This window comes from Maribacter sp. Hel_I_7 (genome assembly GCF_000688315.1).
In the GTDB taxonomy this organism is placed as follows: Bacteria; Bacteroidota; Bacteroidia; order Flavobacteriales; family Flavobacteriaceae; genus Maribacter; species Maribacter stanieri.
Genome location: NZ_JHZW01000003.1, coordinates 115,344 through 173,014, shown reverse-complemented (window position 1 = coordinate 173,014; position 57,671 = coordinate 115,344). Strand labels below are relative to the sequence as shown.

The following is a 57,671-nucleotide window of genomic DNA, read 5'->3' as shown; positions in this document are numbered from 1 at the left end:
TGTTTATAACAATGGAGAATTAGCAAGGGACTTTACATATATTGATGATATAGTTAACGGAATCTGTTTGATTATAGAAAAAGGCTTCATACCCAATTCAAATTCTAAAAGCAATGCGGCTATATATAATATTGGCAGAGGAAAATCAGTAAAACTGATGGATTTTATAAATACGATAGAGATAAATTTGAATAAAGAGGCAAATTTAATAATGAAGCCAATGCAAGACGGTGATGTTTTTAAAACATGGGCAGACACCACAGAACTCACCGAAAATTACAATTATTCCCCTAAGATAAATTTAAATGATGGTGTTAAAATGTTTATAAACTGGTATCTAACATCCAAATAACCAACTTTGATAGTTAAATTCACGTAAATTATTATATTAAAAATCGTGGCAATTTAACCTTTTATAGATATTTAAATATGAAAATAGGAATTATAGGTTTGGGGTATGTTGGTTTGCCTTTGGCAGCATTATTTGCTAAAAAGTACTCAGTAATAGGTTATGACATTAATATAAAGAGAGTACAAGAAATTAACCTTGGAAAAGATACAACCTTAGAACTGTCAGATCTTGATTTGGACAATGTACTCAAAAAAACATCTAATATTGATAATTATGGATTGTTTTGTACTGCGAATATTGATGAATTAAAAGATTGTGATTATTATATTGTTACTGTACCAACTCCTGTTGATGACACTAAAAGACCAGTATTTACTCCATTAATTAAAGCAAGTGAAACAGTAGGTAAAGTTTTAAAAGAAGGCAACATTGTTATTTACGAATCCACAGTATACCCAGGCGCTACTGAAGAAATTTGCGTTCCAGAATTAGAAAAATCTAGTGGATTGACTTTTAATAAAAATTTCTACGTCGGGTATTCTCCAGAAAGAATTAATCCGGGTGATAAGGAACATACAGTTGAAAAAATACTAAAAGTGACTGCCGGGTCTACTCCAGAAACCGCTAAACTAGTAGATGATTTATATTCCTCAGTTATAACTGCCGGCACACATTTAGCCCCCACCATTAAAGTAGCTGAAGCATCTAAAGTTATAGAGAACACACAACGAGATATCAATATTGCATTTATGAATGAATTAGCAAAAATATTTCATTTATTAGATATCGACACGAATGATGTCCTAAAAGCTGCCGGTACTAAATGGAACTTTCTTCCTTTTAAACCAGGTTTAGTTGGCGGACACTGTATAGGTGTAGACCCATATTACTTAGCTCAAAAAGCTCAAGAAAACGGCTATAATCCTGACTTAATATTAGCTAGTAGACGAATAAATGATGGTATGGGTGAGTATCTAAGTTTACAAATAATTAAATTAATGCTCAAACATGATTTAATGGTTAAAGATTCAAAAATTTTAATCATGGGCATCACATTTAAAGAGGATTGTCCAGATATACGAAATACCAAAGTTGTTGATATGATTAAAAGCTTAAATGATTACAAAGTACATACGACGATTTATGATCCATGGGCAGAGCCTCAAGAAGTCCTAAAAGAATATGGAATAACAACAACGCAAGAAATGCCACGAGATACTTATGATGTAGTAATATCCGCTGTAGCTCACAAAAAATTTCAAACTATAAATATTGCTGATCTTTTAAATGTAAACGGTATAATTTATGACGTGAAAGGAACACTTCCTGGTAAAGTTCATGGAAGGTTATAATAAACTTAAATATTAATATTTTTAAACTTTTAATTCCTAATTAGAAGTTAAGAAGCTATTTCGTTAAAAATAAAAGGGGATGATTAGAATTCTAATCATCCCCTTTTATTGCTTTTGAACTAGTTTTTACTATTGTATTAAAATTACTACATAGCTTTACTGTAAATTTTAATAACTTATAATTTTTAATGAAAATTTGAGTTTTAATAATACGAGTGAAATCTATTCATTAAATAAAAATAAACTTCAAACTAATGAGCTATACAAAATCATCAGATACTCTTAAAATAAAACCATCTGAAGCTGCTAAAGATATTTACAATATCGCACTTGCAAACAGAGAACTAAGCGAAAATTCCAGAAAACTTGCACCTGAAATAATAGAGAAGCTTACTGATTATGAGTTATTTAGAATGGCATTACCTAAACACTTAGGCGGTATTGAAGATAATCCAGTAGAAACATTAAAAACTTACGAGACCCTAGCCAGCGCAGAAACTTCTGTAGCTTGGATTGTTTGGAACAACCATCTAGCATGTACTTTTGGTAAATTTCTAAATAAAACAAGCATTAATGAGATTTATAAGAATAAAACTGATATATATGCAAATTCTACTAGACCAGAAGGGTTTGCTAAAATTGTTCCTGACGGATATATGGTTTCTGGACGTTGGACTTTAGTTTCAGGTTGTGAACTAGCTGATTGGTTTGTTTTACGTTGTTTGGTTACTGGAGGAGACTTACCTACCAATTTAGGACCTGGAGCAAAATTAAAGTTAATGTATGTTCCTAAAAAATTCGTAAAAATTATAGATACATGGAATGTTGGTGGTTTACGAGGCACAGGAAGCCATGATATTGAAATCGAAGAGGCTTTTGTACAAGAAAGTTATGCTGTAGATTTTGAAAGTACTGTAGAAAATAATACTGCTTATAATAGACTTCCCATAGGAGCTATAAATGCTTCTGGTTGTGCTGCAATGTCATTAGGCTTGCTTAAAGGTGCCATTGATGAGTTGACCAAAATGTGTTTAGATAGGGTAACACCAGGGAAAAATCCCGATTTACGTGATAGATTAACAGTACAAACTGTATTAGCCAAAGCTAATTCAGCTTTAGCAGCAAATAGAGCTCAATTACATAGCTCTGTATCTACGCTATGGGAAGAATCTGTAAATGAAAACATTTATACGGACGTTCAACTAGCTGATGTATGGGCAGCATCTTGTGAAGCAGCTACAGCAGCTAGATTTTTAATATCTGAAATCTACGCAGTTGCGGGCACTTCATCTTTATATACAAAATTTAGAATTGAAAGAATACATAGAGATGTTCATGCGGTACTTCAGCACGGAATTATTCAACCACATTGGATGAATCAAGCTGGTATGGCTTATGTTGGCCTAAAACCAACAGCGGCGATGTTTAGAATTTAAATATATTGAAAATATAAAAATTGGTTATAAATTAAATTTGATAGAATTCAAATTATAATAGAATTAGAAAAATTTAGTAAACCAGAATAATAAATAAAATAGGTATTTAGTTATACTTAATAATACAATTTTACATCTTATGATTGAGACAATTAAACAAAAAGAAGAATGGGTAAAACAATTAGAATTAATTGGTAATACAGATTTTTATTTTACGTATGATTATCACCAATTATCTAAAAATGATGATGAAAACCCTGTTTTATTAAAGTATAACGAAGGGAACTCCACCATCTTATTGCCTCTTTTATTAAGAAATATAAAGGGAACATCATATATTGATGCAACTTCAGTATATGGATATGCTGGTGTATTATCAAATATAAATGACAATTCTTTTGAGAAATCTAAATTTCAAGAGATTCTTCATAGCTATTTAATGGATAACAAAATTATCTCTGTCTTCTCAAGATTACATCCGTTTTTAGATAATCAAGAATCGTTGCTCTCAGGTTTAGGTGAAATTTCAGATCAAGGAATGGTTGTATATCTAGATTTATCCCTACCGATTGAAATACAACGTGCAAATTTCAACAGACGCTTAAAAACCTACCTAAATAAAGCGCGAAAGGTATGCACTGTTTCGGAAGGTAATCATCAAGAGGACTTGAAAAGCTTTATCGAATTATATCACGAAAATATGAGGCGCGTAGATGCTACTGATAGTTATTTTTTCGATCAAACATACTTTGAACGCATTATGGCAAGCAAAGACTACAATCCACAATTAATGATATGTAGAGATAATGATAGTCAGAAAATAATTGGTGCTGCAATTTTTATAAAAAAAGATAATATTGTTCAATACCACCTATCAGGTTTAGATGCCGATTTTTACGAATTAAACCCTATAAAACTTATTATTGACGAAATGCGCCTTATAAGTACGGCTGAAGGGTACCAATTATTAAATCTTGGTGGCGGTAGAGGCGGCAGTAACGAAGATTCTTTATTTCGTTTTAAAAGTGGGTTTTCAAAAGAATTTAAAAATTTCAGACTTTGGAAATATATTGTTAACCATGACATATATAACAAACTAACAAATGAAAAATTCAACCAATATCCTGAGGTAGATAAAAATCAAATAAGTTTCTTTCCACAATACCGCGCAACTTTAACCAAGAAAATGGATACGTTAGAGATTTAGTCACTTATTGCAAATTATATTTTGAAGGTGTTGTTATTCTATAAATTTGGATAACAACACCTTTTGTTTTGAAAGAATTTTATAAAACAACTATTGTAGTTCTAAAATAATATTATAACAAATGTATCGTTATTTACAATCATCTTCAATTAATGTGTAAAGTCCAGGCATTTAATATTTCTCCAATTATAGTAAGGTTTTAAACCTTGCTTGTTAAAATATTATTAAACACCAAGACTTTAAAAACGAACAGTTACTCTGTAATTAGAGGTAAAATGTTAAAGAAAACAGTATTTTATCGAAAAAAGATTTTTTTTTAATCCAAAACGTAATTTCAATACGTAATAATAAAGTTGATATAAAGTAGTTCATCGAATAAACCATTTATTTCATCGTTATTTTAAAAAAAAGAAATATTTTTAAATTCCTAAATCTTAAGTAATTAAACAATTTTACCCCATGATGCGAAACCTACAAAACCCTACACGCATGGCAGTCTTTTTATGTCTTCTATTTATTTTCCAATCCTGCAGTAAAGATTCTGATTTATTATCGGAATATGTAATATCAAAAGACAATAGTATTGAAATACAAAATTATGTAGTCAATGATATATTTTATCTTTCAAGTTCCAATAATATAATTTTGGATGTTTTAAACAATGATAATTTCACCGACTTAAGTAATGTAAATATCACGGAAACCTCTGTGGCTCAAAACGGTTCTATTGTTATTAATAATGACAATACATTAACATATACACCACAAGAAGAAATTATTGAAACAGAAGATTTTACCGACACATTCACTTATACAGCAGAAGAAGTAGATGAAGAAGGTACCGTAACTGAAGAAGAGGCTACTGTAACAATTACTAATGACGATTCTTTTATAGATGAAGAGACAAGTTCCTCTGAAAATACACACAGAGGTCCAAATGAAATAAGTGAAAGAGTTAAGGAATGGCAAGAAAAATTTGATGCAGAATGGTTAGATATTGATCAACAAACCGACTCCGCAGATGCATTATCACGAGCAAAAAGTAATAATATTAATCAAGAATATTATTTTCTCGGTTATTACATCGATGGATTAGTGAAAATGTGGCAAGCTACCGGGGATAATAGTTATTTAGACGAAGCTTTAAAATTAATAAATATTACTATGACCGATGCTGTAAATGTCGGGAATGGTTATTTAGGCTGGCCAAATAATGACAATGATGGTCATCCATTATGGGATAGTTTTTATTGGAGATATGTTGCAACTTTAACTAGAATAATGCACCAATCCCCAAACTTAAGAGCAACCGGAAACTATCAACAGCAATATGAAAATCTTTTGGCTTTTTCCGAAAAAAACATATGGGAAAGATATGAGGCACAAGGTCTTAATAATTTTTATAGAATCAACACCCACATGACTACACATTGGGCTAGAATTGGTATGGAACTTTACATTATTACTGGTAAGGAAAAGTACAATACAGTTTTTGAAAATGTATCTTTTGGCACTATGGTGGGGCGTCCTTCTAACCTAAGAAATCAATTAAAACCTAACAACAAAGTTCCTTCTGCTGTTACGTGGAGTCAACGTTGGGATATTGATCAAATTCAAGACACAAGTCATGCAGGGGCCATAGTAAGTTTCATTGTCACTGCCTATGAGAATAATATGTATTGGACTGAGGCAGATATAACAGCTTTAACATCTACTGTAAACAATGTAATATGGAAAAAAGAATATGGTAGTTTTTTTATGTATAATGTAGATGGAACAGGTGATTATGACCTACATGGCAGATTACACGATTGGTTAAATTTGGGACGATATGATGAAAGTTTACAACAAAGAATTAAGGAAGATTATATTGGTAAAAACCTAACCTTTTATGGAATTCAACCATTAGGGATTGCTGCATTAAATGCTAAAATTTTAGAAGATGGTTATCCCGTTTATCCGGAGCAATAAATTTCACAAAAAAAAAGCCCATTTAAATGGGCTTTTTTTTTTGTGAAATTTTATATTTTTTTGATAGATGACGTTGAAAATAATAAAAACAACGAATTATTCTTACTCAATTTCTTTGTTTAGCTATTTTAGCCTCATTGGAAATAAATAAAAAATAAGAGTAAAAAAACTGCATACGCAAACTTTTATTATTACCATTCCTTTTAATATAATTACAATCATTTTAAGTAAATAATTGATATTTTTATTACAATTCAAAATCACATTTCCTTATGAACAGACCTTAAATTAATACATTTAACATACAAAATTCTTTTAAAAATAGGGTGCTAATCTATATACAGGTATCAAAGATAGTTTGTGTAAGACTATTATTCTCAATTATAATTAAGTTATTCAAAATAAACATTTCGCATCCACTATATTTAAAACTTTAACGTATACTTGAACCTTTGCTTATCCCTATTTTTACCAATAAATATAATCAGGCATTACCCAAATTAACTTTAGTAGCTTAGCGAAATGAAAAAAAAAAAACAGCCAAAAATATTACTCGGAATTTTCATAATTTTTGTAATTATTTTTTTAAATGCACTTGGCCCATATTTTCAACTACAACAAATAGCTACATTGGGACTTTTACCTCTTTTAGCGGTCATAGCATTCTTTTACGACGCAAAACATTCACATTCAAACAAAAAAGAATTTTTCATATTTCTGATGATTTTTCTTTTAAGTTTTACCACCATATATTATTACAAGGGATTTGATGAATTTAAAATAACATTGAGCCTTTTATTTGGGGCGATTATATCTGCTTATATAGTAATTGGATTGACAAGTAAAATTAACTTTAGCAGCTTCTTTCATATAGGATACATACTTACTATCATTATCCTTTTTGTTATTATGATTTTAAATGGCAACATTAGTGTAAATTTTGCCTCCGCCATAGATTTTAGGGATAGATTCATGTTAAATGCCAATGCTTACTCTTACTATTGCATATTCGCTAATTTCTCTTTATTTTATTTATACCTAAAATATAGAAGTAAGCCAGTTTTTTTAATGCTTCTTATTCTTCCTATCTTATTTTTAATAATAGCTTTCACCACTCAATCTAGAGCTGGTTTATTCTTGATAGTTGTTATAAATTTAGGTTTTTGGTTATTTGTAAATAAACCAAAAGAACCTTCTAAAATAGCTAAGTTGGTCCGTAAATTATTTATAACTTCTGTAATAGTGCTCTTGACATTTCAATTTATAAAAATATATGAGGGATCAAGGATTAAAAATAGAGTGGTACAAACTGCAAATAGACAAGATTCCAGAGAAGTTTTAATTGAAGAAGGAATAGAAGTTTTTAAACAAAATCCAATCCTAGGAGTTGGTTTAGGCCAGTTTCCTTTTTATAGTAAATACCGGTTATTCACACATAATTCCTATATAGAAATACTAGCGGAACAAGGAATAATTGGTGGAGTCTTACTTTTCTCGCTTTTTCTTATCCCAACTTTTAAAAGTATTAAAAACTACAGATCAGATAAAAACAATCCTTTATATAAATTCTATTTTCTTTTCTTTATTACTTTTTTAATTTACAATAATTTTTATGTCTTTTACAAATTTCCCTTTTCTATGATGTACTTTTTTCTAATTATAAGTCTTCAAAAAAGAGACACCATATCCGAAAAAATTGGGTAAAACACAAAATATCAAGAACTTTATAATTAAAATTCTGTGTCATTAAAACAAAAAGCAATTAAAGGCTTTAGCTGGACGATATTTGAGGGTATTTTTAGCCAAGGCGCAATATTCATCGTCGGAATTATTTTAGCAAGACTTTTAACACCTGAAGATTTTGGTGTTGTGGGTATCATAACCGCCATTATAACAGTCACCAATTCAGTAGTAGAAGCAGGTTTTGGAAGCGCATTAATACGTAAAGTACATGCTACTGAAAAAGACTATAATACTGTTTTCTATACCAATATAATTACTGCTGTTTTACTATATCTTTTACTATGGGCAGTCGCAAATAATATTGCTACATTTTTTAATACGCCAATACTAACCAACCTAATAAAGGTTTCTGGAACTATTCTCGTTATTAACGGCTTAGTTATTATACAACGAACAATTTTAACGAAACAGCTAGATTTTAAAAAATTAGGCATTTTTGCTGTTATTTCATCTTTATTGGCTGGCAGTATAGCCATTGCTATGGCTTATAGAGATTATGGTGTCTGGAGTTTAATTGCTTTTTCTGTCCTAAGACCTTTCTTAAATAGTATTATGCTATGGTTAAGCTCTAACTGGAAACCTAAACTTGAGTTTTCTAAGAATAGCTTTAAAGAATTATTTAATTTCGGTTATAAACTTTTAATCACCAATTTAGTTAATACCGCATATAAAAACGTGTATTATTTTGTTATCGGGAAATATTTTTCACCAACATCATTAGGGTTTTATACTAGAGCAGATCAATTTCAAACCCCATTTTCTACCAATATAACATTCGCTATTAGAAGGATTAGTTTTCCAATATTATCAAATTACCAAAATGACAAAAAAAACCTAAAAATAAAGTTCATACAATTCATTCGTTTTAGCATGTTTTTAAATTTTATAATAATGCTTGCTATTGCCGCGATTGCTAAACCATTAATTTTAATTACTATAGGAGAAAAATGGGAAACTTCAATTTTCTACTTACAGTTGTTATGTATTCCGGGTATGTTATATCCCCTGCAGATTCTACATTTGAATCTTTTACTTATTAAAGGCTATTCTAACCTAAACCTTAAGTTGGAAATTATTAAGAAAGTTATCTTAATTCCAATTATTTTAATTACCGTAAATTTTGGTATTGATTATATGATTTATGGGCTTATATTTTTCTCTATACTTGAATATTTTATCAATAGTTTTTATACTAAAAAAATTATCGATTACAATCTTAAAGACCAATTTAAAGATTTTTTACCTTTTTTCTTAATATCGGTTTTAACATTTATTTCAATGCTAGGGGTAACATTTGCAGCTATAAATTTATTTTTAATGATCTCTGCACAACTTATCATAGGCATTACCGTTTTTATTCTTGCAAATGAACTTTTAAAACAAAATGAATATTTGACAGGCAAAAACAAGCTATTGTCACTTATCAAAAAATATTATTAATGAACAGTAAGTTAAAAGTTGGATTCCTCTTAAGTATTATAACTGAAAGAGGAGGTATAGGTAGGGTTACTTCTATAATTTCAAAGGAATTAAATCTTAATCCTAATTTTGACATTCATATTATTAGCTATGCTAAAAAGAAACAAAATTCTTACGATTGGAATAATAATCTACCATATCACTATTTATTAGAAGATCAAATACCTATGAAGAAAGGTATTTTCACTGCTTCCAAGAAATTACGTAAAATAATTGCCGACAATGAAATTGATATTCTAATATCTTGTGGCGCTATAGTTGGTCCACTAGGAGTTCTTGCCACTCTTTTTAAAAATACTAAGTTAATATACTGGTCTCATTCAAGTTTTAAGGGCACTTCTAATAAACAGTTTAGAATGTTCAACGAACATTTTACAGCATACTTTGCTGATTGTTTAATAAGCCTTACCAAAACAGATGAATTTAATTACAAAAATGAAACCAAGGCTAAAAACGTAGTCCAAATCTATAACCCAATAGACAAAAGTTTACAACACAACAATATAACATACAATACTGAATCTAAAAAAATTATAAGTGTAGGCAGACTAACTGCTCAGAAAAATTTTGAAACGCTAATTGATGTTGCGGATATTGTTTTAAATAAACACCATGATTTTACATGGGATATCTATGGTTCTGGGGAAGAAGAAGAAATGCTTAAGAAGAAAATTGAAGAAAAAAAATTAATCGGCAGAGTAAACCTAATGGGGCAAAGTAGCAATTTGTATAATTTATATAATGATTACGCTATGATGGTAATGACTTCTAGATATGAAGGTTTTCCTATGAGCTTAATTGAAGGCTTAGCATGTAAGTTACCGTTAGTAAGTTTTGATATTCCTACAGGACCAAACGAAATTATAAATGATGGTCTCAATGGCTTTTTAATAGTTCCTTTTGATATTAATGCAATGGCAAGTAGCATAGAAACATTAGTTAAAAATAAAGATATTAGAATTACATTTTCCAAAAACAATCCAAAATTCATACAAGAATTTAATCTTTCAAATATCATTCAAAAATGGACTAGTTTGTTAAATACTTTATAAGTATTTAACAAACTAGTCCATTTTTTTTAAGAAAATTTAAACTACCAAAATTTATAATAATAAAAAAATCACCCAATAAAACAAACTATAAATGAGAATCACCAAACTTGATGGATTAAGGGGTATCTTTAGTTTAATGATTGTATTTTTTCATTATAGAGAAATCTTTCTTCCACCATACTTACATCAATTTTTTTTTATTAGAGAAGCATATACATTTGTAGATTTTTTCTTTGTACTTTCTGGATATGTAATTGCATATAATTATCATTCATTAAATACTTTTGACGAATTTAAAATTTATTTAAAGAAAAGATTTATAAGACTGTTCCCTTTACTTCTATTTACTGCTACAGCGGCATTAATATTTGACATCATTGGAAATTATTTTTTCCCTTTAATGGTGGACAACGTAGATTCATTGCCAGTATTATTATTGAGATATTTGGATACTTTACTCTTTACTAATTCTTGCCCTATCTTAGGCTCAACTTCCGGAATGAATGGTGTTTCCTGGTCTATATCTTCTGAAATGATATCATATATTGTTTTTGGATTAACATCTATTCTAGCTACGAAGAATTTTAATAGAGGATTTCTACTTGGGATTATTATTTTGTTATCCATATTTTTTGCTATTTACAATGGCAGTTATATAAATACCGGAGATTATGGTTTCATCAGAGGTTTAATCTCTTTTAATTTAGGATATTTTGTATGGAAAATTTCAAAATTAAATTTTAAAATTTCAAATATATTTGAATATTTAATCCCAATTTTTTTATTATTAATATTTTATATATTAAATAAAAAATTATTTGGATTTCAAAAGGAAATGTTTACACTTGCTATTGTACCAGTGTTTTTTGCCACTTCTATACTTATACTACTTAAAACAGATGGATACTTAAGTAAGGTGTTAAGTTCAAAATCTCTTGTATTTTTAGGTGATATTTCCTATTCCGTATATCTAAACCACTTTCTCTTAGTGCTTATAATACCAAGATTATTCTTTGGGATGTTTAAAGTTCCCGAAAATGAGTTCACTCAACTAGGACTATTTATTTTAATTATAATATTAGTTATTGCTATCAGTAATCTGACTTATTCATATATAGAAAAAAGAGGAAGCAAGTATTTACGAAAAATAATATTAAAGTAATATTATCACAGTCAATTAACTTGGAAATTAAATAATAATTTAAAATGAACATTCTCCATATTTGCAATGATTATTTTGGAAGTAAAGTACATAGAAACCTTTTTCAATCTTTAGACCAATCAAATATTAATCAAACAATTTATTGTCCTGTAAAGAATTCAACTTTAGTCAGATCTAATTTAATACAATACAAATTTTCAAAAATCATCATATCCAAACCGATGAGAAAAAATCATCGTATATTATTTAGGAAAAAAATAAATTTTTTATATCAAGATTTAATAAACAATATTGAACTATCTAATATAAATATAAGCCATGCTACAAATCTTTTTAGCGATGGAGCTATTGCTTATAAGTTATTTAAAGAAAAAGGCATTCCTTATATAATTGCAGTTCGTTCAACAGATATCGAAGTGTTTTTAAATTACAGACCTGATTTAATTAATATTGCTTTAAAAATTCTTAATAACTCGAGTAAAATTATTTTTATTAGCGCCGCACTTAAAGATAATTTTCTTAAACACTACCTTATTCGCAAAAAGACAGATTTATTTTCAAATAAATGTATTATTCAATGCAATGGTATTGAAGATTTCTGGCTTGACAATAAAATCCCTCAGAAAAATATTATTCCAACAGAAATCTTATACGTTGGTAGTTTACTAAAGCGTAAAAATGTTTTAGCTGTTGCGAATGCAGTTATCGCTTTAAATAAATTAAACATTACATGTAGATTTAATATTGTTGGAAAAAACGGGGACCAGGAAAAACAAATTATAGAATTATCATTAAAAATGCCCGAATATATTAACTATATCGGTCCTATATATAATAAGCAAAAGTTAAAAACCATTCATAATAATAATCATATATTCGCTATGCCATCTAAAGGAGAAACCTTTGGTTTAGTATATATAGAAGCATTAAGTCAAGGGCTACCATTATTATATTCTAAAAATGATGGAATTTATGGTGTTTTTGATGAAAATATTGGTGAAAGCTGTAATCCTAATGATGAAAAAGATATAATTGAAGCTCTAAAAAAAGTTATAACTAATTACAAAACATACGAAATTAACAAAATAGATTTTGAGAAATTTCGTTGGAGCAATATCGCTTTAAATTACAAAAATCTTTACACTACATTAAAGAATTAAGTATATACTTCATGAACATACTATATTTACATCAATACTTTACAACACCTGATCAACCGGGAGGTACTCGTTCTTATTGGAATAGTCTAGAATTATTAAAAAATGGGCATAAGGTTACCGTAATATCTTTGGGTAAAAACAATAAAAAACGATTTGAACGAAAAAAAATTGATGGAATTGATATAATTTATGTAAGAGTACCATATTCCCAAACCATGAGTATTGCATCTAGACTAAAATCATTTTTGCATTTTATGTTCTACTCTACATATTTAGCGTTAAAAGAAAAAAATATAGATTTTGTAATTGCCACCTCTACCCCATTAACAATTGGATTTCCGGCTTTAGTTTTAAAAAAGTTTAAAAAAATTCCTTACTTATTTGAGGTAAGAGATTTATGGCCGGAGGTTCCTATTCAAATGGGGGGTCTTACTAATAAGACTGCTATTAAGCTTGCTAAATGGTTTGAACGAAGTATTTACAAAAATGCATCTCATATCATTGCCCTATCGCCAGGAATGCAAGATGGAGTTTTAAAAGTAGGCACGCCAAATAGTAAAGTTAGTATGATACCTAATATGGCTAAAATTGACGCATTTTGGTCTAGAGAACATAATATGGCTCTCATGCAGGAATTAAATATAAGTGAGGTAACCTTTAAAGTTATTTACTTTGGTGCTTTAGGGCAAGCTAATGCTATAGAATACATTTTAGAAACAGCTCATCTTTTAAAAGAAAATAAAACAATTGAGTTTTTATTTATAGGCAGTGGTCCTGGTAAAGAATTAATTCAAAATTACCAAGCTAAAGAAAGTTGTAACAATGTAACTTACTTAGGTTTTTTTAATATGGAGAAAACCTCTGAAATTGTAAATTTCTGTGATATATCATTGGTGACTTTTAGTAATATACCGATACTAGGCACTAACTCACCTAACAAATTATTCGATTCTTTATCTGCCGAAAAACCTATTATTGTTAATTCTAATGGATGGACAAAAGATTTGGTAGAAAAGCATAATTGTGGTGTTTATGTTGATCCAGAATCGCCTAAAGAATTTGCTGAAAAGTTAATTGCATTACAAAAAGAGCCAGAAAAACTAAAGGTTATGGGCAAAAACTCAAGAAAGTTAGCAGAGACAGTTTACGATAAATCTCTGCTTTGCAAACAATTTGCCGCCGTCATAGATTCAATTAAAATTTAGTGATTTTATAATTCTTAAAATTAAAAATTAAAAATGTACCCAATTCTTAAACGTTTATTTGATATTATTTTATCATTAATAGGTCTTTTACTATTATTTCCGATTTTAATGATAGTTGCCATCATCTTAACCATAGATTTCAAGGACACCCCATTTTTCACTCAAAAAAGACCAGGTAAAAATGAGAAAATATTTAAGGTTTTAAAATTTAAAACTATGAATAACAAAAAGGATAAAAACGGTGAACTACTTCCTGATACTATTAGGTTAACGCCTCTTGGTATATTTATTCGTAAAACTTCTATAGATGAGCTTCCTCAATTAATTAATGTACTTAAAGGTGATATGAGCCTTATTGGTCCAAGACCATTATTGGTAAAATACTTACCCTATTACAAGGCTGAGGAAAGAATTCGATTTTCTGTTAGACCCGGTATTACTGGATTAGCACAAATTTCAGGTCGTAATTACATGAGCTGGGATGAAAAATTTACAAAAGACATTTATTATGTTGAACACTTAGGTTTTGTGCAAGACGTGCAAATATTCTATAAAACTTTAATTAAAGTATTTAAAACCTCGGATGTGGAATTGGATCAAAGTTCTTACATGGCGGACCTTGATATTGAAAGAAAAGATTTATTCAATTGAAATTGTATAAAGAAATAGTATTTTTGATTATTATGTTAAAATAAACTTAAAAATTATATGTTTTTATTAACCCCCACACTATTTATATCAAATAAATTAGCCCAGACAAACTAGTAAAATGAACAATATTTTAATTACCTCAGTAGGTCGAAGGGTGTCTTTGGTCAGATTTTTTAAAAAAGAATTAAAAGCAATATTTCCAGAAGCTAAAGTATACGGTTCCGATATGAACCCCGAACTATCTGCGGGATGCATGGTTGCAGATGGATTTTTTAAAGTTCCAAATGTAAAACATGAAGACTACATTAAAGTCATATTAGAACAATGCAAAAAATTAGGGATTACTTTAATTGTTCCTACAATTGACCCATCATTATTACCATTATCAGAAAACAAAGAATTGTTTTTGGAAAATAATATTAGGGTTGTGGTACCAGATACCGATTTTGTACATAAATGTAGAGACAAAAGGATGATACACGACTTCTTTGAGTCTAAAGGTATTCAAGTAGCTGAAGAATATTGTAAGAACACATTTCAGCTTCCTCTATATATTAAACCCTATGACGGTAGTAGTAGTGTAGATAACTATGTTATTAAAAACAAAGATGAAATGACAGAGTATCACTTTGAAAACAAGAGATTAATGTTTTTAGAATATTTAGACCATGATTTCTATGATGAGTTCACTTGTGATTTATATTACACAAAAAATGGGTATTTAAAATGTGTTGTACCTAGACAACGACTATTTGTAAGGGCTGGGGAAGTAAATAAAGGGCTTATCAAAAAAAATGAATTGGTACCTTTTATTAAAAAACAATTAAATAAAATAGATGGAGTAAGGGGATGTTTAACCGTGCAATTCTTTATGCATAAAGAAACCAAAGATATATATGGTATTGAGGTTAACCCAAGATTTGGAGGAGGTTATCCTTTAACACATAGCTCTGGTGCTAATTATGTACAATGGATTTTAAAAGAGTACCTTCTTGGTGAAGATTTATCTAATAATTACTATGAAGATTGGGCAGAAGATTTACTTATGTTACGTTATGATGGTGAAGTTTTAGTACATGGATATAAAGATTGATAAACATACCGCGCTAGTATTTGATTTAGATGATACGTTGTATAACGAACTAGAGTTTTTAAAATCTGCATACTGGGAAATTTGCTTTAATTTGAAACCCAAGGATGTTTATACGCTTTTTAACTTCGTATTTTCGTTGTACAGAAATGGTGAAAATCCGTTTCTGTACCTTTCGGAAACTTTTTGTGTTCCTATTGAGCAATTATTAAATTCTTACCGTACCCATACCCCTAAAATAAAACCTTTTCCAGGTGTTCTAAACGTCATTAAAGAGGTTAAGAAAAAAAACGGGAAACTTGGTATTATAACAGATGGTCGTATAATTACTCAATCTAACAAACTAAAATCTTTGGGTATTTGGGAAGACATAGATTGCTGCATTATTTCTGAAAGTATAGGTAGTGAGAAACCAAATTTGAAAAATTTTAAATTGGTTGAAGAAGACCTGAAATTAAATACTTACTATTATTTTGGTGATAATTTCAAAAAAGACTTTATTGCTCCTTTAGTATTGGGCTGGCATACAGTCGGTGTCATGGACAACGGAATGAACATACACCCTAATAGTTGTGATTTTCAATTAAACGTACCTGAATGCCTTATTCGCTCTTTTGAAGAAGTAAGTATTATCTAATTCTTAAAGAAATAGATAATACTTACTGTAGAGCAATATACTATCTAATATATTTATAAAAAAAGTCAACTACGAATTATAATTCGTAGTTGACTTTTTTATTAGGTAATTAAATCTTTACTAAAGATTCGTTTCTTAATAGACCTGTTAACTTTTATATAGTAGTATGTACTACTAACCATCCAACCTAACCACGCAAGTTTTTTATCATATAAAAGTGGTTTTAGTTTTACTAGGTATCTAAAAGTTTTTTCCGGACTCCATAAAAACTCCTTAACCAACTGTGCTTTAGTCTGGGAAAGTTGACTTGGATCATACACCATACCTACTTTATTACCTCCTACATTTTGATAAAAACCTCTAGAAATTAATTGAATGAATTTTAATTTCTTCCTATTTGTAAACAATCCTAATCTAAGAGCCATAGCCGTTAAATAATCCTGAACCATAATTTCAGTATAGGAAAGCCCGTTTAAGCCATTACACAATTCATCAAATTGCCCATTCATAAAATTTTGTATAGAAGATATGAATTCATCAAAAACTCTTTTCTCATTTGGTTCATGATATTCAATTGTTGGCGAACTGGGGTCTCCATTATAACCTAAAGTACTTCCATGAGGAGCGGCCAATAATTGTTCATATAACTGACCGTTAGCTTGTAGAATATAATCAGAATATCCTTTCTTGGGATAAACTGTAAAGTTTAAACCATATCTTCTTGTCTTATCTTTTATATTATATATTTCACGTAATCCAATGTAATAACCTGTTACAGGTACATTACCTCCTAAATACTCATAGATACATTCTTGCATAGTACCTCCCCAACCCACATCTACTAAAACCATACCGTCAGATTTAAAATCTACGTTAAATGAATTTAGGTAATTATTAAATGCATTGCGTTGTCCAATCCTATGAGACTCATAAGCTACACTAAATTTTTTATTATTCTTAAGTTTCAATAATACACTGGAAGTACTGAAATTTTCAATTTCTAAATCCTTATCAATATCTAATTCATTGGCAATGTTTAAAATAGAATCTTCATTTAAATTAAAGGATGATAAAAATTGACCAGTAGTCATTACATCATAGTTCTTTTTTATAGGCGCAAATTTCTCTTCTTCAATAGGCTTAAGGGACACTTGTTTGGCAGAATGCCTAGATGCCTTGAAATAATGAGTTTTTATATAATCCTCATCATTTAAACCATTAAACTTTTGATAAGTATCAAATAACTGTTTTAAATAATGACCTTCTCTTGCCAGAAAGAATAAATCTTTTATTCCTTTCCTTTTAGCTTCGGTATATAGCCTTTCCGTAAAAAAATAAAAATGAATAATATATTCACTAAAAGGGAAATCACTTTTTCTACAATTTTGTTCTATTTCTTTACATGCCTTATTAAATTCTTTCTCCACACTGCCAAATAAATTCTTTTTATTTCTGAATTTATGAGAATAATGTTTTAAAAAATAACCATGAAGACCATGCTTTGAAGAGTTTATAACATCACTAATTTTATTATCTCCCATCATCGCCGTATGTTCTGCCAATGAACCAGTCTTTTCTAGTACAAATGGATACAAACTACCATCACTCTCTTTACTCCTTTTTAAATCACAAGAAATAAATACATCATTAAAAATAGAAGATATACCATGAAATTCTAATAACCTCATTATAACATCCTTAGATAAATGATAATCAGATACAATAAAGATTTTATAATTTTCGGACTTCAATGTTTTAAGCCCTTCTACCAAAGAAGTATTAATATACTGAACAGAAGTTTCACTTCTATAATCTGATTCTTTGCTTATTTTCTGAAATGTACTCCACTCAACCCCATTTAAATTATCTGAATTGACTAGCCTCTTATAAACCTCTTTCATTACAAATTCATAAGGTACCTCTACCTTATTAAGTTTCATATCTGATGCTAACTTGGTTGTTGCGTTTGCCCTAATTTTAAATAAGGCATTAATATCTATAGTAAGCCCTAATTCTCTAATAAGAAATTTAGCCCAAATTCTATATACATAATTTGGGTGAACCCCTCTATGAATCAAGGTGTCAAATAAGTCGGTAAAAACAACTTTTACTGCTGAATTATTCTTGATATTTTGTATTGTGTTGTTCAATTTGAATTGTTTTAATGGCTACTAATAAATATAATCTAAAAAGCTGGTTAAGTTCTAAACATTAATACCTATGCCTGCTGACAAATTAAACCCTAAATAATAAGTTTTATTATAATTATTCGATAAAACTATATAATTAATAGCATAACATGATTTAAACAAGAAAGTCGTGCTAAAGTAAAAATCTTTAACACGACTTAAATTATGAAACAAATTTTACCTTCTTAAAATTAGTCTTTTAGAAACAGGTTCATCATTATTCAATACAACAGTAACAACATATACATCTGCGGTTAAAATTTCTAATGATATTCTATAAATGCCACTAACAAAAATTTCATTCGGGGTGTACTGCTTAATTAATCTACCAGCGGAATCATGGAGCATAAAACCGATGATATCTTCATCATCAACAATACCATTTAAAGTTATTTCAACAAAATCTACAGAAGGATTAGGTGATAATACCATATCCAATGCTACTTCTTCAAGTACTTCATTTTCTTCTACCACAATTGACAATGAAGTTGAATCCGTTAAACCTTCCCCATCTGTTACCGTTAAAACAACTTCATATGTACCAGCTGCTTCAAACTCAAATTCAGTATCAGCCTCAAATACTATGTTACCATCACCAAAATTCCATTCATATGAAACAATACCGTTATCATCAATTGAATTACTTCCTGTAAATGATACCGTGAGCGGAGCTTCACCTGTAACCACATCTGAGCTAGCCACAGCAACTGGTGCTTCGTTGAATTCATTTTCAACAACCACTGTGATCACTAGGGATGCTTCATCTGTTAAGCCTTCATCATCGGTCACGGTCAATACCACTGTAAACTCACCTGCAGTCTCAAAAACATGCTCAGGATCGGCTTCAATAGAAGTACCACCATCACCAAAGTTCCATGAATAAGTAGCAATACTATTATCATCGGTAGAATTACCCCCTACAAAGGATACTAAAAGCGGTGCTTCACCTGATATGATATCTGCGTTAGCTATTGCAACTGGTGCTTCATTTACAACCATGCCCTCTTCAACCGTTATGGTCAGCGTTGTGGTATTGGACAATCCTTCTTCATCTGTAACGGTTAAGGCTACGTCATATACACCCGCAGTTTCAAATACATGCTCTGGATCTGCTACGTTTGATGTTCCTCCATCAATAAAATCCCATGTATAGCTAGCTATACCCACATCATCTGTTGAGTTACTACCTACAAAAGACACAGTAAGTGGCGCTTCACCAGAAACAATATCTGAACTAGCTATGGCGACTGGTGCCACATTTGGTTCATTTACGGTAATGGTTAATGAAGTACTATGAGTTTGACCTTCAGCGTCGCTTACCGTTAATATCACCTCATAAACATTAGCTTCATCAAAAGTATATACAGGATTTATTTCATTTGAAGTTTCTCCATTTCCAAAATCCCATAAATAGGATGCAACACCATTATCATCAGAAGACCCACTACCATTAAAGGAAACCGTTAGCGGAGCATCACCTTCCAATACATCTGCGGTAGCAAGCGCTATAGGAATACCATTACCAGCCACAGAAATATTAGCGGCAGAAGTATCTACTTTACCATCTGCATCCGTAACCGTTAAGGAAACATTATAGGTGTCAGAGGCAGCGTATACATGAATTGGATTTGGTTCGTCAGAAGTGTTTCCATCTCCAAAATCCCAGAAATAGGATACAATTCCGTTATCATCCGTACTAGACGAAGAATCAAAACTTACTTGAAGTTCATCTATGGTATAATCAAAAGCACTTTCAGGTGCAGTGGTATCTGGCAAATATTGTATTAATGTAGCTTTTGTTTCCGTTGCGCTATCATCTACAGAATTTGACACGCCACCTCTTCCACGTAAATGAATACTTACCAAATCATTAATTCCATCACTATAGACTTGAACCCTTAATCCGTCCATTTCTATTGGAGTTTGTTCTTCACTACCCCATTCGAATATACCTGCATCAATCCAGCCACCTGCTCCTTCATCCAAAATAATCCAATCATTACCAACACGATAACTTATTCTCCAAAGTGAATTTGGTTGTGGCTGATTAGCATAAACTCCACCAAAGGTGATATAATTCACTAATTTACGTGAAGCCCAATCAACTTGCCATCTAAAACCATTATCAGCATCTGGTGTGCCCAAATTAGCGCCAAACTGTTCGCCATACTCATTATAATCTGTACGTACAAAATAATCATCTCTAGAAGGGTCGTACAATATAGATTGAACAGTTCCTCTTGGGTTCGTGGCAGATCCAGTTACTGTTGCATCTGGTAATAATCCAATATTAATACCTGCATTTGGTACATTGTCCGGTTGGTCACTGGTTACAACAATGTCCACTGAAACCTGATCGGTCAACCCTTGTTCATCCGTTACTGTTAAGGTCGCTGTATAATTACCAGGTTGGGTGTAAATATATGATGGATCTGCCTCTGTAGAAGTATTACCATCACCAAAATTCCAATTATAAGATACTACGGCTACGTCGTCTGTTGAGTTACTACCGATAAAATCTTCAGTAAGTGGTGCCGTCCCGGTAATTAAACTTGTTTCGATAATAGCAACTGGCGCTTCATTATCCGGCGCACCCAAATTAATAACCTGAGTTGAAGTATCGCTTATACCGTCCGTATCCGTTACCGTTAACATAACACTGTAAGAACCTGAATTTGCAAACACATTACTTGGGTTTTGTTCAGTTGACGTATTTCCATCTCCAAAATCCCATTCATAAGATACAATACCATCATCGTCAGTGCTAGAAGTAGCATCAAAATCAACTTCTAAATCATTAATGACATAATCGAAATTGCTTTCGGGAGCCCCGGTATCTGGCAAATATTGGATCAACGTTGCCTTTGTTTCCGTTGCACTATCATTTACTTTATTAGATACACCACCTCTACCTCTTAAATGAACACTAATTAAATCATTTACACCGTCACTATAAACTTGCACACGAAGTCCATCAATAGCTATTGGTGCCTGAGTTTGACCACCCCATTCAAATATACCAGCATCGATCCAACCTCCTATACCTTCTTCTAAGATAGTCCAGCTATTTCCAACTCTATAACTAACTCTCCATAATGAATTTGGTTGTGGTTGGTTATCAAAAACACCACCAATCGTAATGTAATTAACATTCTTTCTATTGGCCCAATCTACCTGCCATACGAATCCATTATCAACATCAGGTGTACCAAGGTTTTCACCTTTTGCAATCCCATACTCATTGAAATCAGTTATTTCATAGTAATTATTTCTTGATGGGTCAAAAAGAATAGCTTGCGGTGTTCCTCTACCATTTAAAACAGATCCATTTAATACTGCATCTGGAAGTAATGCCAAATTTAAACCGGCATTCGGATTGTTGTCCACAGCTCCTCCATTAGCTAAAATATTAAGTTCGTCTATATTGGTGTTACCATCTGCATCGGTAACCGTTAAAGTAACAGTATAGTTACCAGATACCAAGTAAGTATAATTTGGGTTCGCCACATTAGCAGTTTCTCCATTTCCAAAATCCCACAAATAAGAGACCACACCAACATCATCACTAGAATCACTACCTGTAAACTGTACATTTAATGGTGCAGGACCTACGGACACATCTGAAGTAGCAATCGCCACTGGTATAGAATTATCTTCCATTACAGTAATTTCTTGAACTGAAATATCACTTAAGCCATTGCCATCCGTAACCGTTAAAGTAACATCATATGTACCAGAAGTTTCGTAAGTATGTACAGGATTTGCACTGGTAGAACCGTTACCATCTCCAAAATCCCATGTATAGGAAACAATTCCAACATTATCTGTACTTTCAGAAGAATCAAAAGTTACTTCTAAATTATTTATAGTGTAATCAAAAGCACTTTCTGGTGCACCGGTATCTGGTAAAAATTGTATTAAGGTAGCTTTTGTTAGGGTATCACTATCATCCAACCTATTAGAAATACCACCTCGACCTCTTAGATGAATACTTACCACTTCATTTACACCATTACTATACACTTGAACCCTAAGACCGTCCATCTGAATTGGTGTTGTAGTTGCACCACCCCATTCAAAGATGCCAGCATCAATCCACCCACCAGTTCCTTCTTCTAAGATAGTCCAATCATTACCAATTCTATAACTAATTTTCCATTCAGAATTTGGTTGTGGTTGATTAGGATATACTCCACCAAAGGTGATATAATTCACTTCCTTTCTATTGGCCCAATCTACCTGCCATTTAAAACCGTTATCTACATCTGGGGTTCCTAAGTTTTCACCATTAGCAACACCATATTCATTAAAATCAGTTACAACAAAGTAATTTTCCTGTAATGGATCATATAATATAGCTTCAGGTGTACCTCGACCATTTTCTACCGAACCGCTTAACACAGCATCTGACAATAAAGCTAAATTCACATTAGCGTTTGCATTATTATCCACAGCACCTCCATTTGCAACAATTTTGATTGTTGATTCATCAGCGTTACCATCTGCATCGGTAACCGTTAATGTAGCATTATAAGTACCAGGTACCGTATATTCATACATTGGATCTTCTTCCGAAGAAGTAGAGCCATCTCCAAAATCCCAAACATATGATACTATGCCAACGTCATCTGTAGAACCACTGCCCGTGAACTCAACAGTCAAAGGCGCAGGACCCGATTGAACATTGGAAGAAGCATTGGCTAACGGTATAACAGGAACACCATCAACAGTTATACTTTGAGTAAAACTATCGCTTAATCCATCTGCATCAGTAACCGTTAAAGTAACATCATAAGTTCCTGGACCTACAAAATCATAAACTGGATTCTGTTCATCAGACGTCTCACCATCTCCAAAGTCCCAATCAAAGGTAACAATACCAACATCATCAGTACTTTCGGTAGTATCAAAAGTTACCTCCAGATCATTAGTCGCATAATCAAATCTTGCCGTTGGAGCACCATCATCTTCCAAATATTGAAACAAGGTTGCTTTTATAGGTTGGTCAGTGTCGTCAATTCTTAAAGAATTACCTCCTCGTGCCCTTAAATGCGTACTTTCAATATCATTTACGCCATCACTATATAATTGCATACGGAAAGCATCAGCTTCAACTGGATCTTGATTTTTACCTCCCCATTCATAAATTCCCGAATCTATCCAACCACCAATACCTTCTTCAATTACTATCCAGTTATCACCTTGACGATAACTAAGTCTCCAAGCTGTATTGGGTTGAGCTTGGTTTTCATAAGCCCCCCCAAAAGTGATATAGTTAACTAACTTTTTATTCAACCAATCTACTCTCCAAGTAATGGCCTCATCTACGGGCAATGTACCTGCATCATGGTAACGAAGGACTCCAAATTCATTCCAATCCGTAGCAACAACGTAGTCATTTATTGAAGGGTCATATAAAATGTCTTGAGCTACACCACGCCCCTCTTCTCCATGGATTTGACTAGATAATATAGCATCACCAGCCAAAGCTATATTTATATTTTCATCTGCAACATTATCAATAGCACCACCAGTAACAGTAATCTCAATTGATTTTGATTCTGTCTGACCATCATTATCAGTAACCGCCAAAGTAGCGGTATAGATACCAGGTACTGTATACGTATGACTAGGATCCATCTCTGTAGATGTCCCACCATCACCAAAAGTCCAATCATACGAATCTATAGATTCGTCATCTGAAGATTCATTACCCGTAAAATTAACTATCAAGTCTATATTACCAAGTGATTTATCAGCCGTAATTACCGGGGTAGGTGGAATTGATAAATTATTAATCCATTCCTCCAATAAGGCTACACCTGCTTCATCTACTTGACCTTTGGCTAACCATGGCATCATTACACCTGGTGTAATGCTATTTGCTCTATGGTAAATTTGAGATTTAGATGCATCACCAACAAAAATAATTTGCTGATCAGTTGACATTTCTTCAACTGGCTCTGCTATTGAAGCAGCTAATAAATTAGTTTCTATCAAGCTATTTGCTAGCCTTAAATCAAAGTCTGCACGAAGATTATTATCTGATCGATGACAATAGGCACAATTTAAATCTAAGTAAGATCTTGCCTTATCATCTATACTAGCATTTAAATCATTAATGGAAGCATGAGTTAAGAAATTTTGTGTGTCGCCATCAGTTATGGTCTCTTCTATAAAACCAAGCTCACTTAATGTCACTAATTGATTGCCCACAACACCACCAACTTCAGCGTAATCAAATTCACTGTTCAGGTATCTAGTTCTTGGTCCTAAAGTACCTTTTGATATTTCATTGTGGCAACTTAAACATTCACTAGTTGATGGATACTGCCAAGTTATTGTTTTGCTACCTCCCCCTTCTAAAATAACTTGAACATCTTGTTCATCACCAGTACTCATATCAATTAGTGTTGCTTCAGTTTGAGCAGCATTCCATTTATATGATAAGAAAGTCCAATTTCCATTACTATTTTTTATAGAAAATCTGGTTTCTACTTTTTGGGTAATATTAGGATTATTCTCATCAATAGGATAATCAAAATGTTTAATCATTACAGAACCAACAGGAAATTCCCAAATACCATTTTCAGAATAATTAATTTGTTCAGTAGCCGAATCTGGATTACCATCATTTGGTATAGCCATCCAACGCTTTTTCAATGCTCCATCTGACCAGAAAGGGTCAATTAGTTCGTACGGTAAAAAACCATCTTTAACCACCAAATTTTCAACATCGGTAAAAGCTCCTGTTGCTGTCAAGGTTTGGGGTACACCAGTAACAACTCCTGGTTCCACAAATCTCAGTAATTGTATATTATTACCTGCAGTAAGGTAAAATATGTCTCCATCAGAATCTTCTCCAAATGAAATAGCTCTTCTAGGCATAGAACCCAATGTGGAAACCTCTCCCGATGATATATCAACAGACAATATCTTTTCAGTAATGTAGTCCGCTGTAATATACTTACCATTAAAAGACGTGAATTCTGAACCTCTATATACATGACCGCCAATAATAGAACCAGCATCCTCCCTAGAGAATGCAGTTAATGGTTCTTGATGCTCCATATCATTCAATAAAGTAACAATTCCACAACCATTTTCTGGACCTTGAGCCATTCCTTCATATACAGGCCAACCATAATTTCCTCCATATGAAAGTACATTTATTTCATCATGAGTACTTAGCCCAACATCACCTATATATATTAAACCAGTGTCAGAGTCTTTACTCATACGGTGAGGACTCCTTATTCCTATGGCATAAAATTCTTCAAAATTTTCACCTGTAGCATCTAAAAAAGGATTATCATTAGGGATAAAATAGTTCTGCCCTGTAACTTCTTCTGCAGCTCCTATGTCTTCAGGCATTTTTCTTATTGCCGGATGACTTTTAGTAATGTCCATATCCACATCTATACGTAAAATACTTCCATCTATATTCTCAGATATATCTTGAGAGCTAATAGCACGTCCTTGTTCCCCTATTGCTACATATAAAAAACCATCATCTCCAAATACCAAAGCCCCACCACGGTGTGCAGTGTTTAACATTCTACGTCTTATTAGCCTGGTTCTAGAACCTTCAACAAAGGAAAGATCAACAGGGTCAATTTCAAAACGCTCTAAATGAATGTAATTTCCATGAAAATTATTGAAATCACATCCGAAGGTACCATTTCCTCCATCATTTAAGGTATCGTCACCTGTTTCTGATTCTGTTGTATAATAAATAAATACATAATTATTACTACCTGTCCCAAAATCAGGATGTAATTCTAGTCCTAATAGACCACCGTCCCAAACTTCAATATTTCCATCAGTTCTAGTACCCGCAGCAGAGCCGACTTCTTCAGAAAAATCAACAATTAAGTTTTTAACATTTGCATTTTGATCATCTTGAAACCAAAAAATCTCCCCGTTTAGTTGACCAACTATAATACGATTTTGAGTTGGTACAGGATTAAATGTTAAAGGATAATCAAAAGTTAAATTTTCAAATGCAACTTCATAAGGCTGAGTACTAATATTAAGATCTGGAAAGTTGGTATCCGAAAATGCTAAATAAGGAGTAGCCTCAGTTAAACCAGGTCCAAAAAACATTGGACTGAAACTCATAAAAACCGCTACTGAACCTACAACACTTGTTGCTAACAGTAATTTTTTTACATTACGAAAAGATGAAGTAATTTTTTTAATCATAATTCTAATTAATATAGAGATGGGTATAATTATAAAACAAAAAAAAAGCAATAATAACGAACACTCGATTAATATCGTTCAACGCCATATAAAAACGTTTAATTTCAATATATATAGCTTATTTAAGGGGATTTAAAAACAACGATTTAACCGAATAATTCTTACAATAAATTTACATTTATCTACTATTGTTTACAAGTCAACAACTACTATATGAACTAGTTACTTGCAACTTTGTCAAAATATACATTGATTACTTATTTTCTTTGAATTAGTTAAACCATTTAAATCAATTAACATGAAATAGTTACATTTACAATCAATACTTAGAGCGTTGAACATATAATCTTTAATTTTAGACTTTTTGCACTTTTACCAACTCCACACTCGATTGATTAAAATGAGAAAAACAACAATAATCTTCATATTCTTAGTTTTACTTGGAATATATTCATGTGGTGTTGATACTGAAGTTCTTGAATACCAAAAAAATAGCATTAAATTATTATATCCAGAAGACAATTCTGAGGTTGACGAAGGAATTATACTTACAGATTCAACCAATTCACTTGAATTCAAATGGGAATCTTCAACTGAAGATGAGAATCAAATATTTTACCTAGAGCTGATCAACCTCGATAACAAAATTGTTCAAGTGTATGAAAATACTGGTAATAAAGCTTCAATTCCACTTAAACGAAACAACTCTTATTCATGGTCAGTAAGTGATTCTATGAATCACGGAAGTTCCCTTTGGACTTTTAAAAATATAGGTCCTTGGGGTACATCAACAGCCCCTTTGGCTGCAATTGCAATATCACCAGTATCAGGAGCATCAATATCGCAAACCAGTACCACCGTAAATTTAATATGGAAGGGCGAAGATGAAGACAATGACATATTGAACTATGATTTATATTTTGGTGAATCTGAGATTCCCGAACTTTTTACCGAGAATATTGAAACAACTAGATATAACGATATTCCCGTTGAGACCGGTAATACATATTATTGGAATATAGTAACAAGAGACTATGTTGGAAATGAAACTTCCTCATCGGTTTTCAATTTCAATGTTGGAAATTAAATTCTCTCTTAAAATATTCTTAATGAGAGGATATAATGTATTTAATTAAATATACATTTACTATATAATCTTACTCTTTGTAATCATAGATTAAACTTACTTCAATGAGATTACATGAAGAATTCCGATAAAGTAAAATGGGCATTATTGTGTAGCGGAAAAGGTAATAATGTATATGACATCATTAATTATTATCAAAAAAATCCTCATCAAAACTCCTTCTATATTTCTTTAATCATTTACGAATCAAGCGATTTTAGTGCGATTGAAATAGCAAAGAGTAACCATATTGATGTTTTGCAAATATCAAGAAACACTTTTAAAGATTCTATTAAACATCAAAAAAAACTAATCCACGAAATACTATCGAGAAGAATAGATTTTATATTTCTCCTGAACTATAAATACTTAATTAAACAAGAAATGTTAAGTACGTTTCCAAACAGAATAATAAATATTCATCCGTCTCTATTTCCTAGCTTTTTAGGAACAAAGACTGCTATTCAAGATGCTTTGGCATATGGAGTAAAAATTACAGGAATTACCACTCACATCATAAACCATGAATATGACAAAGGAATCATATTAAATCAAGTAGCTATTAAAATAAATGACAATGATAATTTTGAATTACTTTACACAAAATTTCGTAAAAAAGGATTCAAAATAATTGTCAAAACAATTATTAAAATCACTGATGAATTTCAAGCCATTAAAAATAAATAATGAAATCCAACACTTTTAAAGTTTTCAATATAGACACACCAAAGAACTTTAGTTCTTACCTAAAAGAATGTGCAAAAATTAACGATGACAACCCTTTTTTCAAATTTGATTTAAACCTTAACAATAAATTTTCAAAAAACTCAATCCATTATTTTGTATTGCATAAAGCCAACAATCCCATAATCCTAATGCCAATAGTTCTTCGGCCTATTACAATCAATAATAAACAAACAACATTTAATGACGTTATTAGTCCATATGGATATAGCGGTCCACTAATATCAAAAGAGACCAACGAAAAAGACATGAATGAGTTTTGGCAACTTGCTGACCTGTGGTATAAGGAAAATAATGTTATTACAGAATTTATAAGGTTTAGCCTTAACAATAACACCTTAGGCTATAATGGTAAAATAATACCGACCTTAAAAAATGTTTGTGGGGAACTCACAGATCCAAATACCATATGGAATAAGTTTGATAAAAAGGTTCGAAATAACTACAGAAAGTCTGTAGAAAATCAATTAACATTTCATATATATTCAGGTAACATGGAACCTAAAATCGTTTCTCAATTTTATGACATATACAAAAACACAATGATTAGACGCAATGCGGATATTGATTTATACTTTTCTTTAAACTATTTCCAAAATTATGTAAAATTGAATCCACAACATTGCGCTATCGCTATAGTTTCTAAAAGTAACACCCCTATTTCCGCGGAATTTTTATTATTATCAAGAGATACAATATACTCTTACCTTGGCGGTACCAATGCAGATTTCTTTAATTGTCGTCCAAATGATTTTTTAAAAGTAAATATTATTAATTGGGCAATAGAAAACGGCTATAAAACCTATGTTCTAGGTGGTGGAAGAATGGACAATGACAATCTTTATGCTTATAAAAAATCATTTTTCCCAAAAGAAAATGATATTACATTCTATACCGGAAGAAAAATCGTTAACCAAGAAATATACAAGTATTTAAATGAAGAAATTAAAAATTCACTTACAATGAGCTCCATTAATTATTCAGACCCAAATACAAACGATTTTTTCCCTATGTATAGAAAACCGATTAATTCAATTTCTATATAAAACAGAAATGTATATAAAACACGGACAACAGCTATTTAGATTAACATTTAAAACTCTAAAATAACAAACTCAGAACGTCTATTTACCGCATGTTTCTCTTCTGGACAATAGGTATTGTCATCACATTCATTTAATAACATAGATTCCCCATATGCCTCTGTAGTTAATTTATCTTCAGAAACACCTTTAGAAATCATGTAAGCCTTGGTTTTATCAACTCTTCGTTGAGATAACCAATCATTATACTTCGAGCTTCCTCGAGAATCTGTATGTGAAGTTATCTTTAATTTTAATGTTGGTATCTCTTCTAATACTTGAGCCAAAGAATCTAATATTTTTTTAGATGACGTACTCACTACAGATGAATTTAAACCAAAATATACGTTTCCTAAATTCTCAATTCTAGACTTAATTTCTGATTTACGCTTATTAATAGCATCTACTTTTGCTTTCTCAGCAGCAGCCAATGCATCTTCTTCTTGTTGTTTTTTGAGTCTTTCTGCCAATAAAGCTTCATCTTTTAAACGATTAACTTCGTTTATAGAATCATTTTGACGTCGTTTTTCCTTTTCTATAGCGGCTAATAGCTCTAATTTCTCTTCTCCTCGTTTAGAAAGGCCTTTTTCGATTCCGAATTGATAAACCACTCCCGCTGCATGTTGTATATGATTTGTAGCGCCGTCACTTTGACTCATAGCCCATTTTCCTGTTGAACTAAAATCTAATCCCCATCTATCTGAAAACCATGTTCTAAAGCCTACGACAGCATTATAAGTTCCCCTACCTAAGTTATTAGCATCGGTATAACCTGCTCCAACACCCACATATGGATCAAACCAACCAGTTTGTCCAATTATTTTATTAATATCATAAGTAACCCTACCATCAAAACCAAAATAACTTACATTTTCTGTAATTACTTTTGCATCAATAATATTCCCTTCTTTGTATTGATTATAAGTACCAATAGCTTCCAAACCTAAGCCACTTTTAAAGTATCTACCAATACTTACACGTGACGGATAAGGAACAATATTCCATTCTTGACCTACATTAAAGATTCCGTCAAAAACATTACCTGAATCATCGACAGCATTTAAGCCAACTCCGAAAATCCAAGAGCTCTGTACTATACTATCCTTTGCCATTATTTGAAGTTCATCTTGGGCAAATGCTATAGACGATACCATGAGAAATAATAATAAACTAAAGATTTTAGCCTTTTTCATAATATAAAATTTGGGTTACAAAATGTAAAATTAATTGAAGAAGAGATAGTTAACAAATAATTACTGTATACAGCAATTAAAACCGATTGATAGTTGAATGTAGAATATTCATCGATTAATTACTTTTCAATTTTTAAGTCTTTAGAGTTAAATGGTAATTTATAAATACTAAAAGGACTTACTACTAAATTAGATTTGTCTTTAGATTTTTTAGAATTAATTTTTTGCACTTGTAAAAAATCATCATTTTCGTTCAGTTCTAAACTAGCATAATTTGAAGCAGAACTATCTCCACACCAAACTAAAATCATTTCGGTAGTAAAATCTATGATTGGTGGTGTTAATCCCGGTTTTCTTGTTCGGTTAATTTTACCGTAGAAAGCATTTAATTGTTTTTGATTTTTAATTAGAATATACTCTTCTTGTTCAAAACCACTGTAGTTTTCATTTAAGATTAGCTCCATGCCCATATCGTTAGAATCTTGTAAATTACTTTGAGCTATACTCTTACAAGAATTTAATTGAACTACTACTAATAGAAAAAAACAAATAAAATATTTAAACATTTTTAAATCTTCCTTTATAGGCTCTTTCATAAACTTCTTCATAAAGCGGAACAACCTTTTGAATATCAAAACGTTGCGCCTCTTTCAAAGCATTAAGCTTAAACCTTTCTAAAACTTTATCATTTTTTAATATAGTAATTGCCTTAGCTGCCATATCATTAATATCACCAACATCACTTAAGAAACCACTTACTCCTTCTGTATTAACTTCTGGAATTCCGCCTGCATTACTAGAAATAACCGGTACTTTATTAATCATAGCTTCTAATGCTGCAAGCCCAAAACTTTCTGACTCTGAGGGTAAAAGGAAGAGATCCGAGAAGCATAAAATCTTATCAATCTCATTACTATTACCCAAGAATATAACCTTATTGGATATACCTAATTCTTCGCACAAACGCTCTGCTCCTTCTTTTTCCGGTCCTTCACCGACCATTATAAGTTTTGATGGAATTTCTAGCTGAATTTTACTAAAAATCTTAATTACATCAGGTATGCGTTTTACCTTTCTAAAGTTACTAATATGGGTAACAATGCGCTCATCTTCAGTTGCCATATTAGAACGCTGACAATCGGTAAAAGATGTACTATATTTTTTTGCGTCTATAAAGTTAGGAATAACCTCTATTTCCCCATGAATATCAAAAATATCTAATGTTCCTTGTTTTAAACTCTCTGATACCGATGTAACCACATCAGATTGATTAATACTAAAAGTAACCGCTGGTTTATAAAATGGATGTTTTCCAACTAACGTAATATCAGTACCGTGTAATGTTGTAATCATTGGCACATAAATTCCCTCTTCCTCCAACATTTTTTTTGCCATATAACCAGCATAAGCATGAGGTATGGCATAATGCACATGTAATAAATCTATTTTATGAAGCTTTATAGTATCTACCAATTTACTAGACAAAGCAAGCTCATAAGGCTGATAGTGAAAGAGTGGATATTCTGGCACATGAACTTCATGAAAGAATATTTTATTGCTCAGCAACTCTAATCTTACAGGTTGCTTATACGTTATAAAATGAATTTCATGACCTCTATTAGCCAATGCTATTCCTAATTCTGTTGCGACAACACCACTACCACCAAAGGTAGGGTAACATACTATTGCTATTTTCATCACAACAAAACTAACTTTTTTAATTCAGAATTGAATCGTAAATAGCCTGTTGAATTCTAGTTCTTAACCCAGATTTAACTAAAAGTGTGTTTGATGCAGATGGATATGTTCTATTAGATAAAAACACATAAACAATTTCTTCTTCTGGATCGGCCCAAGTATATGTACCTGTAAAACCACTATGACCAAAACTTTTTCTTGAAACACAACCACAAGTGGGTCCGCTATGCTGTAATTGAGGTTTATCAAAACCTACTCCTCTACGCACATTGTTTTCACAAAAGTAACAGGTATTAAATTTCTTTACTGTTCTAGAATCAAAAAATTTAGTTCCGCCATAATATCCATCTTGAAGATACATTTGCATAATCTTAGCTATATCATTTGAGTTACTAAAGAGTCCGGCATGACCACCTACTCCTGCTTGCATTGCGGCACCCATATCATGCACATAACCTTGTACAGTTCCATATCTATAATAATCATCCTCCTCAGAAGGTACAATCATCTTTTTCTCGAACTTTTCCAACGGATTGTAAGATGTATGATTCGCACCTAATCTACTATACAGAAAACTATTTGCCAAACCATCTAACCTTTGATTATAGCTATCTTCAATCACTTTTTTCATTACGTAATACGGTACATCGCTATAACGGTATCTGTTAGATTTCAAATCTTGTCTTCCAATTCTATTATATATAGAATCTTGGTATGCATCGGTTAAGTACAAGTTATCATACACTTTGGTAGAAAAACCTGGTAAAGGAGAATTTCTATAAAATTCGCCAGATGGTTTTTTATTCTCATCTAACGTTCTAATGTAAAAAGGAATCCATGCTGGTAACCGTCCATAATGAGACAACGCTTTTAAAACAGTTACGTTCTTAATTTCTGTATTTGAATAATTTGGAACCAGTTCCTCAAAAGTATTATTGAGTCCAATTCTACCTTCTTCCTCCATCTTCATAACCATAGGCAATGTGGCTAATATCTTTGTTAGAGAAGCTAAATCATATATATAATCGTTGGTGATTTTTTCTTTTGAATGATATGTAGGCTTCCCAAAACCTTTCTGGTAAATAACCTTTCCTTTTCTAGCTACCAAAACTTGAGCTCCAGGAAACATTAAACTATCTAGACCATTACCCATTAATTCATCTATTCGCTCTAATCCTTTAGAACTCATACCAACACGTTCTGGTATGCTATATCCTAATCTACTTAAAGATTTCACCTGAACACCCGTCTGTACAGGAAAATCTGGGTGGGCACTTACAGGTAATTTGCCTTTTGCACTTACTGCACCAAATAAAATTTCGGCAGTTTTCTCTTGTGCAATCGCACTGTTTTGGTAAGACATAACTACAGCATCTATATTACTGAAAGAAGTTACATCTGATAAAGCATAAGGTTTTGCGAATACACATAGGATTAGGTTAGAGGTTCTCTCATTACCAATTTCTTGCAACCAATTTAATTCTTTGGTAGAGAATTTATACGATTTCCAAGGACTCTCATTACTGGTGTGATGACCTACAATAACTAGATTGAATTCTTTTAATTTTATTTTCAGTGAATTAATATCATTTGCCTCAACCACAGTGACATTTGCGTAGTTTTTTAAACCATTTACAAATGCTTCATTGTCAGAACTACCCATTTTCACATAAGCAATTTTTTTATTGTCAAGATTTTTAATAGATAGTAAATCAAGTTTATTCTTTACAACTGTAATGGCATTCTCTATAGCTTGTTCATATATAATATCATCTTCAAGACTATTTAAATCCTCATATAAATTCTCTAAAGGAATAGGCTTATACTTGTGTAAACCTGCCTTGTATTTTGCCATTAATATTTTCTTGACCGAATACGCCAAGCGCTCTTCAGACAACTTACCCTTCTCATACGCTTTAGTCAACTTTTCTTTGGCACTAACAATATTCTCTGGCATTAATAACATATCGTTACCTGCCATGAACGCTGCAAGTTCTACACTACCATCTTTACCTGTAGTAGAAACACCTTTCATATTAAGGGCATCAGTAAATATTAAACCCTCGTAACCTAAATCTTCTTTTAAGATTCCGGTTATAATTTGTTCTGATAATGAAGATGGCAAACCTTTCTTCATTTCAAGAGATGGCACTTCTAAATGAGCTACCATAATACTACTTAAACCAGAACTAATTAATTTCTTAAATGGATATAGCTCTAAACTATCTAACCTTTGTCTTGAGAAAGGAATTACAGGCAAATTATGATGAGAATCTACCTCTGTATCGCCATGACCTGGAAAATGTTTACCATTTGCCAAAACACCAGCACTTTCCATTCCTCTAGCAAAGGCTGTACCTTTATCCACTACATTGTCTCTATTTTCACCAAAAGAACGATTACCAATTATAGGATTCTTCGGATTGGTATTAATATCTAAATCTGGAGCAAAATTAATGTGAACACCCAATCGTTTTGCATGCTTACCTATTTGATAGCCTACTTTTTCAACAATTGAATTATCTTGAATGGCGCCTAAGGTCATATTCCAAGGAAACGCGTAAGTTGAATCTAACCGCATGGAAAGTCCCCACTCAGCGTCCATTCCAATTAACAAAGGAATTTTTGATGCTGCTTGATAGTTGTTCGTAAGCTTAGCCTGCTTTACAGGGCCACCTTTAGAAAATATTACACCACCTAAATTCTCTTTAACTATAAGGTTTTTGATTTGATCGGTAGCCTGCTTGCTTTGATTAGAAGCTACGCTAACCATAAATAGCTGGCCAAGCTTTTGATCTAAGCTCATTTGAGCATATTGACCATCTACCCACGCTTGTTGGGCAATACTGTCTTTGGTCACTAAAGGGTTTTGAGCAAATGCATTTGAATAGCAAAATAACCCACAAATAAGAATAAAAATATAGCGCATAAAAATATATGTACTGAGATAACTATTACGGATTGAAATTATTGCATTTCATCGATAAAACCCAATAAATTCTGATACTTAAGAAGAATTTATGTTAAAGAAAACGAGCATGCCAACTCTCAGAAGCAGGAACTTCCCAGTGCTCAAGATACTCCCCTTTATTGGTAACCAGATTGTTGAACACAATTGTATTCTTAGAAACTGCTTTTTGCTTTGCCATAGCCTTAAAATCCAATAAACTTTTATAGGCAACAAATTCACCTTGTTTATAGGAAACATTCATTTTATCTAATAAAAGTACATTGTATTTCTTTTCAAGAGCTTGTATAAAATGTACCGAAGCATCTATAGAACAACCTGTAGCTCCTTGGGTAGTTTGATCAAGTGCAATAACAATAAAACGCTTATACTTTATTTCATACCCAGCATTTAAATCATTACCATGTGCGGTCCATGATGTTAGAAAAGTATCAAGATCTAAACTTATTTCTTCCATTTCACTTTCAGAAAATGAACGGCTACATTGATAGATCCAAACTCTTGCGGTTTCGGGTAATGTATTAAATTCTACTAGCAAATTTTATTGTTTTAGTATTATAAATCTTCTGCAGTTGCAATCATTTCAGCAATATCCATTACTTCAACAGCATCTTCCTTTTCTTTGTTCTTAACCCCATCTGTCATCATTGTATTACAAAAAGGACAACCTGCGGCAATAATATCCGGTTTAGTTTCTAAAGCTTGTTCCGTACGTTCTATATTAACATCCTTATCACCTTTCTCTGGTTCCTTGAACATTTGCGCACCACCAGCACCACAACATAGACCTTTTTGCTTACAGTTTTTCATTTCCACAAGCTCTGCGTCCAGTTTTCTAATTAAGTCCCTAGGAGCTTCATATACACCGTTTGCTCTACCTAAATAACATGGATCATGAAATGTAATGCGCTTACCCTTAAAGGTACCGCCTTCCATTGATATTCTTCCTTCGGTAAGTAACTGTTTTAAGAATTGTGTATGGTGAACTACTTCATAATTCCCACCCAACCCAGGATACTCGTTTTTAATCGTATTAAAACAATGTGGACAAGCTGTAACAATCTTCTTTATTTCATAGGCATTTAAAACCTCTATATTTGTTACCGCCTGCATCTGAAACAAGAATTCATTTCCCGCGCGTTTTGCAGGATCTCCGGTACAACTTTCCTCAGTCCCAAGAACTGCAAAAGATACATTTGCCTTGTTCAAAATCTTAACAAAAGCTTTCGTTATCTTCTTTGCTCTATCATCAAAACTACCAGCACAACCTACCCAAAACAAAACTTCTGGTACAGTTCCCGACGCAAAAAACTCTGCCATTGTAGGCACTTTTAATTCACTTGCCATATTTATCTTTAAGATTCTTTACTCCAATTTAAACGGTCCATTTGGTTAAATGGCCAAGGTGCTCCATTATTCTCAATATTACCCATCATGTTATTCAAATCTGTAGGAGCAGCAGATTGTTCCATCACCAAATATTGTCTCATATCCATAATAATAGATAATGGATCAATACTGATTGGGCAAGCTTCAACACAGGCATTACAAGATGTACATGCCCACAATTCTTCTGGAGAGATATAATCGTTTAATAATTGTTTGCCATCATCTTTAAACTCGCCATTATTCTCATCAATTATTTTACCTACTTCCTCTAATCGATCACGTGTATCCATCATTATCTTTCGAGGAGATAATTTTTTTCCAGTTTGATTTGCAGGACACTCACTAGTACAACGACCACATTCGGTACACGTATAGGCGTTCATAAGTTGTATCCAACTCAAATCTTGTACATCAGACGCACCAAACTTATCTGGAACTGCCGCATCTTCCGCAGGTTCAGCATATGGGTCTGCATCAGGATCCATCATCATACGAACTTCATCCGTTACAGATTGTAAATTTTTAAACTGTCCTTTTGGTGTTAGTCTTCCATAGTATGTATTTGGAAACGCCAATAGAATATGTAAATGCTTTGAGTAATATAAGTAGTTTAGAAAAAACAAAATTCCGGCAATATGTGCCCACCATGCTGTACGTTCTATTATTATCAATGTAGATACAGATACGTTCTCAAAAATTGGAGCGATAAAACTACTTATAGGAAATGACCCAGCAGCTACATAATGATCCGCCCCCATTTGTTGCAACTGATAATCTGCCGCATTCATAGTTAAGAACAATAACATTAATACCAATTCTATATAAAGAATTAGATTTCCGTCTTTTTTAGGCCATCCTTCCATTTCTGGCTTAAAGAAACGTTTCAGTTTAATTACGTTTCTTCTAATCCAAAAAATTACAACAGCAACAATAACTAGAAAAGCCAAAATTTCAAAAGATCCTATTAAAAAACTATAGACAGGACCTAAAACAGCAAATAACCTATGGGTTCCAAAAATACCGTCTAAAATTATTTCTAGAACTTCAATATTAATAATGACAAAACCAATATATACTATAATATGTAATGCACCGGCAATTGGGCGTACAACCATTTTAGATTGCCCAAGAGCAATCTTTGCCATGTTTTTCCAACGCTGTGGCTTATTATCAGTTAATGAGGCTTCTTTACCTAAAAATATATTGCGTCTTAACTTTGAAATATTTTTTACAAAAAAACCAACACCTACTATAAGTAGGATTATGAAAATAATATTAGGGAGATATTGCATATAAATTAATCTTCTTTATTCTCTATAGAACTTGCAGCAGGATCATCTTCTGGAACTTCATATTCTTTTTGCTTTTTACCAAAAACTGAAACATTTACATATCTCTTTGGATTTAAACGGAAATCTTGAAGCAGTAAGTCTAATTCTCGTGATGCATTATTTAAATTAGTATACATTTCCTTATCGTTCATTAGTAACCCTAATGTTCCATCACCATTCTCAATTTTCTCTGTTACATTATCTAAACTTGCCATTGTAGATTCTAGACTTGCCAAAGTTCTTCCAAGACCTGCAGAATTTAATGAATCTGAAAGTTTGGTAAAATTAGCAGTAAGCTTTTCAAAATTTTCAAATGAGCTATCTAGCTTTTCCTTATTATTTCCTAAAACGGTATTTAAGGATAAGGCCGTGTTATTTAAATTTGATATTAGAACATTTAAACCTCCAATAACCTCTTTAAGTTCTTTTTTAGTTTTTTCGTCTAAAACAGAGTTAACGTTTACTAGTACAGAATCTGCACCTGAAATGGCAGATTCTACCTTACGGACTAATGGATTTAACTTTTGTTGAGCCAAATCTGTAATACCAGGTCTTGTTTCTGTTCGCAGAGTATCGCCAGATTGAGCCTCTACTTGATCAAAAACAGGTTTAATCTGTAAGCCTTTACCTCCTATAATACCTGTATCGTATAATTCAACGGTACTGCCTTTTGAAAATTTAAAGTCATTGCCAACAGTAAATGTCACCAACAAATTCCCTTTTTTATCTAAAAACTTAATATCGTTTACCTTACCAACACTAAAACCGTTAATAGAAACGGTTGTACCAGATTGTAATCCGCCAACATTTGGGTAAATAGCATAGAACGTTTTACTGTTATCAAAAATTGGGGTCGACTTCAAATAACTGAATCCCATGATGAACAGTAATATGCCACCAATAACAATAATACCTGTTTTTAATTCTCTAGATAGTTTCAAGAAATTATATTTTTAGTATACTCAAAATTATGAATAATATTTACACTTTATGGAGTAAATTCAGAAACCTCGTCTATTGCTACTTGAATTGGAATTCTCTCACCTAATTTATAAGCCACAATATATGCTGACGAGTAACCTTTTTCTTTTGCCTGAGTTTGCATCATTTTAGCCTCTCTAAATGATCTTGTCTCACCATACATATAGCGATATAGATTTTTATATGGTTCTTGAGAAAGATTAGAAAGTCCTTTAAAATTACTTGGATTAAGAGCTACATTTTTACTACTAGCCATTAATTGAATTTTAAAAACAATAGATTTCGCTACTTCATTAGCATCTATAGCTTCTTTCACCTTAACCGCTGGCACTTCCACTACTTCCTTTGCTTCTTCAACTTTAGGCGGAGTATTAGTAACCTCCGGCTTTTTTACTTCAGCAACTTTTTCTTCAACTGCCTCTGTTATCATTTCTTTTTTCTCTTCTTCTTTTTCTACAATTTCTTCCTTAACTGTTGGTGCCTTTGGCTTGGCAACTTTAGTTTCTACATTCTTTATAGTTGGTTTAACACCTTCCTTATAATGTAAAATTGCTTTCGCAATGGCATCGCCCATATCATTCTGCCCTTTTGTAGAATTTAAATAAGCTCCTTCATCTTTATTCGTTAAAAATCCAGTTTCCACTAGTACACTTGGCATAAAAGTTTGATGTAAAACTATAAAACCTGCTTGCTTAACTTTTCTATCCGTTCTTTTAAGTTTGTTTGAAAAATTATCTTGGATCATCGTCGCCAACGCAACACTTTGATCTAAAAACTCCTCCTGCATAATAGTTAGTCCGATAACAGATTCTGGTGAATTAATATCATAATCCGCATATCTGTTTTCGTAATTATCCTCTAAATAGATAACGGAGTTTTCTTTCTTCGCTATCTCAAAATTTTGTTTGTTAGCATGAAGTCCTAATACAAAAGTACCGGCTCCATGAGCATCGGAGGTATGAGAATCGCAATGCACAGAAACGAACAAATCTGCATTTGCTTTATTAGCTACCTCTCCCCTAACGTATAAATCTATGAAAGTATCATCTTTACGTGTATAGATTACTTTAATATCCTTGTTTTTAGAAAGAATCTCACCAACCTTCAAAACTATATTAAGAGCTATTTTTTTCTCTAAATAACCATTACCTAAGTTTCCTGGATCATGACCACCATGCCCCGCATCTAATACAACAATAAAAGGATCATCTGATTTCACTTCTTGTTCAGAAACCGAAAAAGACAGTAGTAATAACGCTGTTATTGAAACTAATGCAATGCTAAAGACTTTTATTTTCATATGTGTTAGGGATTATATCGCCCTTATTATGGTTAAATTTATTGTAAGACCCTATATAGAGATTAAAAAATATATGTAAGTTTGACATCTTAAACAACGGCTCATTGGACCGCCAAACCTTTACAAAAATAGGATATATAGCCTTGCAATCAAACAAACATTACTTACTTTTCCTATTCATGGTTCTTGCCGGTGCTTTTTCTGCTATCGGTCAAGAAGGTAAAATTACGCCTCTTAAAATAACTGCTGAAAGAGATTCAATAATCGCGCCATTATTCCCACCAGAGGCATTAAAAGACTCAACAGCAACAGATTCGCTAGCATCAGATTCTCTCAATCAAAAACAACCTTTGCTATTAGATAAAATTACATATAAAGCAAAGGATTACGTTAAACTAAGCCAGAAAGAAAATAAAATATATCTATACAACGAAGCAGAAATCTATTATCAAGATACCGAACTTAAAGCTGGCATCATCATCATGGACTACATTAAAAATGAAGTTTATGCTGGTAGAATGGTAGATTCTCTAGGTAATTATTCCCAATTACCTTATTTCAAACAAGGTTCAAACATTGTTATTCCAGATTCTATACGATTTAATTTCGATACACAAAAAGCCTTAATTTGGAATTCAAGAACGGAACAACAAGCTGCCGCAGGTGCTTTAGGCAGTGATGCCATGAAGGTATATGCAGAGATTACCAAAAAAGAAAATGATTCTGTTTATTTCTTAAGCGAAGGTAAACTTACCACATCGACAGATACTATAAACCCGGATTATTACATTAGGGTAAGAAAGGCCAAATTCGTACCTAAGAAAAAGGTTATTGCGGGATTCAGTAATTTATATATTGCAGATGTACCTACCCCTATTGCAATGCCTTTTGCTTATTTCCCTCTTTCACAAGGTAGATCTGCTGGTATTTTAATGCCCTCTTTTGGTAACGACCCAGACACTGGCTATTTTCTACAAGATATGGGCTACTATGTACCATTGGGCGATTATGCCGATGTTACACTTTCAGGAGATTTTTATACAAATGGTAGTTATGCCTTCAGAACAGCTTCTATTTATACAAAACGATATAAATATCGAGGTAATGTAAACTTACGATTCGAAAATCAAGTTAACAGTCAAAAAGGTTTTAGCGATTATAGTTTATCGCGTAATTATAATATTCAATTTTCGCATTCACAGGATACTAAATCAAGTCCTAATTCAAGATTTTCAGCATCTGTAAACTTAGGTAGTAGTGAGTATTATAGAAATTCTTTACAACAACGAAATTTACCTAACACACAGAATAATACTTTATCATCTTCAATTTCATACTCAAAAACATTCCCTAATTATCCGTCGGTGAATATGAGTTTAACCGCTACACATTCGCAACTGACTTCAGCAACAGCTACAGAGTCTGACACAGATAATATTACCATGACCTTACCTACTTTTCAAGCAAGTGTAGAGCGTATTTACCCTTTCGTAAAGCGTGATGGCATAAAAAAGGGAATTATAGACAACATCAATTTTCAGTATAGCGTAAATGCCCAAAACAGGCTTACCACCAATGATGAAGATTTTTTAACCAGTAAAATGTTTGATAATGCTCGTGCTGGTGTTAGCCACAGTATACCAGTAGCTACAAACTTTAAAGTAGCTAAATTTTTCAGTGTAAGTGTCGGTGGTAATTATGAAGAGGTTTGGGCTTTAGAGACCTACAACAGAAGTTATGACAATGATTTGGAAGAGGTGGTTATAGATTCCATTAGTGGATTTGACCGTTACAACACCTATAATTTTAGCGCAAGTATTGGTACCACACTGTACGGAACTTTTAACCTCGGAGAAGATAAAAAAATTCAAGCCATAAGGCACACCATGAGACCATCTATAAGCTATGGTTACGCCCCATCTTTTGAACAGTTTTATGATGAGTATTTAGATGAAGATGGAGTTGAAGTACAATACAGTCGTTTTCAAGGGACATTAAATGGAGCGCCATCTTTAGGCAAATCTAACAGCTTAAGTTTTTCATTGGCAAATACTTTAGAAGCAAAGGTAAAAGACAAGGATTCCACTAAAACAGAACCTAAGAAAATATCATTATTAAGCAATTTCAATATTTCAACTGGGTATAATTTTGAATCTGATTCCCTACGCTTAAACCCTTTAAGCATTAATGGTGGTACCAATATTCTTGACAATAAAATGTCGATTAACTTTTCTGCTGGCTTAGACCCTTATGCTATTGATAACAATGGAACCAGAATAAATACTTTCAACATAGATAATGGCGGTAGCCTCTTTAGACTTACAAGAGCAAATGCAAACGTTTCGTACTCTATAAGCAGTGAAATGTTCGGTAAGAAAGATGATAAGAATAGAGACGAAGAAGAAGAGGACCCTTTTGATTATGTAGCTCAAAGTGGTGGTAGAGATGATGATCTTTTTGGTAGGGCAGATGATTTCAATTCTAACCCTGTTAAAAGAGACGAAAAAGATTCTGATGTAGAAAACCCCATTTTCGGAACAAAAATCCCTTGGAACTTTAGATTGGCATATTCAGCAAACTACAGTAACTCTGCGCGACAAAATGAATTTAGCAGTCATTCCCTAATGTTTTCTGGTGATATTGAATTAGCACCAAGATGGTCTGTAGGTGGTTCTTCTGGTTACGATTTTAAAAATCAAGGTTTTACATTAACCCAGCTACGTTTTCAAAGAGATCTAAAAAGTTTTACCATGCGTTTTAACTGGACACCATTTGGAACTTATAAAAGATGGTATTTCTTTATTGGTATAGATTCTTCTATTCTTAAAGATCTTAAATGGGAAAACAGAAGTCAAAACTAATCCCTAAATTTTAAACAACATGAAAAAAGTAATAAATACAGAGAATGCTCCTGCTCCAATAGGACCGTATAATCAAGCAATTTTAAGCAATGGGACTTTATATATTTCAGGTCAAATTCCTTTGAATCCTAAAAGTGGCGAATTAGTTTCTGGAGACATCAAGCTTGAGACCAAACAATCTATGGAAAATTTAAAGGCCATTTTAACCGAAGCTGAAATGACCTTTGAAAATGTTGTTAAGTCGTCTATCTTTCTTAGTGACATGAATCAGTTCACTGAAGTAAACGAAATATATGCTTCTTATTTTAATGCTGAAACAGCACCTGCAAGAGAAACAGTAGAGGTTGCAAATTTACCAAAATTTGTAAATGTTGAAATCTCAATGATCGCTGTAAAATAAGATTTACATGTTGGCACGGTGAAAATCTACAAGACCTTCAATAGGTCTTTGTCTAATAACACCCACTATTAAATCATTTCTAAGTAATACAGATGTTAATTCATCTCTTAGATAATGCGCAATACTACCCACAAAATTGATTGGAACTTTAGTTGCCAATTCAAATTGCATAACATAGTTATTTATAAACTGTTGAAAACCTTTATCAATAACACCTTTAGCATAAGGATGCTCTTTGTTTTCAATCAGAAATCTAGCAAATGTTGCCAAATAAGTATTTGGGTTTGGCTGCTTGTATAAGTTCTCTTTTATAACATCGGCATCCAAATCGTGTTGCTTTGCAAATTTATGAGCTAAATCTGCAGGCATTTTATGGAAATAATAATCACGTATTAATTTACGTCCAAAGAAGTTACCACTACCATCATCCATAGGTATATATCCTAATGATGTAACTTTCTGAAAAAGTTGATTTCCATCATAATAACTACAGTTAGAACCTGTACCTAAAATACAAACGATACCTTGATGACCAACTTTTGTTGTAGCAAATATGGCAGCATAAGTATCTTCTTTAACATCTGCTTTTGCGTTAGGAAAAAAGTCTTTGAAAATGCCTTTCAAAAACAATTTCATACGATCGGTTCCACAACCTGCACCATAAAAGTAAAGGTGAGATACCTTATCTCTATTTTTAGAAAGCTCAAAATTATTTGCAAGGCGATCTTCGATAACATCTTTTGTCAACACTTCTGGACTCAAACCTAAAGTTTGTGTCAAAAAAAGTTGTTCGCCATTTTCATTCAAAGCAATCCAATCTGACTTGGTTGCACCACTATCTACTATTAAAATCATATACCGAATGTCTTTAAAAAATAAACCTGAAAATAAGGAAAAAAAGCCTCATTTTCAGGTATTATCTATGTTATACTAAAATGAAGGTTATAACGTGTTAACGTGCTGAATTAGGTCTACCATTTTATTAGAGAAACCAGCTTCATTATCGTACCAAGAAATTAACTTGAAGAAACTAGAGTTCAATTCGATACAAGCACCAGCATCAAAAATACTAGTTCTAGGGTCACCAATAAAATCTTGAGAAACAACGCTCTCTTCAGTATAACCTAATACACCTTTTAATTCACCCTCAGAAGCTGCTTTAAAAGCTTTTTTAATCTCTTCTAAAGATGTTTCTTTTTTAACTTTTACTGTTAAATCTACTACAGAAACATCTGCAGTTGGCACTCTAAAAGCCATACCAGTAAGTTTTCCTTTCAATGCAGGTATTACTTTAGTTACTGCAACCGCAGCACCTGTAGATGCAGGTATAATATTCAACATTGCACTTCTACCACCTCTCCAGTCTTTTCTAGAAGGACCATCAACTGTCATTTGCGTTGCAGTAGTCGCATGAACTGTTGTCATTAACGCTTCTTCAATACCAAAGTTATCATTAACAACTTTAGCTAAAGGCGCTAAACAGTTTGTAGTACAAGAAGCATTAGAAACGATAGTATCCGTTGCTTTAACATCTTTATGGTTTACACCCACTACGAACATTGGAGCATCTTTAGAAGGAGCAGAAATTACAACTTTTTTAGTACCACCATCAATATGATATTGAGCAGTTTCTAAAGTTGTAAAAATACCAGTACATTCAGCAACAGTATCAGCACCAACTTCATCCCACTTACAGTTCTTAGGATCTCTCTCAGCAGTAATACGAACAATTTTACCGTTTACGATTAAGTGACCATCTTTTACCTCAACAGTACCATCGAACTTACCGTGAACTGAATCATATTTCAATAAGTAAGCTAAGTGCTCAACATCTAATAAATCGTTGATAGCTACTACATCAACATCACCACGTTTTACCGTTGTTCTGAAGACCAATCTACCTATTCTACCGAATCCGTTTATTCCTATTTTCAAATTTGACATTTTCTCTATTTTTATTATTTAATATTATGTAGTCATTATTTCTGAAACTCTAATAAGTTCCTTATCAATCTTAGTATGTCCTTTGATAGCTTTATTAATAGGCGTCAATGTCAGTTTGTTGTCTTGGATACCAACCATTAAGTTAGTTTTCCCCTCTAACAAAGCTTCCACAGCCTTCACTCCCATTCTACTAGCTAGTACACGATCATAACAAGAAGGAGCTCCTCCTCTTTGCATATGCCCTAATACAGATACACGAACATCATAAATTGGTAAATGTTCTTCAACGTATTCTTTAAGTTCAAATACGTTCTTACCAGATTTATCACCTTCCGCAACGATTACGATACTAGAAGACTTACCAGATTCCTTACTTCTCTTCAAAGATTCAAGCAATCTATCTAAACCTAAGTTCTCTTCCGGAATCAGAATTTCTTCCGCACCAGCACCAACACCTGCATTTAATGCAATATGGCCAACATCCCTACCCATAACTTCCACAAAGAAAAGTCTGTTATGAGAACTAGCTGTATCTCTAATTTTATCGATACACTCTACTACCGTATTTAAAGCGGTATCAAAACCTAAGGTAAACGTGGTTCCGAATATATCGTTATCAATAGTACCAGGTATACCTATTACGGGGAAATTGTATTCTCTATTGAATATCATGGCACCAGTAAAACTACCGTCACCTCCAATTACAACAAACGCATCTATACCAGCTTTAAGTAACTGCTCATGCGCTGTTTTTCTACCTTCTGGAGTTCTAAAATCATCGCAACGGGCAGACTTAAGTATAGTACCACCTTTATTAATTATATTATTTACACTACGGGCGTCCATTGGTTTAAAATCGCCCTCTATCATACCTTGATACCCTCTATAGACTCCAACGCAATCCACTTTTAAGTAGGCACATGTACGAACTACTGATCTTATGGCAGCATTCATGCCGGGAGAATCACCTCCTGAAGTCAGTACCGCTATTTTTTTTATTTCTGAAGACATTGAAAAATTTAAGCCAACGAAAGTAAGAAATCTTATGCTAAAAAGGAATAAAGATGAGACTCATTTTAAGAAAAAATCAACGAAAAGGATTTCGTGTTAACACATTCTAACCTAAACTCTTAAAGTTGTTTATTAATTAACAATAATCATGAAATAACCTACTGATTCAATGATTTTGGTTTATCGTAAAAACGAATTAAACTATCATTGCCCATTACAGAAGATGGGGTTTCAATTTCTTTTACAGGTAAGGGCTCCACTTTTTCAATTGGTTTTGTTCCTAATATTTTTTGAAAAAGCTCTCTAAAATTATTAAAATCTACTTCGTAAGACAAACCAGCACCTTGTGTAGACCCTTGCTGATCGGATAAATATGCTTGAATCTCGCTTTGTCTACTAAAGAAATTCGCACTTAAGGTACCTTCTTCATTCAACAAAACTTGTATTTCAAAATCACCTGCAACCAATGTTTCGCTAGATGCACCTACCGGAACCCCTACTTTACCGTTGAATAAAATTCTATCTGAAATCTGTGTTGACACTGTAACACCTATACGGTCATCGGTTTCTATATCTGCAGACCTATCTAGTATTCCCTGTTCATAAGACAATCCAAGATTGAATTTATCATTACCACCACTTAAAATAGAATTTAAGATACTGGAAGCACTTTGCACCAAATTACCCGTAATTGCTTGTTGATTAATTCCACTTTGAGAATTCACGAACGTACCTTGTGCTAATAGAAAAATGGCATTCTTTTCTTCTACTGTTGGATCTTGTAATCTATACTCCAATTCTGATTTCACAATTGAGTTAGTTCCGGGAAAATCAATTCCAAAATCAATATCTGGACTTTGAAGTTGCCCTGTTAAACTTATAATTACATCTGTTGGAATTCTACGTGTAAAACCGGCATCATCAAGTAACGGTGCAGGATTGGCATTTAAAGAATAAACCGCTTCCATATCAAGAATGGCTTCTAAGGGCTTTTGATCCCAATTAATAGTTCCACCAGGTTCCACCTTAAACTTCTTATCTATTATACCACCAAATTTATAATTGAACTCTCCCGTAACAACAACATAATCTCCATACATCTCAAACTTACCGTTGGTATTGATCTGTATCAAAATAATACCAACACCCGTACCTTTTAATGCGCTACCGGTTTTAGTATCTGTTACAATTTCAATTTCAGCATCTGGTGTAACATCAAGGTTAAATTCTAGCTCAAGCCCTTGATAATCTTTTAATTGACGCTGACCTTCAATTCTTTTCTCATCATTCTTTTCTATAAAATTGATAAATGAATAGTCCCCTAAACTAGCCACATCACTTAAAGGAATTTTCAATGAAGTTCCTTTAGCAGTAGCACCATCAACAGTAATATTTAAGGCCGTAGTAGGACCATAAATACGCCCTGTTCCGTTTAAATAACCAGTGCCATAATATAAATCTCCCTCTTTAAATTCGGTATTAAGAATTAAGAATCGATCATTTTTAGTGTCCACATTTAAGTCTAATACCCAATCCTTAAAAAAACTGTGGGTAATGGTTCCGTCTAAATTTGCTCTTGTACCTTTAGCTACATCTTCTAAAGCAATGTTTTCAAAGTCGAATGTCTGATCTTTAAGTATTACCCTAGACCTTGGCGCAAAACCATAATCCACATTCAGATAAGGCACTGCAATACCGGCATTGTCTAAAGTAAGGAGTCCGTTAAAACTAGGGTTATCCACATTACCCTGTATACTTACCCTACCATCTATATCACCTCTAATCCGATCAATAACACCCTCCCCTAATGGGCTAAAGGGTTCTAATCCGAAGTTATTAAAATTGGCAATTAAATTTGCCCTAGGCACGTCTCCTTTATTCTCTACACTACCAACTACACTAAATTTTTCAAGCCCATTGTCTGACAATTGAGAATTAACTTGAAACTCTGACAAATCCTTATTACCAATGATACTTATGGCTAAATCTCCAAGAGGAATATCATTGATGCCAAACTTTTCTATATTCAGATTAGAGGAAGGCAAATATATACCGTCTTTCTGCAAAACATTTAAAGTACCATTGACCTCACCTTGTAGCTTAAGGCTATCAATAACTGGTGTTATTTTATCTAAAGAGACTATTTTAAATTGCAATTGAAGGTCTTTATAGGTGGAATCTGCCAACTGACCTTTCAACCGAATTTGTTCTTTTTCTTCATTATTCATTACAATTTCCTGAATTGTAATACTGTCTAATGCCCTATTTAAAATAACCTTGTTCTTAGTATCACCATCCTTATTTAATACCCATTTATTACCCTTAAAATTAACGTCTGACGTTTTAAGACCAATAACAGACTTGTTGTCTTTATTGAATGTATGGTAGAAATTTAGGTTATAAGAATCATTAAAATTACTACCTCCTTTAAACTCAGATCTAAAGAATAGCGTATCTTTTAAAGTAGTGTTGATAAGGTTAAAATCTTTGAAATTATAATATGGCGTATCTAACTCACCAACAGAAACGAATGTATTAAACAGCGGATTCTTATTATCTATTCTAACCTCAATATTATCTGCGGCAGTACCAAAAGCTTCTATGCTTGGAGATTCGAAATTTAACTTAAAGTCCCCTTCATCAGCAACAATATTTCCTTTTATAAAAGTATTTGGATCGAACCGTACCTCTGGAAAAAATACATCTACGATTTTGTTATAAATTTTAAAATTAAAGGAAAGGCTTTGACCGTCTGAAATTTGAAAAGGCCTATAGTTTGTATAAATACTACCCAATGAGTTTTGCACAAGTTTACCCAATTCGCGTACTTTAAAATTACCTTTCATAAAACCGGTAATTATATCAGGAGAATTAATATTAATTGTCCGTGCACGTTCACTATCAAAACTAGAGGTTACGGCAAAATCTTCAAAATAATAAGTATCATTTACGTTTTGATAACTAGTTTGGGTAAAATTGATATCACCCACAATATTATCTAGCGTAGTACCCGTAATGTCCATACTAACATTTCCTTTAAACACAGAAACGCTATCTTTAATAAAATTCAATTTTTTTAAATCGGCATAATCTACAGATGCAATAAAGTTGAAGTTATTTCTGGCTTCGGCAACATTTGCCAACCCTTTAAAATCGAATTTGAAATTCTCTTCATTACTCACTAAAGAACCATCAAACAACTGGTCTTTAATTATACCAGAAACCCGTAAATCTTGATAATTATAATTATTAAATTCTATAGAGTATATCTGTCCGATTACTTCCGTATTCAACTTCTCTTTAATGAAACCCTTACCTTCTACATTAAAATCTAAAGTAGTTTTTCCTAAATTTTTATTCTCTGTAAAATCACCTAAATCGAAATCTATTAAAGAAATAAAACCTTTGTACGTTGCATTATCAATGTTGTTAAAATCACTCAAAACAATATCGGCATAACTACTACCAACCGCAGTATTCAAGTTTACTTTGGCATCTACAGAAGAGTTTGTTATAAAAGCATTACCACGGATAGTAAACTGCCCTAACTTACTGAAAGAAGATGGCAGTGAATTACCTATTAAGTTAGGTAACAAGGCATTTAATTGATAGTAACTACTGGTTACGTTTTTCATTTCAGCATTTAAGCTGAATGGCTTTTGTTTGCTGAATAAATTTTTAAAATTAAAATCTCCACGTATACCTGTATCATCAGAAAACAAAAAGAGATTATCGGTATTCAAATCATTTAATACTCCGTTTACATTCGCATTAAAAGTTACTTCTTTTCCTTTACCAAATTCATTATAAAGCAAGTTGATTTCGTCAAATGCTACCTTAGACTCCTTAAAATCTGCTACAACATTTACCTTATTCAAAAAGTCTTTAAAATCTTCACGGTTGTAATTAAATACCAGATTACCATCTAAAGCTGAAAGTGGCGTTTTTATCTTCAGAGAATCAAAACGCATTTGCTGTTTCGTGTACTTAAAATTAGTAGCTAACCTATCTACTTTTAGTCCACGGTTACTAAAAAATGACATTTCTTGAATATCTGTTGAAACTTCTGGTCCAAGTATTAAAAAATCTGCGGCATTAATATTTAGACTATCAAAATTTAAAACATTCGTCTTTTCTAAATTCTCATCGATATATTTGAACCTACTTTTTTTAATATCTACATAGGAAGAAGATAATCTAAAAGGCGGAGTACCAGGTGCCCTTGGCTTACCATCATCAAGTTTATCTACAAAGACCTCTAAATTGGTATTCTTTTCTCCAAAATAGGTTTTTAGTTTAAAGTTCAATTCATCTACAGAAATATCACCAAACTCCAAATTACCTTGGGCTAAATTTCCAATACTTAAAATGGAAGTTTTAAGCTCATTTACATAGAAGAGCGTGTCTTTTTTATAATCTTCTATAAAAACACCTTCTAAACCTGTGTTCCAAGAAATTAATGAAACTTTTAAACGGTCTATATTAATATGAGTACCATATTGATCGTTAATTTTTTTCGTAGCAAACTGTGCCAATAAGGTTTGTACCATTGGCAATGAAAAAATGATGGTACCTAAAACACATATCAGCAAAAGCACCAATAATGTTCTAACCAATATTTTTCTCAGTTTTTTGATAGGTCTTTATGTTTTACCTTTGTTATTCAAATTTTATTCCAAAAATGTTGGAACACGAAACAATATATATACTTGCTATAGAATCTTCTTGCGATGACACTTCTGCGGCAATTTTGATGAACGATAAAGTGCTCAGTAATGTTGTGGCTACCCAGGCTATTCATAAAGAATATGGAGGGGTCGTCCCTGAACTGGCTTCAAGAGCACATCAGCAAAATATAGTCCCTGTCGTTCATCAAGCCATAGCCAAAGCAAATATCGATAAAAAACAATTATCAGCCATAGCATTTACTCGCGGACCTGGACTAATGGGATCTTTATTGGTAGGTACTTCATTTGCAAAATCTTTATCGTTAGGTTTAGGCATACCTCTTATTGAAGTTAACCATATGAAAGCCCATATTTTGGCTCATTTTATAAATGATGAAACCATGAAGGCACCTGCATTTCCTTTTTTAGCTTTGACCATTAGTGGTGGGCATACACAAATTGTTCAAGTGAACGATTTCTTTGATATGAAAATCATAGGACAAACCTTAGATGATGCCGTTGGCGAAGCTTTTGACAAGAGCGCAAAAATTTTAGGGCTACCCTACCCTGGCGGACCATTAATAGATAAATATGCCGCAAACGGAGACCCTTTTAAATTTGAGTTTCCTATACCTAATGTCAAAGAATTAGATTTTAGTTTTAGCGGATTAAAAACTAATATTCTTTATTTTATTCAAAGAAACACAAAGGAAAACCCTGATTTTGTCAAAAACAATTTAGAGGATATTTGTGCATCAATTCAATACACCATTATTACCATTTTGATGAAAAAGCTCAAAAAAGCAGTCAAACAAACTGGTATAAAAGAAATTGCAATTGGTGGTGGTGTTTCTGCTAATTCTGGCATTAGAAAAACACTAATAGAAGCCCAGACCAAATATGGTTGGAAAACATACATACCCAAATTTGAATACTGTACAGATAATGCTGCTATGATAGGTATTGTAGGGTATCACAAGTACAAAAACGAATCTTTTTCCGATCAAGATATTACGGCAAAAGCCAGATATGTAATTTCTTGATTTAAACGAAAAATTCTATGCAACTATTTTACAACCCTAACATACAAGCCACCGATACTTCATTCACTTTTGACAGCAATGAAAGTAAGCACATTATTAAAGTACTAAGAAAAAAAAATGGTGATGAATTGTGGATCACCAATGGTAACGGCTATTTGTTTGAAGCTAAAATAATTGATGACCATATAAAGAAGTGTAAGGTTGAGCTCATTTCTTCAAAAAAAACGTATGCTAAATCTCATTGGCTACATATGGTTGTTGCTCCTACAAAAATGAACGATCGTTTTGAATGGTTTTTAGAAAAAGCAACCGAAATAGGTGTAGACGAAATAACTCCTATAATTTGTGATAGGTCTGAGCGTAAAGTATTAAAGTTAGAACGCATGCACAGGGTTTTAGAATCTGCCATGAAACAATCTCTGCAAACATATTTACCCAAATTAAATGAACCAATTAACCTCTCTGATTTTTTAGATAAGCCAGTTACTGGGCTGCAATTTATAGCTCATTGCGAAGATAGCGAGCGTCATGAGTTAAAAAGAAGGGTTGCCGCAGATAAAGATGTCACAATTTTAATTGGTCCGGAAGGTGATTTTTCACCGAATGAAATTAAAAATGCCCTAGCAAAAGGTTATGCACCTGTAGCTATGGGAACTACAAGATTAAGAACAGAAACGGCAGCAATTGTCGCTTGCACAATAGTTGCTTCAATTAATAATGGGTAATCCAAATATGGCATCTATTATTGAACAAATAATCCTTTCTTTTTAAGACCGTCTAATTTTGTAGATTTGACTATGAAAAAAATTGTTTCAACTTTCATCTTTTTCATAGTACTATCAAACTTGCCTATTAAAGCGCAAGAAATAGCAATCTTGAAATATCAAGGTGGCGGTGATTGGTATGCCAACCCTACAGCTTTACCCAATTTAATAAAGTACTGCAATAACAATATTGGCACAACCTTATCCCCTAAACCCGAAACTGTAGAAGTTGGTAATAGCTCAATTTTTCAATACCCGTTTTTACATATGACAGGTCATGGTAATGTTGTGTTCTCAGATGAAGAGTTAGAGAACTTGAGAAACTATCTTCTTTCTGGCGGTTTTTTACACATCGATGATAATTATGGCATGAAACCATATATTACCCGAGAAATAAAAAGACTATTTCCTGAAATAACTTTAGAAGAGTTAGGAGCTGAGCACCCCATTTTTAAAAATAATTATTCTTTCCCAAAGGGATTACCAAAAATTCATGAGCATGATGGCCAACGCCCGCAGGCATTTGCCATTTCCCATAACAATAGAATTGTATTATTATTCACCTCTGAATCGGATTTAGGTGATGGATGGGAAGATCCTACCGTACATAACGACACTCCTGAAATTAGGGAGAAAGCATTACAAATGGGTGCAAATATTATAACCTACGCCTTTAAAAATTAACCAATGACTTCAAAGACAATTTCACAAGGCATTTTACGAGCCATAGGGGTAATAGTAGGTATTGTTATCTTAATTTATTTTCTCTACACCATACAGTCCGTTTTGGCTTATTTAGCCATCGCAGCTGTCGTTGCTTTAATAGGAAGTCCGTTAGTCCGTTTTTTTAGGTTAAAACTTAAATTACCTAATATACTTGCCGTCATCATTACAATGCTTTTAATGGTGGGAATTTTAGCCGGTATTGTCGCACTATTTATTCCATTGTTATCCGAGCAAAGTAAAAATTTATCCTTATTAGACATTGATGAATTACAAACAAGCTTAAACACATTGTATCATCAAATCACTAACTATTTAGGGCTTTCATCACATATTGTTGAAGACGTTATTGATGATGCCGGTCTTGAAAAGAATATTTTAGAAGGATTGGATATTGGTTTTATACCCAACTTTTTAAATTCCTTCTTGAATGTACTAAGTACAGCGAGTATTAGCTTGTTTTCAGTTCTCTTTATCTCATTTTTCTTCTTAAAAGACAGCAAGTTATTTGAACATGGACTTTTAATTTTTATTCCTAAAACAAAAAAGAAAGGAACCACCAATTCTTTAATAAAAATCAATGGACTGCTATCTAGGTATTTTGTTGGTCTGTTGCTTCAAATTTTCATCTTGTTTGTAATCTATACTATTGTGCTTTTAATTGTAGGTATAGAAAATGCGGTTGTAATCGCTTTTCTCTGCGCCCTATTCAACATCATACCGTACATAGGTCCAATTATTGGAGGTGTTATTATGCTAACTCTTACAATGACCAGTAACTTAGGTTCAAACTTCAGTGAAGTTATTCTTCCTAAAACAGGTTATGTTTTTTTAGGTCTTTTATTCGGACAATTGGTAGATAATTTTTTCTCGCAACCATTCATATTCTCTAATAGTGTAAAATCTCATCCTTTAGAAATATTCTTAGTAATTATAATAGCCGGTTTATTGTTTGGTGTTGTAGGTATGATTGTTGCCGTACCTGGTTACACAGCTATTAAGGTGATATTAAAGGAATTTTTATCAGATAACCAGATAGTAAAATCTTTGACCCATAATCTTTAGAGCATTGGTAAATTTTGAAATACTCTCTAGTGAAGTGCAACAGTTTATCGATGATAATCTTAATACGGACATTCATAAAATTCTTTTATCTAAATCGAAATTTACTGATGTATCTTCTAAAGAATTAGTAGAACAAATTGAATCTAAAGTAAAATCGAAATCCAAACTTCCCACTTGGTTTGCCTCAGATAATATATATTACCCCAACAAGCTTAATCTTTCTCAAACTTCCTCTGAGATAACAGCAAATTACAAAGCATCACTTGTAATCGGTAAAACCCTAATTGATATTACCGCTGGTTTTGGTGTTGATTGCTTTGCCTTCAGCAAAAAATTAGATTATGTATTTCATATTGAAAAAAATGATGACTTATCTAAAATCGCCGCTCATAACTTTAAACAGTTGAAAAGAGAAAATATAGAATGTTATTCTTCCGATGGTTTATCATTTCTAAAAAAGAGCAATAGAACTTTTGATTGGATATATATTGATCCGTCTAGAAGAGATAAGGATAATAAAAAAGTATTCTACCTATCTGACTGCGAACCAGATGTTACAACTCATTTGGATTTTTTATTTTCGAAAACTTTAAATATTCTCATTAAAACCGGTCCTTTATTAGATTTAAAAGTGGGTTTAAGAGAATTAAAGAATGTAAAAGAAATTCATATTGTTGCTATTAACAATGACGTAAAGGAAGTTCTTTGGGTAATAGAAAAGGAATATGCCTTAGAACCCATAATTAAAACACTTAATTATAAATCCGACACAGTACAGCAATTCAGTTTTAAATTAAGCGAAGAACAAAATGCCTTAGTTTCTTATTCTCAACCACTGACCTATATATATGAACCAAATGCTGTTATTTTAAAATCTGGCTCTTTTCAATATTTGGGCACAAATTATAATCTTCACAAAATACACCCAAATTCGCACCTTTATACTTCTGATCAATTAATTGATTTTCCTGGACGCATTTTCAAAATGAAAAATACATATGACTATTCTAAGAAATCCTTCAAAAAATCAGGTATAAAAAAAGCAAATGTTACAACTAGAAATTTCCCTGATTCCGTTATTAATATTAGAAAAAAATTAGGTATTAAAGACGGTGGCGAGAACTACCTATTTTGCACTACAAATATTAATGATAATTATGTGATTATTTCTTGTTCGCAAATCTTTTAAACCCTAAAAAAGACCCTTTTAAATCAAAAAACATCTTGCTTTTTTCAAATTTTCGAAAGGAAAAAATCAAATACTACAACGTTATATATTACCTTTTAACGTAATTTTTATCTACATAATCAACTAAAGTTGTTAAAATTTTAACTTGACAATTTGAAAATTTCAATAGCCCTAAATTATTGATACCTTAATGATTACGTATATAAACACAGATTATAACATTTACAATGATCCACAATAGTATTATTAGCTTCATAATTTAACGCTATTGAATTATCGGTATTTGAACTAAAATTGCTATTATTATACCGGATTTTGATTTTTTTAACATTTAACTATTACAATACTAAATTTTAAAAGGTCAAATTCTACACAATTAATTTAAACTAACAAACAACAATGATTATGAGTCAAAAACGTGATTACACGTTGATGAAATCCAGAAAAAGGTCTTCCTTTATTAAGTCTGGGGTTTTATCAATGCTTGTTTGCTTAGGAGCCCAACTGGCCCAAGCAAATGAAGACACAAGTACTTCAAACGAAGTTGAAGTAAAAATGCTTCAATCTACTATTACCGGAACCGTTCTTGATGAGTCTGGACAACCATTACCTGGTGCCAACGTCGTAGAAAAAGGTACTACTAATGGTACACAAACAGATTTTGATGGTAACTATAGCTTAAATGTAAATGATGGTGCTACATTAATTTTCAGCTATATAGGATTTAAAAGCACTGAAATTGCCGTAAACGGCCAATCAAGCGTTAATGCAACTTTAGCTGAAGATGCTGCTGCACTTGATGAAGTTATTGTAACAGGATATTCAACACAAACTAGAGGTGACCTAACTGGTTCTGTAGGTAGTGTAGATGTTTCTGAAGCAACAAAAGCTCCTATCGTAAATGCTGCTGAAGCATTACAAGGTAGAGTTTCGGGTGTAACAATTACAAATAACGGTTCTCCAGGTGCATCTCCTGTAGTAAGAATTAGAGGTTATGGAACAGGTAACAGTAATGACCCATTATATATTATTGATGGTGTACAAACTGATGATGCCAGTATCCTAAATTCTATTAACCCTGCAGATATCGATCAAATGAACGTTTTGAAAGATGGTGCTGCAGCAATATATGGAGCAAGAGCATCTAATGGTGTTGTTATTATTACAACTAAAAGTGGTGGATACAATATGGATTCTGCTAGAGTATCAGTAGATATGTATACTGGATTCTCTCAAGCTACCAATGTTCCTGAACTTTTAAATACTGAGCAACACGGTGAAATGATTTTTCAAAGTTTAAG

40 protein-coding genes (2 of these 40 cut by a window edge) are annotated in these 57,671 nt (G+C 32.4%); 25 read left to right on the top strand and 15 right to left on the bottom strand.

From position 1 onward, the window contains the following. The 14 genes from P178_RS0112300 to P178_RS21965 form a co-directional block, all read left to right on the top strand. Nucleotides 1-352, top strand: partial view of an NAD-dependent epimerase/dehydratase family protein gene (locus P178_RS0112300; RefSeq protein ID WP_027066497.1) — the 3' portion only. Its footprint begins 668 nt before the window's first position; the window shows 352 of its 1,020 coding nt (coding positions 669-1,020); its start codon lies off the left edge, out of view; the stop codon is at nt 350-352. Nucleotides 353-429: 77 nt separating this feature from the next. Further along, entirely contained in the window at nt 430-1,704 is a 1,275-nt protein-coding gene (locus tag P178_RS0112295) for a nucleotide sugar dehydrogenase (RefSeq protein ID WP_027066496.1), read from the top strand. A 254-nt stretch (nt 1,705-1,958) separates the two neighbouring features. Continuing rightward, nucleotides 1,959-3,140, top strand: a complete 1,182-nt coding sequence (locus P178_RS0112290) for a hypothetical protein (RefSeq protein ID WP_027066495.1) — start codon at nt 1,959-1,961, stop codon at nt 3,138-3,140. Nucleotides 3,141-3,279: 139 nt separating this feature from the next. After that, complete coding sequence (locus P178_RS0112285) at nt 3,280-4,347, top strand: peptidoglycan bridge formation glycyltransferase FemA/FemB family protein (RefSeq protein WP_036146762.1); 1,068 nt, start codon at nt 3,280-3,282, stop codon at nt 4,345-4,347. 459 nt (nt 4,348-4,806) lie between these two features. Continuing rightward, the gene (locus tag P178_RS0112280) at nt 4,807-6,318 is read left to right on the top strand and encodes an Ig-like domain-containing protein (RefSeq protein ID WP_027066493.1); all 1,512 of its coding nucleotides are present in this window, start codon (nt 4,807-4,809) and stop codon (nt 6,316-6,318) included. 522 nt (nt 6,319-6,840) lie between these two features. After that, nucleotides 6,841-8,022, top strand: coding sequence for an O-antigen ligase family protein (locus tag P178_RS0112275; RefSeq protein ID WP_027066492.1), 1,182 nt, complete (start codon nt 6,841-6,843; stop codon nt 8,020-8,022). A 36-nt stretch (nt 8,023-8,058) separates the two neighbouring features. Next, nucleotides 8,059-9,501 (top strand): lipopolysaccharide biosynthesis protein, encoded by a 1,443-nt coding sequence (locus P178_RS0112270; protein ID WP_027066491.1) that lies wholly within the window; start codon nt 8,059-8,061, stop codon nt 9,499-9,501. Next, nucleotides 9,501-10,592, top strand: coding sequence for a glycosyltransferase (locus P178_RS0112265; protein ID WP_027066490.1), 1,092 nt, complete (start codon nt 9,501-9,503; stop codon nt 10,590-10,592). Before P178_RS0112270 ends, P178_RS0112265 begins: the two co-directional genes overlap by 1 nt. Before the next feature lie 91 nt (nt 10,593-10,683). Beyond that, nucleotides 10,684-11,754: an acyltransferase family protein gene (locus P178_RS0112260; protein WP_081819443.1), complete on the top strand. Its 1,071-nt coding sequence runs from the start codon at nt 10,684-10,686 to the stop codon at nt 11,752-11,754. A gap of 44 nt (nt 11,755-11,798) precedes the next feature. Beyond that, nucleotides 11,799-12,914: a glycosyltransferase family 4 protein gene (locus tag P178_RS21970; RefSeq protein ID WP_081819442.1), complete on the top strand. Its 1,116-nt coding sequence runs from the start codon at nt 11,799-11,801 to the stop codon at nt 12,912-12,914. Between the two features lie 11 nt (nt 12,915-12,925). After that, entirely contained in the window at nt 12,926-14,119 is a 1,194-nt protein-coding gene (locus P178_RS0112250; RefSeq protein WP_027066488.1) for a glycosyltransferase family 4 protein, read from the top strand. A gap of 33 nt (nt 14,120-14,152) precedes the next feature. Beyond that, nucleotides 14,153-14,770: a sugar transferase gene (locus P178_RS0112245; RefSeq protein ID WP_027066487.1), complete on the top strand. Its 618-nt coding sequence runs from the start codon at nt 14,153-14,155 to the stop codon at nt 14,768-14,770. Nucleotides 14,771-14,888: 118 nt separating this feature from the next. Further along, on the top strand, nt 14,889-15,863 hold the full coding sequence (locus tag P178_RS0112240) for an ATP-grasp domain-containing protein (RefSeq protein WP_027066486.1): 975 nt from the start codon (nt 14,889-14,891) through the stop codon (nt 15,861-15,863). Beyond that, nucleotides 15,847-16,497 (top strand): HAD family hydrolase, encoded by a 651-nt coding sequence (locus P178_RS21965; RefSeq protein ID WP_036146759.1) that lies wholly within the window; start codon nt 15,847-15,849, stop codon nt 16,495-16,497. The genes P178_RS0112240 and P178_RS21965 overlap by 17 nt, the downstream gene beginning before the upstream one ends. Nucleotides 16,498-16,598: 101 nt before the next feature. On the opposite strand, the gene P178_RS0112230 is transcribed toward P178_RS21965, so the two are convergent. Next, on the bottom strand, nt 16,599-18,647 hold the full coding sequence (locus P178_RS0112230) for an HAD hydrolase-like protein (RefSeq protein WP_027066485.1): 2,049 nt from the start codon (nt 18,645-18,647) through the stop codon (nt 16,599-16,601). A 216-nt stretch (nt 18,648-18,863) separates the two neighbouring features. Continuing rightward, nucleotides 18,864-26,891 carry a PKD domain-containing protein gene (locus P178_RS23570; RefSeq protein WP_027066484.1) on the bottom strand — a complete coding sequence of 2,676 codons (8,028 nt, stop codon included), beginning with the start codon at nt 26,889-26,891 and terminating at the stop codon, nt 18,864-18,866. Between the two features lie 400 nt (nt 26,892-27,291). Here P178_RS23570 and P178_RS0112220 point away from each other — a divergent pair, with 400 nt between their 5' ends. From P178_RS0112220 to P178_RS21960, 3 genes are all read left to right on the top strand, one after another. Continuing rightward, nucleotides 27,292-27,978: a hypothetical protein gene (locus P178_RS0112220; protein ID WP_027066483.1), complete on the top strand. Its 687-nt coding sequence runs from the start codon at nt 27,292-27,294 to the stop codon at nt 27,976-27,978. A gap of 114 nt (nt 27,979-28,092) precedes the next feature. Then, nucleotides 28,093-28,704 (top strand): formyltransferase family protein, encoded by a 612-nt coding sequence (locus P178_RS0112215; protein ID WP_027066482.1) that lies wholly within the window; start codon nt 28,093-28,095, stop codon nt 28,702-28,704. Next, the gene (locus tag P178_RS21960; protein ID WP_051638289.1) at nt 28,704-29,807 is read left to right on the top strand and encodes a GNAT family N-acetyltransferase; all 1,104 of its coding nucleotides are present in this window, start codon (nt 28,704-28,706) and stop codon (nt 29,805-29,807) included. Before P178_RS0112215 ends, P178_RS21960 begins: the two co-directional genes overlap by 1 nt. Before the next feature lie 47 nt (nt 29,808-29,854). Here the strand turns inward: P178_RS21960 and P178_RS0112205 are convergent, their stop codons facing one another. The 9 genes from P178_RS0112205 to P178_RS0112165 form a co-directional block, all read right to left on the bottom strand. Continuing rightward, entirely contained in the window at nt 29,855-31,036 is a 1,182-nt protein-coding gene (locus tag P178_RS0112205) for an OmpA family protein (RefSeq protein WP_027066481.1), read from the bottom strand. 119 nt (nt 31,037-31,155) lie between these two features. Continuing rightward, on the bottom strand, nt 31,156-31,644 hold the full coding sequence (locus tag P178_RS0112200) for a hypothetical protein (RefSeq protein ID WP_155941640.1): 489 nt from the start codon (nt 31,642-31,644) through the stop codon (nt 31,156-31,158). Continuing rightward, entirely contained in the window at nt 31,595-32,734 is a 1,140-nt protein-coding gene (gene bshA / locus P178_RS0112195) for an N-acetyl-alpha-D-glucosaminyl L-malate synthase BshA (RefSeq protein ID WP_027066479.1), read from the bottom strand. The genes P178_RS0112200 and bshA overlap by 50 nt, the downstream gene beginning before the upstream one ends. Before the next feature lie 19 nt (nt 32,735-32,753). Then, nucleotides 32,754-35,663 (bottom strand): glycoside hydrolase family 3 N-terminal domain-containing protein, encoded by a 2,910-nt coding sequence (locus P178_RS0112190; RefSeq protein ID WP_027066478.1) that lies wholly within the window; start codon nt 35,661-35,663, stop codon nt 32,754-32,756. Nucleotides 35,664-35,757: 94 nt separating this feature from the next. After that, nucleotides 35,758-36,240, bottom strand: a complete 483-nt coding sequence (locus P178_RS0112185) for a hypothetical protein (RefSeq protein ID WP_027066477.1) — start codon at nt 36,238-36,240, stop codon at nt 35,758-35,760. Between the two features lie 17 nt (nt 36,241-36,257). After that, a complete protein-coding gene (locus P178_RS0112180) occupies nt 36,258-37,049 on the bottom strand; it encodes a (Fe-S)-binding protein (protein WP_027066476.1) in 792 nt (263 codons plus the stop codon). Nucleotides 37,050-37,057: 8 nt separating this feature from the next. Continuing rightward, nucleotides 37,058-38,383: a (Fe-S)-binding protein gene (locus tag P178_RS0112175; protein WP_027066475.1), complete on the bottom strand. Its 1,326-nt coding sequence runs from the start codon at nt 38,381-38,383 to the stop codon at nt 37,058-37,060. 5 nt (nt 38,384-38,388) lie between these two features. Continuing rightward, the gene (locus P178_RS0112170) at nt 38,389-39,363 is read right to left on the bottom strand and encodes an MlaD family protein (protein ID WP_027066474.1); all 975 of its coding nucleotides are present in this window, start codon (nt 39,361-39,363) and stop codon (nt 38,389-38,391) included. Nucleotides 39,364-39,410: 47 nt separating this feature from the next. After that, on the bottom strand, nt 39,411-40,703 hold the full coding sequence (locus tag P178_RS0112165; protein WP_027066473.1) for an N-acetylmuramoyl-L-alanine amidase: 1,293 nt from the start codon (nt 40,701-40,703) through the stop codon (nt 39,411-39,413). A gap of 179 nt (nt 40,704-40,882) precedes the next feature. On the opposite strand from P178_RS0112165, the gene P178_RS0112160 reads away from it, so the two are divergent. Further along, a complete protein-coding gene (locus P178_RS0112160) occupies nt 40,883-43,564 on the top strand; it encodes a putative LPS assembly protein LptD (RefSeq protein WP_027066472.1) in 2,682 nt (893 codons plus the stop codon). 19 nt (nt 43,565-43,583) lie between these two features. Beyond that, a complete protein-coding gene (locus P178_RS0112155; protein ID WP_027066471.1) occupies nt 43,584-43,964 on the top strand; it encodes a RidA family protein in 381 nt (126 codons plus the stop codon). Between the two features lie 3 nt (nt 43,965-43,967). Here P178_RS0112155 and P178_RS0112150 read toward each other — a convergent pair whose 3' ends face one another. From P178_RS0112150 to P178_RS0112135, 4 genes are all read right to left on the bottom strand, one after another. Continuing rightward, complete coding sequence (locus tag P178_RS0112150; protein ID WP_027066470.1) at nt 43,968-44,819, bottom strand: N-acetylglucosamine kinase; 852 nt, start codon at nt 44,817-44,819, stop codon at nt 43,968-43,970. An 87-nt stretch (nt 44,820-44,906) separates the two neighbouring features. Beyond that, on the bottom strand, nt 44,907-45,908 hold the full coding sequence (gap, locus tag P178_RS0112145) for a type I glyceraldehyde-3-phosphate dehydrogenase (RefSeq protein ID WP_027066469.1): 1,002 nt from the start codon (nt 45,906-45,908) through the stop codon (nt 44,907-44,909). A 24-nt stretch (nt 45,909-45,932) separates the two neighbouring features. After that, entirely contained in the window at nt 45,933-46,919 is a 987-nt protein-coding gene (pfkA, locus tag P178_RS0112140) for a 6-phosphofructokinase (protein ID WP_027066468.1), read from the bottom strand. A 158-nt stretch (nt 46,920-47,077) separates the two neighbouring features. Continuing rightward, nucleotides 47,078-51,469 carry a translocation/assembly module TamB domain-containing protein gene (locus tag P178_RS0112135; RefSeq protein WP_051638288.1) on the bottom strand — a complete coding sequence of 1,464 codons (4,392 nt, stop codon included), beginning with the start codon at nt 51,467-51,469 and terminating at the stop codon, nt 47,078-47,080. Between the two features lie 131 nt (nt 51,470-51,600). On the opposite strand from P178_RS0112135, the gene tsaD reads away from it, so the two are divergent. The 6 genes from tsaD to P178_RS0112105 form a co-directional block, all read left to right on the top strand. Beyond that, entirely contained in the window at nt 51,601-52,629 is a 1,029-nt protein-coding gene (gene tsaD, locus P178_RS0112130) for a tRNA (adenosine(37)-N6)-threonylcarbamoyltransferase complex transferase subunit TsaD (protein WP_027066466.1), read from the top strand. A gap of 17 nt (nt 52,630-52,646) precedes the next feature. Then, complete coding sequence (locus P178_RS0112125; protein WP_027066465.1) at nt 52,647-53,354, top strand: 16S rRNA (uracil(1498)-N(3))-methyltransferase; 708 nt, start codon at nt 52,647-52,649, stop codon at nt 53,352-53,354. A gap of 72 nt (nt 53,355-53,426) precedes the next feature. Then, nucleotides 53,427-54,077 carry a DUF4159 domain-containing protein gene (locus P178_RS0112120; RefSeq protein WP_027066464.1) on the top strand — a complete coding sequence of 217 codons (651 nt, stop codon included), beginning with the start codon at nt 53,427-53,429 and terminating at the stop codon, nt 54,075-54,077. 3 nt (nt 54,078-54,080) lie between these two features. Then, the gene (locus P178_RS0112115; protein ID WP_027066463.1) at nt 54,081-55,181 is read left to right on the top strand and encodes an AI-2E family transporter; all 1,101 of its coding nucleotides are present in this window, start codon (nt 54,081-54,083) and stop codon (nt 55,179-55,181) included. A gap of 4 nt (nt 55,182-55,185) precedes the next feature. Further along, complete coding sequence (locus P178_RS0112110; RefSeq protein WP_027066462.1) at nt 55,186-56,370, top strand: THUMP-like domain-containing protein; 1,185 nt, start codon at nt 55,186-55,188, stop codon at nt 56,368-56,370. Between the two features lie 405 nt (nt 56,371-56,775). Continuing rightward, a protein-coding gene (locus P178_RS0112105; RefSeq protein WP_027066461.1) for a SusC/RagA family TonB-linked outer membrane protein crosses the window boundary here: on the top strand, nt 56,776-57,671 show its 5' end (the start). The gene runs 2,317 nt beyond the window's last position; the window shows 896 of its 3,213 coding nt (coding positions 1-896); the start codon lies at nt 56,776-56,778; its stop codon lies off the right edge, out of view.

Bases quoted from the DNA above. Each gene is read 5' to 3' on its own strand.
- P178_RS0112295 (WP_027066496.1), top strand. From the start codon at position 430: ATGAAAATAGGAATTATAGGTTTGGGGTATGTTGGTTTGCCTTTGGCA.
- P178_RS0112290 (WP_027066495.1), top strand. From the start codon at position 1,959: ATGAGCTATACAAAATCATCAGATACTCTTAAAATAAAACCATCTGAA.
- P178_RS0112285 (WP_036146762.1), top strand. From the start codon at position 3,280: ATGATTGAGACAATTAAACAAAAAGAAGAATGGGTAAAACAATTAGAA.
- P178_RS0112280 (WP_027066493.1), top strand. From the start codon at position 4,807: ATGATGCGAAACCTACAAAACCCTACACGCATGGCAGTCTTTTTATGT.
- P178_RS0112275 (WP_027066492.1), top strand. From the start codon at position 6,841: ATGAAAAAAAAAAAACAGCCAAAAATATTACTCGGAATTTTCATAATT.
- P178_RS0112265 (WP_027066490.1), top strand. From the start codon at position 9,501: ATGAACAGTAAGTTAAAAGTTGGATTCCTCTTAAGTATTATAACTGAA.
- P178_RS0112260 (WP_081819443.1), top strand. From the start codon at position 10,684: ATGAGAATCACCAAACTTGATGGATTAAGGGGTATCTTTAGTTTAATG.
- P178_RS21970 (WP_081819442.1), top strand. From the start codon at position 11,799: ATGAACATTCTCCATATTTGCAATGATTATTTTGGAAGTAAAGTACAT.
- P178_RS0112250 (WP_027066488.1), top strand. From the start codon at position 12,926: ATGAACATACTATATTTACATCAATACTTTACAACACCTGATCAACCG.
- P178_RS0112245 (WP_027066487.1), top strand. From the start codon at position 14,153: ATGTACCCAATTCTTAAACGTTTATTTGATATTATTTTATCATTAATA.
- P178_RS0112240 (WP_027066486.1), top strand. From the start codon at position 14,889: ATGAACAATATTTTAATTACCTCAGTAGGTCGAAGGGTGTCTTTGGTC.
- P178_RS21965 (WP_036146759.1), top strand. From the start codon at position 15,847: ATGGATATAAAGATTGATAAACATACCGCGCTAGTATTTGATTTAGAT.
- P178_RS23570 (WP_027066484.1), bottom strand. From the start codon at position 26,891: ATGATTAAAAAAATTACTTCATCTTTTCGTAATGTAAAAAAATTACTG.
- P178_RS0112220 (WP_027066483.1), top strand. From the start codon at position 27,292: ATGAGAAAAACAACAATAATCTTCATATTCTTAGTTTTACTTGGAATA.
- P178_RS0112215 (WP_027066482.1), top strand. From the start codon at position 28,093: ATGAAGAATTCCGATAAAGTAAAATGGGCATTATTGTGTAGCGGAAAA.
- P178_RS21960 (WP_051638289.1), top strand. From the start codon at position 28,704: ATGAAATCCAACACTTTTAAAGTTTTCAATATAGACACACCAAAGAAC.
- P178_RS0112205 (WP_027066481.1), bottom strand. From the start codon at position 31,036: ATGAAAAAGGCTAAAATCTTTAGTTTATTATTATTTCTCATGGTATCG.
- P178_RS0112200 (WP_155941640.1), bottom strand. From the start codon at position 31,644: ATGAAGAAGTTTATGAAAGAGCCTATAAAGGAAGATTTAAAAATGTTT.
- bshA (WP_027066479.1), bottom strand. From the start codon at position 32,734: ATGAAAATAGCAATAGTATGTTACCCTACCTTTGGTGGTAGTGGTGTT.
- P178_RS0112190 (WP_027066478.1), bottom strand. From the start codon at position 35,663: ATGCGCTATATTTTTATTCTTATTTGTGGGTTATTTTGCTATTCAAAT.
- P178_RS0112180 (WP_027066476.1), bottom strand. From the start codon at position 37,049: ATGGCAAGTGAATTAAAAGTGCCTACAATGGCAGAGTTTTTTGCGTCG.
- P178_RS0112175 (WP_027066475.1), bottom strand. From the start codon at position 38,383: ATGCAATATCTCCCTAATATTATTTTCATAATCCTACTTATAGTAGGT.
- P178_RS0112165 (WP_027066473.1), bottom strand. From the start codon at position 40,703: ATGAAAATAAAAGTCTTTAGCATTGCATTAGTTTCAATAACAGCGTTA.
- P178_RS0112160 (WP_027066472.1), top strand. From the start codon at position 40,883: ATGGTTCTTGCCGGTGCTTTTTCTGCTATCGGTCAAGAAGGTAAAATT.
- P178_RS0112155 (WP_027066471.1), top strand. From the start codon at position 43,584: ATGAAAAAAGTAATAAATACAGAGAATGCTCCTGCTCCAATAGGACCG.
- P178_RS0112150 (WP_027066470.1), bottom strand. From the start codon at position 44,819: ATGATTTTAATAGTAGATAGTGGTGCAACCAAGTCAGATTGGATTGCT.
- gap (WP_027066469.1), bottom strand. From the start codon at position 45,908: ATGTCAAATTTGAAAATAGGAATAAACGGATTCGGTAGAATAGGTAGA.
- pfkA (WP_027066468.1), bottom strand. From the start codon at position 46,919: ATGTCTTCAGAAATAAAAAAAATAGCGGTACTGACTTCAGGAGGTGAT.
- P178_RS0112135 (WP_051638288.1), bottom strand. From the start codon at position 51,469: ATGGTACAAACCTTATTGGCACAGTTTGCTACGAAAAAAATTAACGAT.
- tsaD (WP_027066466.1), top strand. From the start codon at position 51,601: ATGTTGGAACACGAAACAATATATATACTTGCTATAGAATCTTCTTGC.
- P178_RS0112125 (WP_027066465.1), top strand. From the start codon at position 52,647: ATGCAACTATTTTACAACCCTAACATACAAGCCACCGATACTTCATTC.
- P178_RS0112120 (WP_027066464.1), top strand. From the start codon at position 53,427: ATGAAAAAAATTGTTTCAACTTTCATCTTTTTCATAGTACTATCAAAC.
- P178_RS0112115 (WP_027066463.1), top strand. From the start codon at position 54,081: ATGACTTCAAAGACAATTTCACAAGGCATTTTACGAGCCATAGGGGTA.